The organism is Ruegeria sp. H3 (genome assembly GCF_056533095.1).
The window spans coordinates 167,121-224,791 of sequence record NZ_JBQFOD010000005.1; the positions used below are offsets into that span (position 1 = coordinate 167,121).

The 57,671-nt window shown below is 56.3% G+C and carries 49 protein-coding genes, 1 tRNA gene and 1 pseudogene (2 of these 51 cut by a window edge); 21 read left to right on the forward strand and 30 right to left on the reverse strand.

From position 1 onward, the window contains the following. Together ACR0JE_RS08480 and ACR0JE_RS08485 are read left to right on the forward strand one after the other, a co-directional pair. Positions 1–193, forward strand: the 3' end of a protein-coding gene (locus tag ACR0JE_RS08480) for a uracil-DNA glycosylase family protein (protein ID WP_480863871.1). 395 nt of this gene lie to the left of the window's left edge; only the last 193 of its 588 coding nucleotides appear in the window; the start codon falls outside the window, past its left edge; it ends in the stop codon at positions 191–193. Continuing rightward, entirely contained in the window at positions 186–974 is a 789-nt protein-coding gene (locus ACR0JE_RS08485; protein ID WP_480863872.1) for an SseB family protein, read from the forward strand. The genes ACR0JE_RS08480 and ACR0JE_RS08485 overlap by 8 nt, the downstream gene beginning before the upstream one ends. 54 nt (positions 975–1,028) lie before the next feature. Here the strand turns inward: ACR0JE_RS08485 and yghU are convergent, their stop codons facing one another. Further along, positions 1,029–1,907 carry a glutathione-dependent disulfide-bond oxidoreductase gene (yghU, locus tag ACR0JE_RS08490; RefSeq protein WP_480863873.1) on the reverse strand — a complete coding sequence of 293 codons (879 nt, stop codon included), beginning with the start codon at positions 1,905–1,907 and terminating at the stop codon, positions 1,029–1,031. Positions 1,908–2,156: 249 nt separating this feature from the next. On the opposite strand from yghU, the gene ACR0JE_RS08495 reads away from it, so the two are divergent. Next, positions 2,157–2,675, forward strand: coding sequence for a YHS domain-containing (seleno)protein (locus tag ACR0JE_RS08495; RefSeq protein ID WP_170536350.1), 519 nt, complete (start codon positions 2,157–2,159; stop codon positions 2,673–2,675). Between the two features lie 56 nt (positions 2,676–2,731). On the opposite strand, the gene ACR0JE_RS08500 is transcribed toward ACR0JE_RS08495, so the two are convergent. After that, positions 2,732–3,397, reverse strand: coding sequence for a J domain-containing protein (locus tag ACR0JE_RS08500; RefSeq protein ID WP_480863874.1), 666 nt, complete (start codon positions 3,395–3,397; stop codon positions 2,732–2,734). A 235-nt stretch (positions 3,398–3,632) separates the two neighbouring features. Next, a complete protein-coding gene (metF, locus tag ACR0JE_RS08505; RefSeq protein ID WP_480863875.1) occupies positions 3,633–4,499 on the reverse strand; it encodes a methylenetetrahydrofolate reductase [NAD(P)H] in 867 nt (288 codons plus the stop codon). A gap of 94 nt (positions 4,500–4,593) precedes the next feature. Here metF and ACR0JE_RS08510 point away from each other — a divergent pair, with 94 nt between their 5' ends. Together ACR0JE_RS08510 and ACR0JE_RS08515 are read left to right on the forward strand one after the other, a co-directional pair. Beyond that, positions 4,594–5,499: a LysR family transcriptional regulator gene (locus ACR0JE_RS08510; RefSeq protein WP_480863876.1), complete on the forward strand. Its 906-nt coding sequence runs from the start codon at positions 4,594–4,596 to the stop codon at positions 5,497–5,499. 98 nt (positions 5,500–5,597) lie between these two features. Further along, positions 5,598–6,383, forward strand: a complete 786-nt coding sequence (locus tag ACR0JE_RS08515; protein WP_480863877.1) for an inositol monophosphatase family protein — start codon at positions 5,598–5,600, stop codon at positions 6,381–6,383. Positions 6,384–6,389: 6 nt separating this feature from the next. Here ACR0JE_RS08515 and ACR0JE_RS08520 read toward each other — a convergent pair whose 3' ends face one another. Continuing rightward, entirely contained in the window at positions 6,390–7,133 is a 744-nt protein-coding gene (locus tag ACR0JE_RS08520) for a rhomboid family intramembrane serine protease (RefSeq protein WP_480863878.1), read from the reverse strand. A 106-nt stretch (positions 7,134–7,239) separates the two neighbouring features. Here ACR0JE_RS08520 and ACR0JE_RS08525 point away from each other — a divergent pair, with 106 nt between their 5' ends. Further along, on the forward strand, positions 7,240–7,806 hold the full coding sequence (locus tag ACR0JE_RS08525; protein WP_480863879.1) for a tetratricopeptide repeat protein: 567 nt from the start codon (positions 7,240–7,242) through the stop codon (positions 7,804–7,806). Position 7,807: 1 nt separating this feature from the next. Here ACR0JE_RS08525 and ACR0JE_RS08530 read toward each other — a convergent pair whose 3' ends face one another. Both ACR0JE_RS08530 and gph read right to left on the reverse strand, forming a co-directional pair. Next, positions 7,808–8,623 (reverse strand): IclR family transcriptional regulator, encoded by an 816-nt coding sequence (locus tag ACR0JE_RS08530; protein ID WP_480863880.1) that lies wholly within the window; start codon positions 8,621–8,623, stop codon positions 7,808–7,810. A gap of 299 nt (positions 8,624–8,922) precedes the next feature. After that, positions 8,923–9,585 (reverse strand): phosphoglycolate phosphatase, encoded by a 663-nt coding sequence (gene gph / locus ACR0JE_RS08535; RefSeq protein ID WP_480548910.1) that lies wholly within the window; start codon positions 9,583–9,585, stop codon positions 8,923–8,925. 221 nt (positions 9,586–9,806) lie between these two features. Between gph and hemP the strand changes: the two genes are divergently transcribed. Next, positions 9,807–9,974, forward strand: coding sequence for a hemin uptake protein HemP (gene hemP, locus ACR0JE_RS08540; protein ID WP_170536364.1), 168 nt, complete (start codon positions 9,807–9,809; stop codon positions 9,972–9,974). Next, the gene (locus ACR0JE_RS08545; protein WP_480863881.1) at positions 9,971–10,447 is read left to right on the forward strand and encodes a hypothetical protein; all 477 of its coding nucleotides are present in this window, start codon (positions 9,971–9,973) and stop codon (positions 10,445–10,447) included. The genes hemP and ACR0JE_RS08545 overlap by 4 nt, the downstream gene beginning before the upstream one ends. A gap of 4 nt (positions 10,448–10,451) precedes the next feature. Here ACR0JE_RS08545 and ACR0JE_RS08550 read toward each other — a convergent pair whose 3' ends face one another. From ACR0JE_RS08550 to ACR0JE_RS08565, 4 genes are all read right to left on the reverse strand, one after another. After that, positions 10,452–13,517 (reverse strand): aminotransferase class III-fold pyridoxal phosphate-dependent enzyme, encoded by a 3,066-nt coding sequence (locus ACR0JE_RS08550; protein WP_480863882.1) that lies wholly within the window; start codon positions 13,515–13,517, stop codon positions 10,452–10,454. A gap of 105 nt (positions 13,518–13,622) precedes the next feature. After that, positions 13,623–14,495, reverse strand: coding sequence for an NAD(P)-dependent oxidoreductase (locus ACR0JE_RS08555; protein ID WP_480863883.1), 873 nt, complete (start codon positions 14,493–14,495; stop codon positions 13,623–13,625). A 105-nt stretch (positions 14,496–14,600) separates the two neighbouring features. After that, positions 14,601–14,990 (reverse strand): Cu(I)-responsive transcriptional regulator, encoded by a 390-nt coding sequence (gene cueR / locus ACR0JE_RS08560; protein ID WP_480863884.1) that lies wholly within the window; start codon positions 14,988–14,990, stop codon positions 14,601–14,603. Then, positions 14,987–17,458 (reverse strand): heavy metal translocating P-type ATPase, encoded by a 2,472-nt coding sequence (locus tag ACR0JE_RS08565; RefSeq protein WP_480863885.1) that lies wholly within the window; start codon positions 17,456–17,458, stop codon positions 14,987–14,989. The genes cueR and ACR0JE_RS08565 overlap by 4 nt, the downstream gene beginning before the upstream one ends. Positions 17,459–17,672: 214 nt before the next feature. Here ACR0JE_RS08565 and ACR0JE_RS08570 point away from each other — a divergent pair, with 214 nt between their 5' ends. Both ACR0JE_RS08570 and ACR0JE_RS08575 read left to right on the forward strand, forming a co-directional pair. Next, entirely contained in the window at positions 17,673–18,830 is a 1,158-nt protein-coding gene (locus ACR0JE_RS08570; RefSeq protein ID WP_480863886.1) for an acyl-CoA dehydrogenase family protein, read from the forward strand. Between the two features lie 209 nt (positions 18,831–19,039). Further along, positions 19,040–20,311, forward strand: coding sequence for an NAD(P)/FAD-dependent oxidoreductase (locus ACR0JE_RS08575; protein ID WP_480863887.1), 1,272 nt, complete (start codon positions 19,040–19,042; stop codon positions 20,309–20,311). Positions 20,312–20,326: 15 nt separating this feature from the next. Here ACR0JE_RS08575 and ACR0JE_RS08580 read toward each other — a convergent pair whose 3' ends face one another. After that, on the reverse strand, positions 20,327–21,229 hold the full coding sequence (locus ACR0JE_RS08580) for a LysR family transcriptional regulator (protein ID WP_480545031.1): 903 nt from the start codon (positions 21,227–21,229) through the stop codon (positions 20,327–20,329). Between the two features lie 72 nt (positions 21,230–21,301). Here ACR0JE_RS08580 and ACR0JE_RS08585 point away from each other — a divergent pair, with 72 nt between their 5' ends. From ACR0JE_RS08585 to ACR0JE_RS08605, 5 genes are all read left to right on the forward strand, one after another. Beyond that, positions 21,302–24,514, forward strand: a complete 3,213-nt coding sequence (locus ACR0JE_RS08585; RefSeq protein WP_480863888.1) for a reductive dehalogenase — start codon at positions 21,302–21,304, stop codon at positions 24,512–24,514. 127 nt (positions 24,515–24,641) lie between these two features. After that, positions 24,642–25,508 carry an FAD binding domain-containing protein gene (locus tag ACR0JE_RS08590; RefSeq protein WP_480863914.1) on the forward strand — a complete coding sequence of 289 codons (867 nt, stop codon included), beginning with the start codon at positions 24,642–24,644 and terminating at the stop codon, positions 25,506–25,508. Beyond that, a complete protein-coding gene (locus ACR0JE_RS08595) occupies positions 25,505–25,984 on the forward strand; it encodes a (2Fe-2S)-binding protein (RefSeq protein WP_353010563.1) in 480 nt (159 codons plus the stop codon). Before ACR0JE_RS08590 ends, ACR0JE_RS08595 begins: the two co-directional genes overlap by 4 nt. Further along, positions 25,984–28,239 (forward strand): xanthine dehydrogenase family protein molybdopterin-binding subunit, encoded by a 2,256-nt coding sequence (locus ACR0JE_RS08600; RefSeq protein WP_480863889.1) that lies wholly within the window; start codon positions 25,984–25,986, stop codon positions 28,237–28,239. Before ACR0JE_RS08595 ends, ACR0JE_RS08600 begins: the two co-directional genes overlap by 1 nt. Next, positions 28,232–28,477: a MoaD/ThiS family protein gene (locus tag ACR0JE_RS08605; RefSeq protein ID WP_480551172.1), complete on the forward strand. Its 246-nt coding sequence runs from the start codon at positions 28,232–28,234 to the stop codon at positions 28,475–28,477. Before ACR0JE_RS08600 ends, ACR0JE_RS08605 begins: the two co-directional genes overlap by 8 nt. On the opposite strand, the gene ACR0JE_RS08610 is transcribed toward ACR0JE_RS08605, so the two are convergent. Beyond that, on the reverse strand, positions 28,474–29,181 hold the full coding sequence (locus ACR0JE_RS08610) for a lysophospholipid acyltransferase family protein (protein WP_480863890.1): 708 nt from the start codon (positions 29,179–29,181) through the stop codon (positions 28,474–28,476). The two genes, ACR0JE_RS08605 and ACR0JE_RS08610, sit on opposite strands and share 4 nt — an antisense overlap. 142 nt (positions 29,182–29,323) lie before the next feature. On the opposite strand from ACR0JE_RS08610, the gene ACR0JE_RS08615 reads away from it, so the two are divergent. Together ACR0JE_RS08615 and ACR0JE_RS08620 are read left to right on the forward strand one after the other, a co-directional pair. Continuing rightward, positions 29,324–29,399: transfer RNA gene (locus tag ACR0JE_RS08615), tRNA-Trp, on the forward strand. 44 nt (positions 29,400–29,443) lie between these two features. Beyond that, positions 29,444–30,139 carry an imm11 family protein gene (locus ACR0JE_RS08620; protein WP_480863891.1) on the forward strand — a complete coding sequence of 232 codons (696 nt, stop codon included), beginning with the start codon at positions 29,444–29,446 and terminating at the stop codon, positions 30,137–30,139. Between the two features lie 104 nt (positions 30,140–30,243). On the opposite strand, the gene ACR0JE_RS08625 is transcribed toward ACR0JE_RS08620, so the two are convergent. Beyond that, positions 30,244–31,170 (reverse strand): alpha/beta hydrolase, encoded by a 927-nt coding sequence (locus tag ACR0JE_RS08625; protein ID WP_480863892.1) that lies wholly within the window; start codon positions 31,168–31,170, stop codon positions 30,244–30,246. A gap of 171 nt (positions 31,171–31,341) precedes the next feature. Between ACR0JE_RS08625 and lptF the strand changes: the two genes are divergently transcribed. Next, entirely contained in the window at positions 31,342–32,481 is a 1,140-nt protein-coding gene (gene lptF / locus ACR0JE_RS08630; protein ID WP_480863893.1) for an LPS export ABC transporter permease LptF, read from the forward strand. 43 nt (positions 32,482–32,524) lie between these two features. Here lptF and speB read toward each other — a convergent pair whose 3' ends face one another. The 8 genes from speB to ACR0JE_RS08670 form a co-directional block, all read right to left on the reverse strand. Then, positions 32,525–33,367, reverse strand: coding sequence for an agmatinase (speB, locus tag ACR0JE_RS08635; RefSeq protein ID WP_480863894.1), 843 nt, complete (start codon positions 33,365–33,367; stop codon positions 32,525–32,527). Beyond that, positions 33,364–34,533, reverse strand: a complete 1,170-nt coding sequence (gene nspC, locus ACR0JE_RS08640) for a carboxynorspermidine decarboxylase (RefSeq protein WP_480863895.1) — start codon at positions 34,531–34,533, stop codon at positions 33,364–33,366. The genes speB and nspC overlap by 4 nt, the downstream gene beginning before the upstream one ends. Positions 34,534–34,616: 83 nt before the next feature. Further along, on the reverse strand, positions 34,617–35,828 hold the full coding sequence (locus tag ACR0JE_RS08645; RefSeq protein ID WP_480863896.1) for a saccharopine dehydrogenase family protein: 1,212 nt from the start codon (positions 35,826–35,828) through the stop codon (positions 34,617–34,619). Between the two features lie 14 nt (positions 35,829–35,842). Continuing rightward, positions 35,843–37,732: a biosynthetic arginine decarboxylase gene (gene speA / locus ACR0JE_RS08650; protein ID WP_480863897.1), complete on the reverse strand. Its 1,890-nt coding sequence runs from the start codon at positions 37,730–37,732 to the stop codon at positions 35,843–35,845. A 101-nt stretch (positions 37,733–37,833) separates the two neighbouring features. Further along, entirely contained in the window at positions 37,834–38,919 is a 1,086-nt protein-coding gene (locus ACR0JE_RS08655; RefSeq protein ID WP_480863898.1) for a DUF1513 domain-containing protein, read from the reverse strand. A 4-nt stretch (positions 38,920–38,923) separates the two neighbouring features. After that, the gene (locus ACR0JE_RS08660) at positions 38,924–39,934 is read right to left on the reverse strand and encodes an imelysin family protein (protein WP_480863899.1); all 1,011 of its coding nucleotides are present in this window, start codon (positions 39,932–39,934) and stop codon (positions 38,924–38,926) included. 3 nt (positions 39,935–39,937) lie between these two features. Further along, the gene (locus ACR0JE_RS08665) at positions 39,938–41,554 is read right to left on the reverse strand and encodes a di-heme oxidoreductase family protein (RefSeq protein WP_480545046.1); all 1,617 of its coding nucleotides are present in this window, start codon (positions 41,552–41,554) and stop codon (positions 39,938–39,940) included. Positions 41,555–41,754: 200 nt separating this feature from the next. Next, the gene (locus ACR0JE_RS08670) at positions 41,755–43,026 is read right to left on the reverse strand and encodes an imelysin family protein (RefSeq protein ID WP_480863900.1); all 1,272 of its coding nucleotides are present in this window, start codon (positions 43,024–43,026) and stop codon (positions 41,755–41,757) included. A gap of 253 nt (positions 43,027–43,279) precedes the next feature. On the opposite strand from ACR0JE_RS08670, the gene ACR0JE_RS08675 reads away from it, so the two are divergent. Both ACR0JE_RS08675 and ACR0JE_RS08680 read left to right on the forward strand, forming a co-directional pair. Then, positions 43,280–43,834: a ZrgA family zinc uptake protein gene (locus tag ACR0JE_RS08675; RefSeq protein WP_480545048.1), complete on the forward strand. Its 555-nt coding sequence runs from the start codon at positions 43,280–43,282 to the stop codon at positions 43,832–43,834. A gap of 195 nt (positions 43,835–44,029) precedes the next feature. Next, on the forward strand, positions 44,030–44,761 hold the full coding sequence (locus ACR0JE_RS08680; RefSeq protein WP_480863901.1) for a hypothetical protein: 732 nt from the start codon (positions 44,030–44,032) through the stop codon (positions 44,759–44,761). Positions 44,762–44,795: 34 nt separating this feature from the next. Here ACR0JE_RS08680 and ACR0JE_RS08685 read toward each other — a convergent pair. The 3 genes and pseudogenes from ACR0JE_RS08685 to ACR0JE_RS08695 all read right to left on the reverse strand — a co-directional run. Continuing rightward, a pseudogene (locus tag ACR0JE_RS08685) lies at positions 44,796–45,206 on the reverse strand (integrase core domain-containing protein); the annotation flags it as partial. A gap of 12 nt (positions 45,207–45,218) precedes the next feature. Beyond that, positions 45,219–45,566 (reverse strand): IS3 family transposase, encoded by a 348-nt coding sequence (locus ACR0JE_RS08690; protein WP_480863902.1) that lies wholly within the window; start codon positions 45,564–45,566, stop codon positions 45,219–45,221. Between the two features lie 97 nt (positions 45,567–45,663). After that, a complete protein-coding gene (locus tag ACR0JE_RS08695; RefSeq protein WP_480863903.1) occupies positions 45,664–45,936 on the reverse strand; it encodes a transposase in 273 nt (90 codons plus the stop codon). A 111-nt stretch (positions 45,937–46,047) separates the two neighbouring features. On the opposite strand from ACR0JE_RS08695, the gene ACR0JE_RS08700 reads away from it, so the two are divergent. After that, positions 46,048–46,332: a metal ABC transporter solute-binding protein, Zn/Mn family gene (locus tag ACR0JE_RS08700; RefSeq protein ID WP_480863904.1), complete on the forward strand. Its 285-nt coding sequence runs from the start codon at positions 46,048–46,050 to the stop codon at positions 46,330–46,332. Positions 46,333–46,456: 124 nt separating this feature from the next. Here the strand turns inward: ACR0JE_RS08700 and ACR0JE_RS08705 are convergent, their stop codons facing one another. The 6 genes in view from ACR0JE_RS08705 to ACR0JE_RS08730 are tightly spaced (at most 13 nt apart) and all read right to left on the reverse strand, a layout consistent with a single transcriptional unit that may run on beyond the window. Continuing rightward, positions 46,457–50,323, reverse strand: coding sequence for an amino acid adenylation domain-containing protein (locus ACR0JE_RS08705; protein WP_480863905.1), 3,867 nt, complete (start codon positions 50,321–50,323; stop codon positions 46,457–46,459). After that, positions 50,286–54,395, reverse strand: coding sequence for an amino acid adenylation domain-containing protein (locus tag ACR0JE_RS08710; protein WP_480863906.1), 4,110 nt, complete (start codon positions 54,393–54,395; stop codon positions 50,286–50,288). Before ACR0JE_RS08710 ends, ACR0JE_RS08705 begins: the two co-directional genes overlap by 38 nt. A gap of 13 nt (positions 54,396–54,408) precedes the next feature. Then, entirely contained in the window at positions 54,409–54,672 is a 264-nt protein-coding gene (locus ACR0JE_RS08715) for an acyl carrier protein (protein ID WP_480863907.1), read from the reverse strand. After that, positions 54,653–56,239 carry an amino acid adenylation domain-containing protein gene (locus tag ACR0JE_RS08720; RefSeq protein WP_480863908.1) on the reverse strand — a complete coding sequence of 529 codons (1,587 nt, stop codon included), beginning with the start codon at positions 56,237–56,239 and terminating at the stop codon, positions 54,653–54,655. Before ACR0JE_RS08720 ends, ACR0JE_RS08715 begins: the two co-directional genes overlap by 20 nt. Next, the gene (locus ACR0JE_RS08725) at positions 56,170–57,393 is read right to left on the reverse strand and encodes a HupE/UreJ family protein (protein WP_480863909.1); all 1,224 of its coding nucleotides are present in this window, start codon (positions 57,391–57,393) and stop codon (positions 56,170–56,172) included. The genes ACR0JE_RS08720 and ACR0JE_RS08725 overlap by 70 nt, the downstream gene beginning before the upstream one ends. Continuing rightward, positions 57,383–57,671, reverse strand: partial view of an acyl-CoA dehydrogenase family protein gene (locus tag ACR0JE_RS08730; RefSeq protein WP_480863910.1) — the end only. 890 nt of this gene lie beyond the right edge of the window; only the last 289 of its 1,179 coding nucleotides appear in the window; the start codon falls outside the window, past its right edge; it ends in the stop codon at positions 57,383–57,385. Before ACR0JE_RS08730 ends, ACR0JE_RS08725 begins: the two co-directional genes overlap by 11 nt.

Sequence of the window (57,671 nt, forward strand, 5' to 3'; positions counted from 1 at the left end):
GCATAAGTACCACCTTGGTGCGCGTGGTTCGGTCACAGATACGGTCAAAGACTGGAAGTCTCACGCACCACATGTCTTCCCCTTGCCTCATCCGTCCTGGCGCAATACGGCATGGTTAAAGAAAAACCCGTGGTTCGAAGCCGAGCTGCTGCCAGTTTTGCGGGCCAGAGTGCAAGAGGTACTGGATGACTGAAACAACGGCCTTGGATACGGCCCACGCCGCGATGCACGCCGCCCCGAACGATGACAAAGCTCGGTTGAAGTTCTTCGAGCGTTTAGCAGATAGTGAACTGTTCCTGATGCTGACCGAAGAGGTCCAGGGCGACAACATCTCGCCCGAGGTGTTCGACGTGGCGGACGGGCAGTTTGTGTTGGCGTTTGATCGCGAAGACAGGCTGGCGCAGTTCGCGGACCGCCCGGTGCCTTACGTTGCGTTGTCCGGTCGGGTGCTGTCATCGTTGCTTGCGGGGCAGGGGATCGGCCTGGGTCTGAACCTGGAGGTGGCCCCGTCTTCGATGTTGATCCCGGCCGAGGCGCTGGGCTGGTTGGCGACGACCTTGCAGCACGGCCCGGAAGAAGTGCAGGAAAGGATCGCTGAGTTTCTGCCACCGAAAGGGCTGCCCGACAACCTGCTGATCGCACTGGATACAAAACTCGCAACCGCCGGTGGGCTGGCCCAGTCGGCCTATCTAGTCGCGACTAGGTCAGAACACGGTGCATCAGGACATTTGCTGGGGTTTGTAGGCGCGGTTGAGGGGGCGGAGGCGGCTCTGGCCACGGCCGCATCCGAGGCATTGACCTTTTCAGGTGTCGAGGCGGGTGCGATGGATGTTGGGTTCTTCGCCATGGATGACGTCGCGGCTGGGCTGCTGGCGAAAACAGGCTTACGGTTCGACCTGCCACGGCCGGAAAAACCGGATACTATACGCCCCGCCCCGGGGAGTGACCCCGAAAAGCCGCCGATCCTGAAGTGACGACCTACGCCTTACGCGGCGCCTAAGCGATACCGTGTAAGGACGTGATCTGTTTTATTCGGACGCTGCTTCCAGCTTGTCCTGCGTGCGTGTTTCGAAATCGCTGGCCTCGTGGCGTTCGTGCAATTGTGTGTGCGGCTCGCCGAATGGGCGGTTGACCATTCGGCCCCTTTGAACCGCCGGACGCGCGTCAATCGCTTTGGCCCAACGCATGACGTTTTTGTAGGATTCGACATCCAGAAACTCTGCAGCGTCATAGAGGCGGCCCAGAACAAGTTGCCCATACCAGGGCCAGATGGCCATGTCTGCAATGGTGTAGTCTTCGCCCGCGATATAGGTTTTCTCGGCGAGTTCTCGGTCCAAAACGTCCAACTGGCGCTTGGTTTCCATTGCGAAACGATCGATCGGGTATTCCCATTTTTCAGGTGCATAAGCATAGAAATGGCCAAAACCGCCGCCTAGATACGGTGCACTGCCCATTTGCCAGAAGACCCAATTCATGACCTCGGTTCGCTCTGGGCCAGACTTGGGCAGGAAGGCGTCGAATTTCTCGGCCAGGTGAAACAGGATCGAGGCGCTTTCGAAAACGCGGAGCGGTTGGTCGCCGGAGCGATCCCAAAGCGCAGGGATTTTCGAGTTCGGGTTGGCCCCAACAAAGCCCGAGCTGAACTGATCACCCTCTCCGATATTGATCAACCAGGCATTATATTCGGCACCTTCGTGACCCAGCGCCAACAACTCTTCCAGCATCACGGTAACTTTGACGCCATTTGGCGTGGCCAGCGAATACAGCTGCAAAGGATGGCGGCCAACGGGAAGATCCTTGTCATGGGTCGCGCCCGCGATAGGCCGGTTGATGTTAGCAAATCGCCCGCCGCTTTCGCTGTCCCATGTCCAGACCTTGGGGGGAGTGTATGTGGATTGATCGCTCATCTAGTGCCTTTCTTACCAAATCCGGGCGCCCGCGCGCCCGATCCTCCTACAGCTAATGTTGCAATCTTCCGAGTCCAACCCCGTCTATCAGTGCTTCCTGTAATATTCCCCGGCGAACATCTCACGATTTCTCGTTCTGGGTCACAGCGGCGCGAGCAGGGCTACGACGGGAAACAAATTCGCTTATTGTTAGCGCAGTCCCGCCAACACGGCGCCCTTGGGCACATGATCTAGAAAAGGAATGACCATATGAAACGCTTTGCTTTGACTTTCGCTGCGGCCATGACACTGGCAGTTCCGGCCTTTGCCGGCCCGCAATATGTTGACGGCACCGGATTTGCCGTCTCGGGCTATGACGTGGTTGCCTATCGCAACCTGGATCAGGTTCCTGTTGGCCAAAGTCAGCCCTCGGGCGTTCGTGGAAACGCGGATATCACCGCTGAATATAACGGTGCGACTTGGGCGTTTTCGACCGAAGAGAACCGCGACAAGTTTCTAGAAAACCCAGCCTACTATGCGCCCCAGTACGATGGTCATTGCGCTTATGGTGTCTCAAAAGGTGGCAAGGTTCCGGCGAACCCGAACCTGTGGCGCATCGTTGATGACAAACTGTATCTGAACATCACGGATGTCGTGGTTGGCTTCTGGGAAGAAGATGTGCCGGGCAATATCAATCTGGCCGAAGGCAACTGGCCGGGCATTGAAACCGGTGATGCGTCGACCAGTGTTATCCCCAAATTCACCTCGGAAGGCCCGGTTAGCAACTAACCGACCACTCACGAAACAAGGCCCGGCTTACCCCCATAAGCCGGGCCTTATGCTGATCAGCTGGCGAGCCAATACTCGTTCCGGATCGCCTGATCAGCTTCGAACCGAATACGCACGCTTTTCGCGCCGGGGAATTTGCTTTCGCAGATCGTATCCGGAATGACGACCTCACCAGCGCCCTGGTCGTTTGACTGAAAGCTCAGAACCTCGGTTTCGCTGTTTCTCGACGAGCTTAGAACCGAGGTCGGCAGAGCAATACGATTTGCGCCTTCACACACCGGCGTTGGCACAAAATAAGTTAGATCGCGCCCATAGCATCCAACTGCGTCAGGAACGTGATCCGATTCCGCTAGCGTGGCCGCGTCAGGGTCAGTGGCACTATGCGATTCCGCACTTGGCAAGGCACGGCCCGGGTCCAGCATGGCTACACAATTGGCGATATCTTCGGGTTCCAGCTCGATAATGCGCCGCCGCAGACGTGGTCGCCGCGGTTGGCTGGGCCCGTTATTGGCCCCTTTGGCGGTCAAGCCTTCTTTGCGCAGATAATCATAGGCCGCTTTGGCCCGTGCGAAGTTTGCAGAATCCCCACCCGTGTGATCGGGATGGGCGTGAAAGGCGATACGTCGCCACGCATCCCGGATATCATCCGGAGCGGCATTTGGGTCCAACCCGAGGTCCGCCAATGCGTCGGTGCGTGCCTTAACTCTGTCAACAGTCTCCATACTCAATACACTCTTTACAAACACATGATCCGAGTTTCGGCATCGTCACATTTTTGTCAATTTTTACAGAGTATTGGGGTGGTCAGGGATGACAATGTGCGCATGGTTTGCGGATTGTTTTTGAATTCAATGCTCACCTTGGGCAGAACCACAATGCGGCAACAACTGAGCCTTGTAATATGGAAAGCCCAGACCGCGATGCAGTCCGGGCAGAAATCCAAAAGAAACGGTTTTGTTAGGCGACGTTCTGAAGCTCGGTTTTCGGGGTGATCCCCAATGCAAAGCAGACATCGCGGGTCAGTTCCGGGCGGTTCAGCGTGTAGAAATGCAGCTTGTCCACACCACCTTCGATCAGGTCAGAACACAGCTCTGTACAAATAGCTGTGGCCAACAGGTCCTCGCGGTCGTCGCGCACGGCTTTCTCAAATGCCTGATCGACCCAGTCCGGGATATGGGCTCCGCAACGCTGGGCAAAGCTGCGCGCGCCTTTCCAGTTTTCGATTGGCAGAATGCCCGGCACGATGGGCTTGTCGATCCCGGACTTCACGCAGGCATCGCGGAAGCGGAAAAAGGTTTCTGCTTCGAAAAAGAACTGGGTCAAAGCCTCATCCGCGCCCGCATCCAGCTTTGCTTTTAACCAGTCCACATCTGCCTGCATATCGCGGGCTTCAGGGTGTTTGTCGGGATAGGCACCAACGCGGATGCTGAACATCTCGGTCTCGGCCAGTGCTTCGATCAGTTCGACGGAATGGGCAAAGCCCTCGGAATGAGGGACGAACGTGTTCTGCCCTTTTGGTGGATCACCGCGCAAGGCCACAATGTTCTCGACGCCCGCGCGGGCGAACCTGTCTGCGATCTCCAGCGTTTCCTGACGCGACGCATCAACGCAAGTCAGATGCGCCGCAACCGGCAAGCCAGACGACTTGTGTAACGTCGCAACCGCATCCCGTGTTAGCTCTCGTGTGGTGCCACCGGCGCCATAAGTAACCGAGACAAAGCGGGGCTCTAAAGGGGCCAGAGTCTGCACCGTGTCCCATAGGCGGAATGACGCCTCAAGTGTTTTTGGCGGAAAGAACTCAAATGAAATTTCAGGTCTGGTCATCACGGCCTCGCAGGATCAATTGAGCCTCTTGTGCCATGTGAAGCGATGTGAGACAAACTCATATTCTTCAAGAACAACATGAGTTGCGCGACATATGCATATCGAGTTCCGGCACCTGCGGACCATCAAAGCCATCCATGAATGCGGTGGCCTGGCACGCGCGGCCGACCAGCTGAACATCACACAATCCGCACTGAGCCATCAGATCAAAGGGTTGGAGGATCAGGCCGGGGTCGAGCTGTTCCTGCGCCGGTCTAAGCCGATGAAACTGTCTGCTGCCGGTCTGCGCCTGTTGCGGTTGGCCGAACAGATCCTGCCGCAGGTCGAAGCCGCGCAGCAAGAATTCACGTCGCTGCGCGACGGGCGCACGGGCCGCATGCATATCGCAATCGAATGCCACGCCTGTTTCGAATGGCTGTTTCCGGTGCTGGAATCGTTTCGGAAATCCTGGGGCGATGTGGATGTCGACATTCGCCCCGGTCTGGCCTTTGATGCCTTGCCCGCGTTGCAGAAGGAAGAGGTTGATCTGGTCGTCTCTTCCGACCCCGAAGATCTGCCGGGTGTCGAATTTGTCGAACTCTTTGATTACAATGCTGTATTTGTCGCCGCCTCGTCGCATCCGCTGGCCGAGAAGGACTATATCGAGGCTGAGGATTTTCGGGGTCAGACACTGATTACTTATCCGGTTGAGCGCACACGCCTGGATGTTTTCAGCCAATTGTTGATCCCGGCGCGGGTTGAACCGGCGGCTATTCGGCAGGTTGAACTGACCGCTGTAATCCTGCTGCTGGTTGCCTCGAACCGGGGTATTTCCGTCTTGCCCGATTGGGTCGTGCGCGAAGTCAAATACAACTCGGACTACGTTACCCGACCATTGACGAAAGAGGGAATTACCCGCCGTCTATATGCCGCTGTCCGCTCGGAAGACCTGGAAAAACCCTTCGTGCAGCAATTGGTCAAACTGGCGCGCGACGAGGCGCGGAAGTTGCAGGCGCAGTAGCAGCATTTTCGGCGGGGCTGCTATGCGCATCATTCCTCTTGGCAAGGGCGCATTGCATCAGTATACGCGCGGTTTGACCGGACAGGAGCCTTTTCACAATGGTTGGCAGTGCAAATCTCAACATCATGATCAAAGCCGCGCGCAAGGCGGGGCGATCTCTGGTCAAAGATTTCCGTGAAGTCGAGAACCTGCAGGTGTCGATGAAGGGCGCGGGCGATTTTGTGTCCAAGGCCGATATCGCCGCCGAAGCCATCCTGAAAGAAGAACTGCTGGGCGCGCGTCCAACCTATGGCTGGCTGGCTGAAGAGGGCGGTTCGATTGACGGCGAGGACCCGACCCGCCGCTGGATCGTCGATCCGCTCGACGGCACCACCAACTTCCTGCACGGTTTGCCGCATTGGGCGGTGTCCATCGCACTGGAACACAAAGGTAAGATCGTTGCCGGTGTAATCTATGATGCGGCCAAGGACGAGATGTTCTTTGCTGAAAAGGGCGAGGGCGCCTGGATGAACGACATGCGGATTCGCGTCTCCGGTCGTCATCGCATGCTTGAGTCGATCTTCTCTACTGGCCTGCCCTTCGGTGGCCGCTCCGATCTGCCGGCGACCCTGCAAGACCTTGCGCGCCTGATGCCCGCTTGTGCCGGTGTGCGCCGTTGGGGCGCTGCTGCGCTCGATATGGCCTATGTGGCCGCCGGTCGCTACGAAGGCTTCTGGGAACGTCGCCTGAACGCATGGGATCTGGCTGCGGGTATCATCATCGTGAAAGAGGCCGGTGGCTTTGTGCAGCCCCTCAACCCCGAAGGCAGCGTTCTGGACGATGGCGAAGTGATCTGCGCCAACGAGCCGATCTTTGACAGCTTTGCCAAGGTGATCCGGGGCTAAACGCCTTTACCTGCGGGGCACGCGCGGGATGCGGGATTGCGACAGCTTGTACTTTGCCTCCGGATGAGGCGGATGGCCTTGGGTGCGATCCCAATATGCCGCGCCACCGCGTTTGAGCCATAGTGGAATGCACAGGATCAACCCGACGACAAACCCCCCGGTATGGGCCCAATAAGCAACACCGCCTTCGTCGGGGTTGCTGTTCAAGCTGCCCACAAACTGCATTCCCAGCCAGACACCCAGCATGACAAAGGCCGGGATCGAAAACACACGGAAATACACGATCAGGATCAGCAGGATGTCGACGCGGGCCTTTGGGAACAACAGAAGATAACCACCCATTACCCCGGCAATTGCGCCAGACGCGCCGATCGTTGGCACCACCGAGTCTGGCGCGGTGATGACATGGATCAACCCGGCGCCGACTCCGGCCACAAGGTAGAACAGGAGAAAGGGCAGATGACCCATCTCATCTTCCAGATTGTCGCCGAAAATCCATAAAAACAGCATGTTGCCTGCCAGGTGCATCCAACCGCCATGCAGGAACATGGAGGTCACGAAGGTTTCGAACGCATAGCCATCCGTGATCCGCGCGGGAATGATCGCGTAGTCGTAGTACAACCGGTTGATCAGCGGCGCGTCATTCATGATCCCCACATAGCTGACAAAGATCAGGATATTGGCGGCCATGAGTGCGTAGACGACATAGGGTGTACGCCCCGAGGGGTTATGATCGCGGATCGGAAACATGGCGCGACGCTGGGCTTTTCCAGGCGCGGCGTCAAGAACAGCTTATGCCGCACCGGGTCATTTCCCTGCAACTTGACAGAACGCGGAACAGGGTCATCCTTGCGGTATGACACATATGCTTCACGGTCTGATCATTAGCGTTGCTCTGACCACATCCGCAGCCGCGCAAACCTGCCCGGATGCTCCGGACCATACGCAGGGAGTGAGCGATCTGATTTCACAGCTTCAACAAGCCGAGTCTGAGGTTGTGGCGCGCACGTATTCCAACCAGATGTGGGAGCTTTGGACAGATGCGCCTGACGCAAAGTCACAAACCCTGCTAGATCGTGGCATGGCACGGCGCGAAGCATGGGATCTGGTCGGAGCTTTGGAGGAGCTTAATCAGCTGGTAGAGTATTGCCCGGAATTTGCCGAAGGCTATAACCAGCGGGCTTTTGTGAACTACCTCAAGCAGGATTTCGGATCGGCCTTGCAAGACCTTGATGTGGCCATTGAATTGTCGCCGAACCATGTTGCCGCAATCAGTGGGCGGGCGTTGTCTTTGATGGGTTTGAAACGGCTGGACGAGGCCAGGGCCACACTGAAACAAGCGCTGGAGCTTAATCCATGGTTGTCAGAACGCGCCTTGTTGCAGCCCGGTGGCTTGCTGGACCCTCCGGGACAGGACATCTGAACTATCGAGGGCGCCCGCCGACCGCCAAGGTGATATCGCGCGCGGCTTCGGCAACCAGCCTGCCAAGGTTCTCAACCGTATCACGGTTAAAGCGGGCGGTCGGGCCAGACACAGAAATTCCGGCGCATGGACTGTTCTGTTCGTTGAAGATCACCGCGCCGATGCAGGACATCCCTAAATAGCGTTCTTCTATGTCATAGGACCACCCACGCTCCCGTGTGGTTTCAAGATCAACCATCAGCGCCTTGGGATCACTTAGCGTACGGTCGGTAAATGCCTCGGGTTCACTCGCGGTTAATATCCTTGAAACGGCCTCAGGCTCCATCGCTGACAGGATGGCCTTACCGATGCCCGAGGCATACATCGGCGACCGTGCACCGGGCGGAAAGAACGCGCGGATCGGATTTTTGGTTTCGATCTGGCCTACAAATACAACGTCACTCGCATCGGGAACTGCCAGATTCGCCGTTTCTCCGGTATCGTTCATCAGCCTGTGCATGATGGGCTGTGACAACTCGATCACGCTGTTGCGCTTAAGGAACGAGGCACCGGCGCGATAGGCTTCGATCCCGATCATCCATTCCTGTCGCATATCGTCGAACCGGACAAAGCTGTGCTTGGCGAGCGTGGTCAGGATGCGGTGAGTGGTTGCGGTGGGTATTCCCGTTTCGCGGCTGAGATCGCTGAGCGTGCTGCGTTCAAGCCGTGCAAGGGTGCTGAGCGCTTCCAGAGCGCGATCGAGAGATTGCAGCGTCCCAGCGGAACTTTCCTTGAACAACGATTTGGGCCTGCCGCGCGGTCGTTTCTGAATGTCCAAATTCGGGTCCTCCTGCGTCTTGCGAGAACGGTACGTGGAATTCAGGATTTTTCATATGGCGAAAAATATTTTTAGTAGCTCCGTTGATGTGCGATCAAATGAAACTTAGGCCCTGACACGGCGCCCCAATCCAACATTTTTTAAGTTTTTTGTTTCCCTACGGGAAACCCCCAATATCGCGTCAGTTTGGGATGCTGTATCAGGGTGAAGTCTATCAGGTCCTTCGCGACCAAATAGTTTTTCCCCGATGAGGGGCTGGCCTATACCCCCTTCTGGCCGGCCCCTCACTTAGTTTGGGGTCAACTCATCTTAAGCAGTTGGGCGACCCGCGATGGCAACTCTTCTGCGTGATCATAGGCCGCTGTGTGTGGGATGTTGACAACGGGTGTTTTTCGATAGCCCTGCGTGAACAATAGAAATGGAACGTCAGCACGGACCGCTGTTTCCGCATCAACCTCGCTGTCGCCGACAAAAAGGCGCGGCCCTGCGCTGTCTAAGGCGTCGAAGCTGGCCAGCAGATGCCGAGGATCCGGTTTGCGCATAGCCATGCTGTCTCCACCCAGAACCACATCGAAGAATCGCGACAGACCCAGCGCATGGAGAATGTGGCGTGCAGGGGCTTCGGGTTTGTTCGTACACACTCCGAAGGTATAGCCCTTGGCTAGCAACTTTTCCAACGCACCAGGGATGCCCGGATAAGGAACTGTCATGCTGCTGGCGGCGTCGTCGTAATGGGCGCGCATGCGTTTGGTCAATTCGGTGTGTCGTTCCGCAGGAAGTCCCACATGCCGGATCATTCGTTCTACCAGTTTAGGCAACCCATTTCCTACGAAAGAGGCAATGATCTCTTTCGGTAGCGGCGGCAATTCGATGTCTTCCAGCGTTCGGTTGGCCGCTGCTGCGATATCACCAAGGCTGTCGACAAGCGTTCCATCAAGGTCGAAAATGATTGCCGCTGCCATAGGTCACATTCCTTCCTTGCCATTTGATTTACTGTCTAGCGCGCCAGAACTTAGGCGGTAAACCGTCAATCTTTGGGAACGATGTATTGGGCGCTTGACATACCTTACTAAATTAATCAGATTAAGGGTTAAGACAATGAGCCAACCCGGTTTCGGGTCAGCCAGAACTTGAGAAACGCGAACAGATCAGGCGTTTGCCTTGACCCTTCTGGAGTTGACCGATGAATGTGCAGAACCCGAATCCCAGCCAATCTTATTCAATGTCCATCTTGCCATCCTACAAAGCCGATGATCTGACCAAAGGCGGCAATCTTGCGCATATCGAGCTGGGGGATCAACTGTATACGCTGCGGATCACCCGCGCAGGTAAGCTGATCCTCACGAAATGAGCAGCGCATCAGCCCGTGGCGGTGCAGCCGTTGGCAGGCTGTCCGACCTGAGCCCAATAGAAGCAGGCGCAGTGATGTATTTGCGGTTGTGGGGTGATGGCCCTGCAGGCCGTGCAGACGCCGCAAGCGACTTTGATATCGCGCTGGGCGCGGATCACGGACAGGCCGCGATGCTGACGCTGGATCGGTTATGCTCGCTTTGCGCAACTCACGGTCGCCGCCAGTTGGTACGGCATGGCCTGGGATGCGCGTGCCTTGGTGCTGATGAGAACTGTTTCGCGCAGATGATCGGGGCGGCGGCTGATGGTGCACGCGAGGATGCCATGATGATGGCGTCTTTGATCGTGCGTCCGGATTTTGCCCCGGCCTTGGCGTCATTGTCCGAGGATTTGGGGTTTGCCCTGCGCCGGATGACGAAATCTGTACCGCCGCCAAGCACCGGTCATCAGACACCGTCAACTGTTTTGCACTAGTCCCCTAACAACACCCGCATCCGGCGTGATGGTGATCATGATCGCACGCCGGTGCAGGAGTATAATCTCCAACCTCTGACAAGACATCCCGCAGAGCCCATAGGATCATATCCACATCTTCGGCCTCGATTGTCAGAGGGGGGCGAATTTTCAGGATGTTGTCCTTGGGCCCCTCACTGCCGATCAGGATGCGGTGATGGCGCATTCGATTTTTGACATATTGGCAGATCTCTGTGCTTTCCGAGCCATCAGGGTTGATCAGCTCAACCCCCAGGAACAGCCCCATACCACGTACATCCCCGACGCATGTGAAATCAGATTCGATCTGTTTCAGCCCTTCGATCAACCGTGCGCCCATATCCCGTGCGTTGCCCTGAAGGCCTTCGTCATCGACGATATCCAACACCTCTTTGCCGATCCGGCAGGAAAGGGTTGAGCCGCCGAAGGTCGAAAAGAACTCGATCCCGTTATCGAAGCTTCGGGCGATTTCCTTGGTGGTGACCACAATGCCAAGGGGGTGGCCGTTGCCAATGGGTTTGCCTAACACGACGATATCGGGCAAAGCCCCCTGATGTTCGAAGCCGAAGTAGTATTCCCCCAAACGGCCAAGTCCCGTTTGTACTTCGTCAGCGATACAAACTCCCCCGGCTGCCCGGATTTTCTCGTAAACCGCAGGCAGATATCCTTTCGGAGGGACGATTTGCCCCCCAACCGATGGAAAGGTTTCAGCGATAAAGCCGGCTATCCCATGGCCTCTGTCACACAGTGCTGCAATGGCAGGGTCCACAAGCGCGGCGAATTTAGCGGCGCGGTGGGAGTCGTCGCGTTTGAAAGATCCGCGAAAGTCGTCAGCCACCTCAACCAGTTCGACCCAATCGGCCTGCCCAACACCGCCGGGTTTGTTGAACTTATAGGCTGAAATTGCAACGGCAGTGTTGGTGTTGCCGTGATACCCATGATCCGGTGTTACGATCCCTTTGGCGCCGGTATGGGCACGGGCCAGTCGCAGGGCAAGCTCATTGGCTTCGGTGCCGGAATTGACGAAGAAACAGACCTGCAAATGATCGGGCAATTTGGGCAATATCTTATCTGCAAACGCCGTTTGTGCCGGGTGCAGATAGCGCGTGTTTGAATTCATCCGCTTCAGCTGATCCGCAGCAACGGCCTGTATCCGGGGATGCGCATGCCCCACATGCGGGACGTTGTTATAAGCGTCCAGATAGGGGCGGCCCCTTTCATCGAACAAATGATGTTTCCAGCCCCGTACCAGCATGACAGGGTCATCGTAAGTCAGGCTGAGGTTGCCGCCGAAATGATCATGTCGACCCTTCAAAACAGTGGTTTTGTCGGTAGGCTGATAGAAAACCTTTTCGTCTGGCAGGTTCAGCAGCGCGGCAGGATTTGGGCAGAGCTTGTGCCATAGGAACATTTCGTCGGGATCACCAACGCCGGGCCAGTCGCTCTCCATCCCATCCGTGGTCAGTGCCAGCTGGAAATGGACATGCGGGGCCCATCCGCCATTCTGGCTGGCATCCCCAAGCTGGGCAAAAGCCGCCCCTTGCGCCACCGGGTCGCCGGGTTGCAGCCGCTCACAAACCTCAGGGTCCAGATGACCGTAGAGCGTATAAAACGGGTCACCCTCGGGCGTTTCATGACGCAGGATTACAACGCCACCATAGTCCAGATGTGCGTCCCGGTTCTCTGCGACCTCAACCCGCCCGCTCAGTGGTGCATGCAAGGCGGTACCGGCCGGGGCGAACACATCCACGGCCAGATGTATGGTCCGCCGGTCCGATGCTTTCCAAGGGCCTTTGCGAAACCCTAGTTCTGCATAGATCAGACGCGGTTCGTTGTAGTAGCCCAGCCAGAGCCCTTCCCCAAACTCCTCTCCCACGCGTGCGGCTTCTTCCAGCGGCATGTGGAACGGGTTCTGCGGCCAGACCGAGTTTTCAACAGATAGGGACCCCATAGGGGCATTGCTCAGGTCTTCCCCGAACATCGGTGCGAACCCACCGCGATTGTCGGCGAGGAAGGCGCGAACACGATCAGCTCCATCAGTCACGGGCAGGCCGCAGGCTGCGCGTAGGCGCGCAGACATCAGGCCGCCGTTGACAGATACGTTCTCCAGGAACCGCCATGCGGGCGCCTGCGAAATCGTGACATAGGGATCGTCTGGGTTATCCACAGCCACTAGGGTCGAGTTCACAACCGACACCGCCAAGCGCATGCGCAGCAGCGGCCAGACCAGATCGATCTCCTGCGCGCTCAGTCGGTTTGCCGCGTGATAGCCGCGCACCAAGGCGGTCAGCGCGCGTTCGGGTTTGGGATGATCCAGAACGACATAGGCGCCCGCGATCGCGAGATCGCAAATCCGAGGGGCAGCGCACATGTCGCCCAGATCAATCATGCCCGAAACCGTATGACGTTGCCTAAAATCGCCATCGACCAAAATATTGTAGTCATTTGCGTCATTGTGAATGGCCTGCTTTGGCAAGCGGATAAGCTGATCAGAAAGCGCCCTGAATCCCTGTGTTATCTCGGCGAGCAACCTACGCCGATCCGGGTCTGAAACAGCATCCAAATGCGCTTCAATCCAACCCGCTTGCATGAGGTCCCATTTGAAATTTGGCCGCTCCAAGGCGGCATGGGTGAAACCCTCCAGCGCACGATCTGTCGCGCCCAGAACGCGTCCCAGTTTAAGGATCAGCTCCTCACTTTTGGGCGCGGTCTTGGCGTAGCATTGACCGGGCAAGCGCTCCAGCAACCAAACAAGCCGGGGGGTGCCTGCTTCGTCCTGAACTTCGGGCAAAAGGTCCCCATTCAGATCGGCAAAAACCTTTGGAAAGGGCAGCCCTGGCGCAGCGGTGGCGATATGCGCCAATGCCTTGATTTGCAGATCCACAAGGCCGGTTTCACATCCTGCACGCATGACCTTGAGCACATAATCCTGCCCGTTTTTGGCCTCGACCAGAAAGTTCAGATCATACTCGCCATCCAAGCGCGTCAAACGCGCCTCAAGCCCCCATTGCGCGCGCAACGCTGTTTTCCAGAAAGCAGCTGTATCGCTCATACCTTATCCTTCTGACCGAAGGATCCATCCTTCATCTGGCCAAAAATATCTTCGGGGGGAGGCGCGCCAACAGGCGCGGCGGGGGGCAGACAGCCCCCTTCAACCTCAATCCAAGGCGCGCAAACGTTTGAAAAGAGAAGACGTATCCCATCGCCCACCGCCCAGCTTTTGCACATCCTTATAGAACTGATCAACCAAAGCAGTAACAGGCAACGACGCCCCGGTCTCATTGGCGGTATTCAGGCAGATTCCCAGATCTTTACGCATCCAATCCACGGCGAACCCGTGATCAAAATGATCGTCCAGCATGGTTTCATAACGGTTGGCCATCTGCCAGCTGCCCGCCGCGCCCTGGCTGATCACCTCGACCACCGAACGGCCGTCCAGCCCGGCCTTTTCGGCAAAATGCAACGCTTCGCTGAGGCCCTGAACCAGACCGGCGATGGCGATTTGATTGCACATCTTGGTCATCTGTCCAGCGCCACTGTCACCTATCCGACGGCAGATTTTCGAATAGACCTGCATGATGGGCTCGGCAGCCTCGTAGGCGGCCTGATCCCCGCCACACATAATGGACAGAACGCCATTCTCGGCACCGGCCTGACCGCCCGAAATTGGGGCATCTACAAAAGCGATACCTTTGCTTTGGCCTGCCGCATACAACTCGCTGGTCACTTTGGCGGAAACTGTGGTGTGATCGACAAAGGTCGTGCCTGAGGCCATACCGTGAAAGGCGCCATCATTGCCTGTGCAGACCATGCGCAGGTCATCATCATTGCCGACACAGGCCATGACAAACTCGGCCCCCTGCGTGGCAGCTTGCGGAGTGGTCGCCATTGACCCACCATGTTGGTCCACCCAGGTTTGGGCCTTTGTAGCGGTGCGATTGTAGACGGTTACGTCATGACCGGCAGCCTGCAAATGCCCCGCCATGGGGTATCCCATGACGCCCAGGCCTAGAAAAGCGACTTTTGCCATTTTGAAAAACCTCTCTGATATCGGGCCTGGAGGCCGGCGACGTTCCGCAGGCAAGACCGGTTGGGCAGAGACAAAGCAAAGCTGCGCCCAAAGGGCAACCCCGCGTCAGGACCTACCGCCAAGATCCTGTAAAATCGGACAATCAGGTCGATCATCCCCGGCACATGCATCGATCAGATGGCCAAGCGTATCCCGCATCGCTTTCAGATCCGCGATTTTTGCATCGATCTGCGCCAGATGATCTCGGGCTACGTGTTTCACATCTGCGCTCGCGCGGGTTTCGTCCTCATACAAGGCAAGCAGGGTCCGGCAATCCTCAATCGTGAAACCCAATGCGCGGGCGCGTCCGAGGAAATTCAGCTTATGCAAATCCTGCGCGCGAAAAACACGATAGCCATTGTCGTCGCGCAGCGGTTTGATCAGATCGATCTCTTCGTAATAACGGATGGTCTTCGCCGGCAGACCTGTGCGGGTGGCGACATCTCCAATATTCATGCGGTTGCCTCTTTCGATGTGTGGGTCCTGACATGGGGTAGATCAGCCCTGACCCGGCGCAGGCGCAAGGCGTTGGAAACGACAAATACGCTCGACAGAGCCATGGCCCCGGCGGCCAATGCCGGTGACAGTAGAGGCCCCCCAAAGGGGTAGAGGACACCCGCAGCGACAGGGATCAGCAGAATGTTATACCCGAAGGCCCAGCCCAGATTCTGGCGTATATTGCGCAATGTCTGGCGGCTGATTTCGACCGCGTTCGCAACTCCGCGCAGATCGCCAGACATCAGGACCACATCAGCGGTTTCGATTGCCACATCCGTACCGGTTCCAATCGCCAGGCCGATGTCCGCGGCTGCGAGGGCGGGGGCATCGTTGATACCATCGCCGACAAAAGCCACCGTGCCAAACTTATCGCGCAACTCTTCAATTGCGTCTCGTTTTCCGTCGGGCAGAACCTCCGCCGTGACGTGATCGATGCTCAAACGATCCGCCAGCGCTTGAGCCGTACGCGCGTTATCCCCAGTCACCATGGCCAAAACTGCGCCTGTTTCGCGCAACCGTGCCAGTGCCTCTGGTGTGCCGGGTTTGACCGGATCCGAGACATAGACTGCCGCCGCCAACTGTCCTTCGATTGCCACGAACAAGGGTGTCGCGCCTCCGGCAGCGCGGACGTCGGCTTCGGATTTCAGTTCACTGATCGAAACTCCCAACTGTTCCATGAGCGACTGCGAGCCAACTGAAACAGATTGACCTTCGACCCGCCCTTGCAGGCCAAGGCCGGTGAGCGACTGAACCTCTGAGGCCTCAGGCAAATTGGCGGGGCCGGCGCGGGTGATTGCTGTTGCAATAGGGTGTTCAGACCGCGCCTCCAAAGCAGCAGCAATCCGCAGAACATCAGCCGAGGCAAATCCATTGACGGGGGTCACGCTGTCCAATTCGGGACGTCCAAGGGTCAGCGTCCCGGTTTTGTCCAAAGCAATCACCTTTGCCTGCTGCAACTGCTGCAAGGCGTCGCCTTTGCGGAACAGCACGCCCAGTTCAGCCGCGCGGCCCGTTCCCACCATGATCGAGGTGGGCGTGGCCAGACCCATGGCGCAGGGGCAGGCGATGATTAGAACTGAAACCCCCGCGACTAGAGCGTGCGATAAGGAAGGTGCCGGGCCGAACAACAGCCATGTAGTCACCGTCAGTAGCGCAACGACCATAACTGCAGGAACAAACCGATAGGTGATTTGGTCGACCAAACCCTGAATTGGCAGTTTGGCTCCCTGCGCCTGTTCTACCATTCGAATGACCTGCGCCAATACGGTGTCAGCCCCCACATGTGTGGACTCAATCCTCAATGCTCCGGTTCCGTTGACGGTTCCTCCAACGACCCGATCACCGGCAGTTTTGCCTACAGGGGTGGGCTCGCCCGTGATCATGCTTTCGTCGACATAGGTGCTGCCTTCCAGTATCTGCCCGTCGACCGGAATGCGCTCTCCGGGACGGATATGCAGGATATCACCGGCGGCTATCTCAGCAATTGGGAGGTCTTGGGTCTCGCCCTCGACCTCGACCCGAGCGGTTTTGGGCTGCAACCCGACCAGCCTGCGAATTGCCGCGCCAGTTTTGCCTTTTGCCCGCGCCTCGAGCCAGCGACCCAGAAGGATCAAAACCACGATCACGGCGGCGGACTCGAAATAGATATTGGCTGATCCTTGAGGCAACAAATCAGGCGCAAAAACGGCTGTGACCGAATACAAATAGGCGGCACCCGTTCCTAACGCGACCAAGGCATTCATGTCTGGCGCGCCGCGCAGCAGCGCTGGAATACCCTTTTGATAGAATATGCGCCCCGGTCCGATCAGCAGGGCAGAGGTTAGTGCAAACTGAATTAGCTGGCTGGTCTGTACCCCGATGGTTCCGTGAACCCAATGATGAAAGGCGGGGACCAAGTGACCACCCATCTCAAGGATAAACACCGGTAGGGCTAGGACTGCCGCAAGAAGCGTCGCACCGCGCAGGTCGGTCGCCTCATTGGTGTTCGAACTGATATTCGCCTCTGACGGCGTGTTCGCCTGTGCGGGATAGCCTATATCGGTAACGATCCCTGCAAGAATGGCGGGCGTAGTGCTTCCCTCGGCATAGGTTACATGCGCTGTCTGGTTGGCCAGATTGACATCGGCGCGGACAACGCCCGACGCTTTGGCCAGCGACCGTTCGATTTTAGAAACACATGACGCGCAATTCATGCCGTCAATTTTAAGAACGCTGTCTGCGAGGACCGCAGGATACCCGGCCTGTTCCAATGCGTCACTCAATACAGACATAGCTGTGTTGCCGGTCAACTGCGCCGACTGTGTTGCGAAATTGACCGTCGCGGCTTCGACACCCTCGGTGCCAGACAACACCGCTTCGACCCGCGCAACGCAGGAGGCGCAGTTCATTCCAGATATTTTGATCTTTAACTGTTGAGCGTCCGCCATCCGACTCATTCTAATCCTACGCTAATGCCTAGATGGGGGTTCCAGTGACAGGAAGGTCAAGAGGCGCGTGGTATTTCTTTGTAAACACGACGCGTTCCCGCTTGGTTTCTGCAAGAACGCAACGTTGAAACCGCCAGAAACGCCGCGTCACATGGATTGGCGGGACGCACGCAGACCTGTAGCCTTTGGATAACCACTTATCGGAGAGCTTAAGATGTCGCTTTTTTCCTCATCCGCCGCATGGGTCACTGACGAACACCGCATGTTTGCCGATATGGCAGGCCGTTTCATGGACGATGAACTTGTTCCCAATATCGAAACCTGGGTCGACAATGGCGTGGTAGATCGCGCGTTCTGGCACAAAGCAGGGCAAGCGGGCCTGATGGCTGGTGCAATCCCCGAGGAATATGGTGGCGTTGGCGGTGGTATGGGGTTTGATGCCGTTACCATCTATGAACAAACCGCAAGGGGTGATGCGGGTTGGGGCTATGGCATCCAATCCATTGTGACGCATTACATCACGGCCTATGGCAGCGAAGACCAGAAACAGAAGTGGCTGCCTAAACTGGCTTCGGGTGAGATGGTTGGGGCTTTGGCTATGACAGAACCCAGCACCGGATCTGATGTTCAGGCCGTGCGGACGTTGGCAGAGAAGGACGGCAATTCCTACAAGCTCAATGGCTCAAAAATCTTTATCACCAATGGTCAGTCGGCGGATCTGGTGATCGTTGCGGCGAAGACGGATAAATCTCTGGGCGCCAAAGGTGTTTCTCTGATCGCGGTTGAGACCGAAGGGGCCGAAGGGTTCCGCCGCGGTCGGAACCTCAAGAAACTTGGCATGAAGGGCAACGATACCGCCGAGCTGTTCTTTGAAGACGTCAAGGTTCCAATGACCAATCTGCTGGGTGCGGAAGAAGGTCAGGGGTTCTATCAGCTTATGAAGCAGTTGCCGTGGGAGCGGCTGACGATTGGTTTGATGGCCTTGGGTGCGATCGACTTCGCCATCGCCGAAACGGTGAAATATGTGCAAGAGCGCAAAGCCTTTGGGCAGCGTGTTATGGATTTCCAGAACACGCGTTTCAAGCTGGCAGAGTGTAAGACCAAGGCCGAAGTGCTGCGCAGTTTTGTAAACGATTGTGTTGCCAAGCTGGAAGCTGGTGAATTAGACGCTGCCACCGCTTCGATGGTCAAATATTGGGGCTCTGAAGTACAGAACGAGATCATGCACGAATGCCTGCAGTTGTTTGGCGGCTATGGCTTCATGATGGAGTACCCGATTGCGCGTCTCTATGCCGATGCGCGTGTGCAAATGATCTATGGCGGCACCAATGAGGTCATGAAGGAGCTCATTGCACGGTCTTTGGATGTGTAGGGAAGGCTCCCGCCCATCTTCGCCGTTTCTGGCGAAACGACTGTGATGGTTGGGCCGGGCCGGCGCGGGCAGTGCCCGCGCTGGCCCGGCCCTTGCCGTCCGCAGGACGAAAGGTCGAAGACCGCGCAGATTTTCGATCAGGTTTGATCTTTGATTGGTAACAGTCGCATGGACGCGCTAAGGCTGCGCAGAATGATTGAAAGCGCGCCATGACTAATCCCGATGAACCTCTTTGGCGAACCACCTGCCGTGAAACTGTCACGGCGGCACCGCTGTTGTCTGGCATAAGTGTGGACCTTGCGATCGTAGGAGGTGGCTATACGGGCTGTTCGGCGGCCTTATATGCGGCGCAGCAGGGTGCGTCTGTTTGTCTGCTCGAAGCAAAGAGCATCGGGCATGGCGGCTCTGGGCGAAATGTGGGGCTGGTCAATGCAGGCCTTTGGCTACCGCCTGACGATATCCGCAATCATCTGGGACAGGAAACCGGTGACCGGCTGATCGATCTGTTGGCGCAGGCACCTGCGGATGTCTTCGATCTAATAGATCAAAATGGGATCGATTGTGAACCGGTACGGCAGGGCACGCTTCACTGTGCGCATTCCGGAGCAGGGCGCCGCGATCTGCAGAAACGACATGCGCAGTTGGTTGCCAGCGGTGCGCCAGTTGAGTTGATAACGGCGCAGGATGCATCACAAAGAACCGGCAGCAGTGCGTTCCACGGAGCGCTATATGATCCGCGAGCGGGAACCATCCAGCCGATGGCATATGTCATGGGCCTGTCGCGGTCGGCTGCAGAGTCAGGAGCGCACATCTATACGGAAACTCCGGTCCGAAGCCTGCGCCGCGAAGGCAAGGAATGGTTGCTTGAGACACCTCAGGGAAGTGTGCGGGCGCGGGCTGTCATTCAGGCCACCAATGCGTATCATCAGGGCTCTGAAGAAACTGCACCTGACTATGTCCCTGTCTATTACTTCCAGTATGCGACCGCCCCCCTGTCACACAATCTGCGCGCCAGCATTTTACCATCTGGTGAGGGATGCTGGGATACGGGTCTGATCATGACATCGCTCCGTCTGGATGGCGACGGGCGGATGATCATCGGTGGCATGGGTGATTTGAGTCATGCCGGGCGCGGAATACACTCGGCCTGGGTAAGACGAAAACTGGATCAGATATATCCGCAACTCTCAGATCAGCCCCTTGTCGAAGGGTGGCATGGTCGCATTGCCATGACGTCTGACCATATCCCGAAGATCACTCAAATTGGCCCCAATGCCTTGTCGGCGCATGGGTTTTCTGGTCGGGGCATCGGACCCGGTACAGTGTTTGGACGTCTGATGGCGCAAAGCCTTCTGAAGGGTGATCCTTCTTGCCTGCCTGTTCCAGTGGTACGCGAGCACCAAGAGCGATGGCCTCGCCTGCGACGGGTCTATTTTGAAACGGGTGCTGCACTGACGCATCTAGTTAAAGCGCGGTTTTAACTGGTTGATTGACAGTTAGCTTCGCAGCCGAGCCGCGATCTCTTCAATCCTTTTGCGCAGCCAACGATGGGCAGGGTCGTTGGCCATCCGTTGATGCCAAACCATGTAGATCGACACAGGTTCGCACTCAAAGGGTAGGGGCGCGCAGTCCAGCTCGGATAGTGGGCCTTGTTTCATCAAGGCCGTATCGGTCGATATCAGGGGGCTGCCCTTTACGAATGAGGGAATGGCGTTGAAATGGGGCAGGGTCACGACGGGTGGTCGGATTTGGTTCTGGTCGACCCCACGCATCACGGCGCGCGCGCTGCGGCCATCGGGGAATCGCACTTCGATATGGTCGCTTTCGCAGTAGCCTTCCCAACTGTCGGGCGCATCGCGCTGGGTTTTATCAAAAAATACCATCAAAGGGCTGTGCAGCAGGCGTTTCTGCAGAATATCCGGCCCGTCCGGGGGCAGCGGGGTCAGCATCAATTGGCACCTGTCACTGCGCAGCACGTCTGGGTCTGGCACGCCTGACGCGATGAAGTCGATCCTTAGCTGAACCCCCTCGGTGCGGGTTTCGCGCAGGAGGTCGGGAAAGATCAACTCGCGCGGCAGATCATTGGTTGCGATGGAAATCTCGATCTCTTCTGACTGAGGATCAAATGGGCGTTCATCGGTCAGCGCACGCATGCCGTCGAGGACGGTCTGTACCGGTTCTTTCAGTGACAAAGCGCGTTCTGTCGGCGTCAGCCCCTGTCCCGATCGCACAAAGAGCGGGTCACCAAGCACATGGCGTAGCTTGCCCAATGTGTGGCTGATCGCGGATTGGGTTACGCCCAATCGGTCGGCAGCTTTCGAGACGGAACTCTCCTCGAGGATCGTCAGAAACGCGCGGAGAACCTTACCATCAAGATCAGAAAAATCGATTTTCTTCATATGATATATGATTAGGCATGAATGGATTTGCTGTCCACCGGGCGCTAGACACTTCTCAGGCAAGGAGGCTCAATGGGCATTCGCTTTTTCTCGGATAAAAACCGACCGGTGCATTTGGGTCCATATCCGTTGGAACGTCTGGCGCGCCAAAGCGCCATGCCGGACCTGTCGGCGCTGCCCGAAATGCCGCTACTGAGCTTTCACCGGAATGAACAGCCCGAAAGCATCGTCAATGCGATGGGTGAGTTTCAGGCGATGCTGGACACGATCCGCGATGGTCTGGTGAACCCGACTATATCGGATATCCCAGCTGATCCCATGATCCGCGCGAACCATCTGAAAGCGTTTGGATATTTTAATGACGCGTCGATGTTGGGGTGCGGGCCTCTGCCGCGCGACGCTTTCTTGGAACAGCCCCGCCGTAACCCGGATATCCACCGGTTGGCGCAAGCTCTGCGCAGTCGTCAGACAAAGACGCTTGCCTCGGGCATTGATGTGATCATGGCGGATCTGAAGGAAAGCGTCGAAGCAACACCCGGTCCGATAGGTAGCCATCGTCACGCCATCGTCTTTCTGTACGAATACAACCGCGATCCTGAGCCGGATGAACCCGGTGCGGATTGGATCATGGATGCACAGGACCACCGTGCTTGCCTTCTGGCGACTGAAAACGCGACCGTTATTGCGAACTACATCCGATTGCTTGGCTTTGATGCACGGGCACATTCAGCCATGTCGTCTGAGGTTGATTTGCGCAAGCTGGCAGTAGCCGCAGGATTGGCGACGCTTGAAAACTCGGTACTGGTGGCCCCGTGGCTGGGGCGGCGTTTTGGTCTGGCTGCGGTTACGACCGAGATGGAGATTGCCCATGATCTACCCTTGGCCCCGATGGCAGAACAACCCTGGTTCCACACTCAAGGCCCCGCCTGGTGGCTGGGGGCTGGGTTCGCCAAAAACGCTCTGAACCGCGATCCTTATGCCAAACGGCGCTATGTGGACGGCGCTCATCCGTTTGAGACGCTGAAACGGGTCGAAACGCCGACCACCTATATCGACGAAGAAAATGTCGCCCGCGTCCCCAAACGCGCGGACATGTTCGCCCGCGCCCAGTTCGGGGATATGGGCAAACATCTGCAAGATGCCGCAAAGGGTGGATATTACGTGCGCAAATCCGCCCCGAGTTTTGCTCAACGTCGGGCTCTTGGTGCGTTTGTACTTTTGCAGGATGGCGAGAGTGCGGACGTGCCCAAACCCTCGGACGCCGCACGCAACGCCGCCAACATCAAGGCGACAAGTTACTTTCTGGGCGTCGATGCGGTTGGCCTCAGCCGATGCCCGGACTGGAGCTGGTATTCCCACGACGCGACAGGAGAAGAAATCGTACCGCCCCATGATCAGGCCGTCAGCATGATCATCGACCAGGGCTATGAAACGATGGAAGGCGCAAGCGGCGATGACTGGATCAGCGTCGCACAATCTATGCGGGCCTATCTGCGGTTTTCACTGCTTGGCGGGGTGATCGCGCAGCAGATCAGGAACATGGGCTACAAGGCCAAAGCGCATACGGTGATGGATGGCGAAGTGCTGCAACCGCCATTGCTGCTGCTGTCGGGATTGGGTGAGGTCAGCCGCATTGGAGAGGTCATTCTGAACCCCTATCTGGGCCCACGTCTGAAATCAGGTGTGGTGACGACCGATATGCCGGTTGATCACGACAAGCCCATCGATTTTGGCCTGCAGTCCTTTTGCGAGTCCTGCAACAAATGCGCGCGCGAATGCCCCTCGGGCGCGATCACGGCTGGACCCAAGCTGATGTTCAACGGCTATGAAATCTGGAAGTCCGACAGCCAGAAATGTGCGACCTACCGGATCACCACACCCGGCGGATCAATGTGCGGACGCTGTATGAAAACCTGCCCCTGGAACCTAGAAGGCATCTTCAAGGAACGCCCCTTTCGCTGGGCTGCGATGAACATTCCGCAAGCGGCCCCCGCATTGGCCAGACTGGATGACGCAGTTGGAAATGGCGGGCTGAATGACACCAAGAAATGGTGGTGGGACATCGAATTGCAGGGCGATGGGTCCTATCGACCCTCAACCCATCCACTCAACCGGCGTGATCTGCAACGGGACCTTGACCTAAAGTACGAGGATCAGACTTTGGCGGTGTACCCCGCCAATCTGGCCCCACACCCGTGGCCTTATCCCTTTGCAATGGACCGAGAGGCCGGGATCGCCGCGTATCAGGCGATGGTTTCGGCGGGCGAATACAAATCCCGCAAGGTTGCAGGGGATCTCTCTGTTGTACATCGCTATCAGATCGCTGGCCACGCACCTGTGATGCGGGTTGCCGTGACCAAGGTCGAAAAGATGACAGCGGATGTCACGAAATACGAGTTTGCATCGCTGGACGGTGCGCCCCTGCCGGGATGGACAGCGGGCGCACATCTGGACGTGCTGGTCGCGCCCGAATTCCTGAGGCAATACTCGATGTCGGGTAATCCATCGGATCGGGCAACCTATCAGATCGGCGTGCTGCGCGAGGATGAGGGGCGCGGCGGGTCCGCCCTGTTGCACCGGATCTTCAACGAAGGGCGCAAGGTTTTCATCTCAAATCCGATCAATCATTTCGAACTGGACGAGACCGCGACCAAGACCTTCCTGATGGGTGGCGGCATCGGGATCACGCCGATGATTGCCTTTGCTCACCGTCTGCATGCGCTGGGTCGTGCGTTCGAGTTGCACTACTCTGCCAGCGCACGCGACAGTGCCGGTTACATTGAAGACCTGGCCGCTGCCCCTTGGGCAGATCGCGTTCACTATCATTTCTCTGACGAAGGAACCCGTGCCGATCTGGATGCTATCCTTTCGGACTATCACGAGGGATGGCACGTCTATACCTGTGGTCCGGATCGCTACATGGACGGGGTGATGCAAGCGGCCGCTCGACAAGGTTTCCCTGATGACGCACGGCATCTGGAGTATTTCTCGGCTCCGGAAGTGCCTGAATATGAAAATCACCCCTTTCACCTCAAGCTTGCGCGTTCGGGTCAGGTTTTGTCTGTCCCCTCAGACAAGGATGCGGCTCAGGTCCTGAATGAAGCCGGCTTTCACGTGGATGTGAAGTGTTCGGACGGGATTTGCGGGGTTTGCAAATGCGGTGTTCTGGCGGGCGAAGTTGACCACCGTGATTTCGTTCTGTCAGCGAAACAACGCGAAAACGCGATGATCCTGTGCCAAAGCCGCGCGGCAGATCCGGACGGCGTGATCGAGATCGACCTTTGACTACGGTCTGAAAGCGACATGATTTGACATCAAAATAGGTCGTGCGGGCCATGGACGCCGGAGGATGGCTGAACTAACGTCCATCCGAACCCCAGTGAATCCTGACCCACAGGCGCGAGGTAAAATCATGGATTATCACAGCCCTGCCAGCTTTGCCGAAGCTTCGGCTCTGGCCGCAAAAGCGACGGGCATCACACGGTTTCTGGCGGGCGGCACCGATGTCCTGGTGCAGCTGCGCTCGGAACTGGTGACGCCCGATACGCTGATCGACATAAAGAAAATCAACGGTGTACACGACATCACCCGCAACGCTGATGGCAGTTGGACCCTTGGCGTTGCTACCACGGGTGCCGAGATGAGCGAGCATCCCGAGCTTGGACGTGATTGGCCCGGTGTGGTCGAGGCGATGGACTTGATCGGATCGACTCAGGTGCAGGGGCGCGCAACGCTGACAGGCAACCTGTGCAATGGCTCTCCGGCAGCGGATTCGGTGCCTGCGATGATTGCGGCGGGTGTGACCGTCACCGTAACCGGCCCCGACGGGGATCGGACGGTCGCGGTCGAAGATATCCCGACAGGCCCCGGCAAGACCGCCTTGGCCAAGGGCGAGGTGATCTCGGCCGTCAACATTCCTGCCCGCGGCGAAAACGGCGGCGACGCCTATCTGCGCTTTATCCCACGGACCGAGATGGACATTGCCGTCGTCGGCGTCGGCGTCAGCCTGCGGCTGGACGGCGATACCATCACCGAGGCGCGCGTGTCGTTGGGCGCTGTGGCCCCGACCGTCCTGCTGGTCGAAGACTGTGCCAAGGCCATCATCGGCTCAACGCTGGATGACGCCGCACTGGATGCGCTGGCCACTGCGGCCTCGGCAGCCTGCAACCCGATCGATGACAAACGCGGCACCATCGCCTTCCGCACCGAAGTGGCCGGAGTGCTGGCCAAACGCGCCGCAAAAATCGCCTATGCCCGCGCGAAGGGAGAAAACGTATGAGCAAGCTCCACGTATCCACCACCGTGAACGGGGACGCAGTCGATTATCTGTGCGATCCGCGCGAAACCCTGCTGGATTGTCTGCGCGACAAGCTGAACCTGACCGGCGCGAAAGAAGGCTGCGGCACCGGCGATTGTGGTGCGTGCTCCGTCACGGTCGATGGCCGTCTGGTGTGTTCTTGCCTGATGCTGGGTGTCGAAGCTGAAGGCAAACAGATCGAGACGGTCGAAGGCATCGCGGACGGGGATGTTCTGCACCCGTTGCAGAAAAAGATGATCGAATACGCCGCCCTGCAATGCGGCATCTGCACTCCGGGCATTCTGGTCGCGGCCAAATCGCTGCTGGAAAAGAACCCCAACCCGACCGAAGAGGAAACCCGGTACTGGCTGGCAGGAAACCTCTGCCGCTGCACGGGCTATGACAAAATCATTCGCGCTGTGATGGACACGGCGGCTGAGATGCGGGAGGCGTCATAATGGCTCTGGACGATCGCAAAACTGATTTCACTTTTGTTGGCACCCGCCCAGATCGCCCGGACGGTCTGGATAAGGTGACAGGCCGCGCCAAATTTGGTGCGGATATCACCGCGCCCGGCATGCTGCACGGCGCTATCCTGCGTTCGCCCCATGCCCATGCGCGGATCATCAAGATCGATGCATCCAAAGCCCAAGCGCATAAGGACGTCAAAGCCGTCATCACCCGCGCCGATTTCGCCGATGTCCCGTTCAAGCCCGGTCTGGAAGGCGAATTCTGGAACGTACTGGAAAACGTTATGGCGGGCGAAAAGGCGCTCTATGATGGTCACGCGGTGGCAGCTGTCGCGGCGACCTCTGCCCTCGCGGCGCGCGATGCGTTGAAACTGATCGAGGTCGAATACGAGGTCCTGCCCCATGTCACCGATGTGGACAAGGCGATGGCACCGGACGCGCCCGTCATTCGTGAAGGGGCGGCGGACTATTCAGTACCCGAGGGGATGCATCCCAACGTTGTACGCTACCACGAGAGCGGCCATGGAGATGTCGAAGCGGGTTTTGCCGAGGCTGATCTGGTCATCGAAGACAGCTTTGTCACCGAGGCCACCCATCAGGGCTATATCGAACCGCACGCCTGTCTGGGCATGCTGGGCAATGATGACAAAGGTGAGTTGTGGTGCACAACGCAAGGCCATTGGATCGCTCAGAAAACTTGTGCGGCTCTGCTGGGGATTGAGACCTCCCAACTGCGTGTCACCGCATCCGAAATCGGCGGCGGCTTTGGTGGTAAGACCACCGTCTTCATTGAACCTGTCTCGCTCGCACTGAGCCGCAAGGCAAACCGTCCGGTTAAGATCGTGATGACCCGATCCGAGGTGTTCCGCGCAACGGGACCAACGGCCTCAGCGTCTATGGATATCAAGATTGGGATGAAGAAGGACGGCACAATTTCGGCTGCGCGGGGCGTATTCCGCCTGCAAGGTGGGGCTTTCCCCGGCGCGCCCGGTGATATGACCGCCATGTGCGCCTTTGCCCCTTACAATCTGACCAACGTCAAACAGATCGGATATGACGTGATGGCCAACCGCCCGAAACAGGCGGCCTATCGCGCACCAGGCGCCCCGATGGGGGCTTTTGCCGTCGAATCAGTCATTGATGAACTGTGTAACAAGCTTGGTCTCGACCCCGTCGATGTGCGTCTAAAGAACGCCGCCCACGAGGGGACCAAGGCCAGCTACGGTCCGACCTACGAACGCATTGGTCTGGTCGAAACGCTTGAGGCCGCAAAGGCGCACCCGCACTATTCGGCCCCGCTGAAGCCGGGGCAGGGGCGCGGGATTTCCTGTGGCTTCTGGTTCAACCATGGCGGTGAAACTTCGGTGTCGCTCGCACTGTCCGAGGATGGCTCGGCCCAGTTGATGGTGGGAACGCCCGATATCGGTGGCTCACGCGCGTCGATGGCGCTGATGGCGGCTGAGGTTTTGGGTATTCCCTATGAAAACATTCGCGTGACCATCGCAGACACCGCGACGCTAGGCTACAACGACGTCAGCCACGGCTCGCGCGTGACCTACGCGTCGGGTCTGGCGACTATAAAAGCGGCCAAACACGCGGTTGAAAAGCTCTGCGAACGTGCTGCGGCCAAGTGGGGTATCCCGGTTGAGGCGGTGAAATGGGAGGACGGCTGCGCTGTGCCCTCAGGCCCCAACGCAGGCGATTTCGACCCGCTGGCCCTGTCCGACATCACGGCGGATATGGGGCGCACCGGCGGCCCGATCTCGGGCCATTTCGAGGCAACTCCGGAAGGTGCGGGTGTCTCCTTTGGTACTCACATCGTCGATGCCGAGGTCGACCCGGAAACCGGAAAAACATCGATCACTCGCTACACGGTCATTCAGGACGCCGGTAAGGCGATCCACCCGACCTATGTGGAAGGTCAATATCAGGGCGGCGCCGCGCAAGGCATCGGCTGGGCGCTGAACGAGGAATATATCTATGGCGAGGATGGCCGGTTGCAGAACTCGATCTTCCTCGACTATCGCATCCCGGTGGCCAGCGACCTGCCGATGATCGACACGGTGATTGTCGAAGTGCCCAACCCCGGCCACCCGTTTGGAGTGCGTGGTGTGGGTGAAACCGGCATCGTTCCGCCCCTAGCGGCCATCGCCAACGCGGTGTCAAACGCGGCTGGTGTTCGGATGAAGCAATTGCCAATGTCTCCGCCGCGCATTCTGGCGGCGCTTAAGGACAATGGTTGAGGTCCATCTTTGGTCCGGCCTCCGGTCACTGACCGGGGGCCGACAGGTGGTAGAGGTTGAGGCCAAGACCACCGGAGAGCTTCTGCAAGCTTTGGTCGATACATACCCTCAGTTGCAGGCCCCGATTGATGCAGGCGTTTCTATTGCTGTCGACGGGCGCGTCATTGCCACGGGGCTAACCGAACCCATCCCCGAAGGCAGCGAAATCTACCTGATGCAACGCTTAAGGGGCGGTTAGGCCTCGGGCGACCACGGTTCGCGCCCGACCATCCGGTCGGCCTCTGCCGTGATGTCGTTCATGTGTTGCTCAAGGCTGAGCCGCAGCGCCTCAATCTCTTCTTCGCTGGCCTTGCGCGGCACCGTTTCGGTCCACTCGCGGCACAGAAACACGCCCTCATTGCGCCAGGGGCGCGGCATCAGAAGGCGGTCCCAGGTGCCTGCCTCACGACCATGTTTGGCGGAAAAGGTAATGCCAAAAACCCGCTTGCCCGAGGTGCGCGCCCAGACCAAAGGCACGGTCGACAACACCCGTTCCGGACCCCGTGGGCCATCGGCTGCGATTCCAATGGAAATGCCCCGTTTGATCTTGCCGATCACTTCGCGCGACACCGCGATATTGTTCGCGTTCTTACTGGTCATGGCAATCGTGTCCATGCCAAACAGTTTCTGCACGCGTCCAACCATACTGCCCGCGCGTGCCGAGGATGTGATTGAACAGATTTCGCCTTTGTCGAGCGGGAAAAAATAGGGCGATTGGGCTAATCTCTGGTGCCAAAGCACGACGATGACCGGCTCACCCTGTTCGGCCAGTTGATCCAGCGCGTCATACCCGATGCGCTGCCAACGCGTGTTGCGGTTGACCATCCGGATGTAACTGGCGATCCGCCGCGCAGTCCAATTCAACAAAGCTTCGCTGTCGGCGATTTTCGTGCGGAGGCTCAAACTGGGTTCCCTTTGTTGCCCGACCCTTGTCTTACCGCACTGCGCGCGCCGCGCAACTTGTTTGTCTGATGACGAACTGAGAAGGATTGCAAAAAAGCCTCTTGAGTCCGCCGCGCGGCTAGCATATCTGGTGGCGCACCATAGGGGTATAGCTCAGTTGGTAGAGCGACGGTCTCCAAAACCGTAGGTCGCGGGTTCGAACCCTGCTGCCCCTGCCATTCCTCCGCTTCAGTTTCTTATATCTTTGATTGAGGTCGTGCCTTTGTCAGCGTCAGCCAACATTGATCCGGACCAATGTGTCTGGATCGCTACGACAACCAACAATATCAACAAAGTGCAGCCTGTTGTTCGGCGCGAGTTCATTGGCGTGCCTTTGCGAGAATTATCAGACGCTGAACTCATAAAGTACCAACCTCTTTTCGATGCTGTTTATAACGATTGGACGCGCGGAGATATTCTCACCCCGGAAATGGTAGGCGAGGTCTGGCACTATAATTCGAAAGCCGAATATTATACCGCACCGTTTGTCTCCGGTGGCGGATTACCGATGGTCTCCGACTCTGCCAAGCAAGTCATGGAAAGCTATGATTTGGGAACGACAGTCTTTCACCCGATCACGTTGATGAACTCCGAAGAGACCGCGCGCACCACATCTGAACCCTACTACCTGCTCAATGTCGGCAACAAGCGTGCCATGGGGAATTATGAAGCTTTGGGTCCGGAGGGAGATAATCGTGCTCCGCTTGGCAACATCGGCAATGGGATAGTCTATAGCCCCAGACCTGATCAAGAGGCAGAGCTTGTTGTCACCCCTGAAGCCTTGGGCGGGCCTGACATATGGCTCGACCCCAAAGTCCCAGAGATACTGTTCCTGTCTGATGCGCTGGTCCAGGGGCTCAAGGCGTCCGGCGTCGATGAAGGCTGGGGTCTGGTGCGCTGCGCGGTGGGCACTCTCTGAGAGCGTTGAGTCGGCTTCGATCCTCTGAGAATTAAGATGCCTTGAGTGAACGAATGCCATCCGTTCAGATTGGACATCACCGCGTTAACTGGACCCACACACAATCAGGCCAACAACAACTGGTCGCCGATATTGGTCTTGTGCCGGGTCGGCATCGTTTTGGCGTCCCTCCCGTCGATCGTTAGAGCCAGATCTTTGTAGAACCCCTTGCTATCGAACCACCAGCGATGGGATTTGGCCATCTTGCGCTGCCCTTTTGGGACGTCGCGCTTGTATTGTTCCTCGCAATAGATGTCCCAATGCCCTTTTGAGGTCAACTTGGGCATTCCAACGCGACCGACGCGTTCCCTGCCACCGTTAACAAGGCCGCCGGATAGCGCCAGAACCTTGTCCTTGCCGCTGTAGTAGTTGGTGAACCGTTTGCTGCGCTTTTTCAGCACCAGATCGCCCCAAGCGCCTTTTTCCATCCAATCCGCATCAATATCGCCTGAGGCGAAAGTCACCTGATCTGCCGACCAGATTTTATTGCCGGGTCCTGCGGAATCACCGAAGTCAGAGAAGGCGCGCAAGACAACCAAAGCCCCCATAGAATGCGCCAGAATGTGCACCTTGGGCTTGGGTGTCATGCCGAGAATTGGCAACATCCCATCCCCAACCAGATGCGGGGCCACAGCTTTGGCATCTGCGCGGTCGCTGTCATAGGTATGCAGTGACCCGTCGCTGGGCCAGTCAAAGGCGACAACCGCACCCTTGTATCCATTGGCCCGGACACCCTTCTCAATCTTGTCCAACCGATCCAGCATATCCTTCTGGCTGGTATTGAAGCCGTGAACATAGATCAAAACGGCAGAGTTTCCGCCTTGCTGCTGCACAAGGTTCAGCCATTTTGCCTTTTTGATAATGCCGCCTTTACGGATACGCCCGTCGGCGGTTTTCTGAGTGATATGGACGTAACGCGATTTCGCGGCAGGTTTCAGGGTGAATTTCTTTTTCTGTGCATTGTAAGTGCGGCGCGAGAAAAATAAGGCCATTTGTTAAACTCCGTTATTCATAATCTGCTGAGTGTCGCATGAACTTGAGAGTTCACAAAACGTAATCTCGCAAGGATTGGAGTGGGCGAAGCATTAGCAAGGACGACAGGTTTCCTCTGCCAATCGAATGGCCTATGGTCAGACCCGGTAGACACAGACACACGAGGACCCATGTCGCGCTTTGATGGATATTTCCTGCGACAGTTGCTGATTCTGTTCGGCTTTTTCACTTTGGTCCTTGTCGGGGTGTTCTGGATCACCCGATCCGTCAGCCTGTTTGATCGTGTCATCAGCGGCGGGCAATCGGCGATGGTGTTTCTGGAGTTCACTGCCCTGACACTGCCAACCCTGATCCGCACGGTGATGCCCATGGCAGTGTTCGCAGCTGCGGTGTACGTCACCAACCGATTGAGCCGAGAAAGCGAGTTGACAGTGATGCTGGCGACCGGGTCCAGCCCCTGGAGGTTGGCGCGCGCTGTGGTTCTGTTTGGCCTGATCACGGGTTTGATGATGGCGATCATCAGTGTTTTTCTGCGCCCGGCCTCGGTCGAGCAGCTTGAGATCAGACAGGCCGAGGTTGCCGGGGATGTGACAGCACAGCTGTTAAACGAAGGTGAATTCATGCACCCGGCCGAAAATGTAACGGTCTATATCGGGGGCATTGATCTGGATGGAACACTGCAAGAGGTGTTTGTGTCCGACCGGCGTGATCCAGAAAATGCAGTCAGCTATTCCAGCGCCACGGCCTATCTCGTGAACAACAGTACCGGTATTCATCTGGTGATGGTCGATGGCGTGGCTTTGCGTCTGAATGCCGAGGGGCGGTCGCTGTCCTCGACCTTGTTTCAAGACGCATCTTACGACATCTCGGAACTGGCCAATACAGGCGGCATGACCCGGCGCAGCCTCGAGGCGATTTCGACGGCAGAGTTGCTCTATTCCATGAAGACCATCGAGGAAACGGAATTCCACAGCCGTGGGCATCTGATCGAAGAATTGCATCAGCGCTTCTCGTGGGTTGCGATCTGTATCGCGGTGTCGCTGGCGGGGTATGCAACGCTCATGCTTGGCAGCTTCTCTCGTTTTGGGCTATGGCCACAGATTCTGGGGGCCTTCACAATTCTGGTCCTGCTGGAAGGTGTCAGAGGGTTTGTGTCGCCCGTTGTGATCGATGATCCACGGCTTTGGGGATTGCTCTATCTGCCAGCGGTGATCGGGATAGTCATTTCGGTCTTGTTTTTGCTTGTTGCAGGCCGACCGGTGTTGAAGAAACGTGTCAGACCAGAGGGGGCTTTGGCCTCTCCGACCTGAGGTCTTTTCCACGTGGGTCTAAGCTGGGCGGAGCGCCCGAAATCTAGCAGGATGCCATCAGGCGATATACGATCTGTGCGGCGGTGAAATCCCATGCAGCGTTGCCATCAGGTGCTAGTTCGACCACATCAAAGCCAACGCACTTACGGCCTTTGAGCGCGTGTTCAACAAGATGCAGTGCCTGGTAGTACCCCAAGCCGCCCGGTACGGGTGTGCCGGTAGCGGGCATTTGTGAAGGGTCCAGGCCGTCGACATCAAAGCTGACATAGACCAGTTCGGGGAAGCCCTCGGGCAGGTCGACAGCGTGGATATTGCCGGTGACCAGTTCCTCGGCGTCGACGTGGAAGACGTGGTTTTTAAGACGGCTTTTGACCTCCTCGGTGGAAAAGGCACGCACGCCGAACTGCGCCAGCCGCACGCCTTCTTCGGCCAGCAGATGCATGACCGAGGCGTGGGAGTGTTTCTCGCCCTGATACGCATTGCGCAAGTCGGCATGTGCGTCGATCTGGACGATCCCGACGGGTTGGTTCAGCGCCCGCGCCACACCCATCACCGCGCCGTAGCTGAGCGAGTGCTCTCCGCCCAGCGTCACCGGCACTTTGCCCGCGCGAATGGCGGCTTCGGTCCGTTGGGCGAGGCGTTCCATCACCTCGGGCAATGGGCCGTTACAATTCAGCGGGGTTTCGGTAAAGATACCTTCGACGCAGGGTTCGGCATGGCCGGTGATGCGTTCCAGCTCATTGCTTGCTTCGATGATCGCGTCAGGGCCTTTGGCCGTGCCTGAACCGTAGGAAACGGTGCGCTCCAGCGGCACCGGGATCACGCGGAAACGGGCATCTTCCGAACGCTCAGCGGCGGTCAGTTCACTGTCGAGGAAAATGCTCATGAGAGGCGGTCCTTAAAGTCGTCATAACCAAACTGTCTGATGATCTTCAGTTCGTCCGTTTCGCTGTTCCATAGGGCGATGGTTGGCAGAGGTACGCCGTTGAAGGTGTTGGTCTTGACCATCGAGTAATGTGCCTGATCGAGGAAGGCAATGCGTTGCCCGATCTCAAGCGGCTGATCCCACGTGTAGTCGCCGATTACATCGCCCGCCAGGCACGAGGGGCCGCCCAGACGGTAGGTATGACCTGCCTTAGCCTCGTCCATCAGTGCGGGGCGATAGGGGGCTTCGATCACGTCGGGCATGTGGCAGGTGGCCGAGATATCGGTGACCGCAAGGTTCATGCCATTGGTCGGCAAGTCGAGGATTTCGCCGATCAGAATGCCTGCGTCCAGTGCCACGGCTTCGCCGGGTTCGAGATAGATGTCGACATTGTATTTGGCACGGATTGCTTTGATGAATTCAATCAGCCCGTCGCGGTCGTAGTCGTCACGGGTGATATGATGCCCGCCGCCGAAGTTCAGCCATTTGAGTTGCCCGAGGAACGGTTTAAGCTTGGGTTCGACCGCTTTCCAAGTGCGTTGAAGGGGATCGAAACCCTGTTCGCAGAGCGTGTGCATGTGCAGACCGTCTACTCCGAACAGAGTGTCTTCGGTCAATTGGCTGACGGGTGTCCCGAGGCGTGAACAGGGCGCGCAGGGGTCGTATTTGGGAATCTCGCCTTCGGAATGTTCCGGGTTGATGCGCAGGCCGATCTGCACATTGGCCGCTTGGGCTTTGGCGAGGAACCGGTCTTTTTGAGCGGGCGAGTTGAAGATGATGTGGTCGGAGAGCGACAGGATTTCATCGATATCCGCATCCTTGTACCCGGCGCAGAAGGTTGCGACTTCGCCGCCGTATTCTTCGCGGCCTAGACGGGCCTCAAAGATGCCAGAGGCGCAGGTGCCGCCGAGGTGCTGGCGCACCAGCGGGGCCAGTGAGAACATCGAAAACGCCTTGAGCGCGCTGAGGACATGCGCGCCGGAGCGGGTGCCGATATCGGAGAGGACGGCTAGGTTCCGCTCGACCGCTTTTTCGTCGACCACAAAGCAGGGTGTGGGGACGCGGTTTAGGTCGAAATTGCGGAAGGCACCGGCGTCACCAGCTTGTGTGGGCATCATGTCGGACATGTCCCGCGTCTCCTTTGGGTGGGGAGGCCGGGGGCTCTGCCCCCGGACCCCCGGGATATTTTTGGCCAGATGAAGTTCTGGATCTAGAATTCTACGGGGCCGTCGAGTTCGTGAACTTGCCATGGCAGGCCGTGGGTGTTCAGCATGTCCATGAAGTCATCGGGGTCGAGCTGTTCCATGTTCCAGACTCCCGGCTCTGTCCAATTGCCTTTCAGAACCTGTGCTGCGCCGATCATGGCGGGGACACCCGTGGTGTAGCTGACGGCCTGGGAGCCGACCTCAGCATAGCATTCTTCGTGGTCGCAGATGTTGTAGATGTAGAAGGTCTTCTCGCCCGAGCCGTCCTTGGCCTGACCCGTGGCGATGTCACCAATGCAGGCTTTGCCCCTTGTTTCCGCGCCCAGATCGCCGGGATCGGGCAGCAGGGTTTTCAGGAACTGGATCGGGATGATTTCCTTGCCGTCATGCATCACCGGGTCGATGCGGGTCATGCCGACATTTTCCAGCACCTTGGCGTGGGCGATATAGGCGTCGCCGAAGGTCATCCAGAAGCGGGCCCGCTCGATCTCGGGGAAGTGGGTGCTGAGCGATTCCAACTCCTCGTGATACATCAGGTACATATTCTTGGGGCCGATGGCGGGAAAATCGAATTCGACCTTGTGGGTCATGGCGGGGGAGTGTTTCCATTCGCCATTTTCCCAGTGGCGCACTTCGGCCAGCACTTCGCGCAGGTTGATTTCCGGGTTGAAGTTGGTGGCGAATTCCTGATCGTTCGAGCCGCCATTGGCGTCCAGCACGTCGATCTGGCGGATGGTGTCGAGCTTGTGTTTCTTGAGCCATGTGGCAAAGACGGAGGTCACGCCCGGATCGAAGCCCGAGCCGAGGATGGCGGTCAGGCCAGCCTCTTTGAACCGTTCCTGATAGGCCCATTGCCAGTGGTATTCGAACTTGGCCTCATCCTCGGGCTCATAATTCGCGGTGTCGAGGTAGTGGATACCGGCCTCAAGGCACGCATCCATCAGCACCAGATCCTGATAGGGCAGGGCAAGGTTCACGAGGATTTCCGCCCCGGTTTCCTTGATCAGCTTGACCGTGTCCGCGACCTTGTAGGCGTCCAATTCGGCGGTTTTGATCTCCACGCCGACGCGGTCCTTGACGGCTGCGGCAATGGCGTCGCATTTCGATTTCGTGCGGCTGGCCAGAGTGATCTCGGTGAAGATGTTCGAATTCATCGCCATCTTATGTACGGCTGCGTGGGATACGCCGCCCGCGCCGACAACCAGTGTTTTGCCCATGGTCTGTCTCCTTCTTATTCGTAATAGGTGTAGCCGTTGATCGAGTCGCGATAGGCGCTCATCAGGGTTTTGCGGTCCTTGGCTTGCAGAGTACCGGTCGAGATCGCCTCGTCCACCATTTTGCGGAAGGCGGCGACGCAATCCTGTGGATCGAATTCCACGTAAGACAGGACCTGGCTGATCGTGTCGCCCTCTTGCTCATGCAGCAGGTCGAACCCGCCATCGGCGCGCAGGTCGATGGTAACGACGTTGGTGTCGCCAAAAAGATTGTGCAGGTCGCCCAGCGTTTCCTGATAGGCGCCGACGAAGAAGACGCCCATGAAGTACTCACCCTCATCCGGCAGCGAATGCACTGGCAGGCTGGGTGAGACCCCGTCGGCCAGAATGAACTGGTCGATCTTGCCGTCGCTGTCGCAGGTTATGTCAGACAGCACGGCGCGGCGGTCGGGCGTTTCATTCAGACCTTGCAGCGGTACGATCGGGTGCAGCTGATCGATGGCCCAGACATCGGGCAGGGATTGAAACAGCGAGAAGTTGCAGTGGTAGATATCCGCCACTTTCTCAAGCTGGTCATCCACATCCGTTTCCAGATCATCACTGGCGGCCAAAGCCTTGAGGCGGGCCATCAGCGACAGATAAATACGTTCGGCGCGAGCCATCTGGCGCAGGTCGACATAGCCCCGGCGGAACAGGGCGCGCAGTTCGTTGCGGTAGAATGTGGCGTCGTTCCAGCATTCCTGCAGGCGGTCTTTGCTCAGGTAGCCGTGTACGGCGGCAAGGTCCGAGACCAGATGGTTGTCATCGGGCTCCACATCCGGTGCGGTGGGCGCATCGTAGAGCGTGGTTTCCAGCACGTTGAACACCAACATGGATGAAGTCGCCACCACGGCTCGGCCGCTTTCGGTGACCAATGTCGGGTGGGTGATTTCGGCCTCGTCCATTGCATAGGCCACGGTTTCAACCACGTTGCTGCAATATTCCTCGACTGTGTAGTTGATCGAGTTCTCGGCAGCCTTCTTCTCGCCTGTATAGTCCACGCCCATACCGCCGCCGAGGTCCAGATGGGTCAGCGGCACGCCTTCGCGCGTGAGTTCGGTGTAGTAGCGACAGGCCTCACCCACGGCGCGGCGCACATCGTTCACGTCCTGCACTTGGCTGCCCAGATGCGAGTGCTGCAGTTTCAGGCAATGCAACAGGCCAGCCGCTTTCAGCTTGTCGACCGTCGCGACAAGCTGGTCCGTGTTCATGCCAAAGGCGGATCGGTCGCCCGAGCTTTCTTCCCATTTGCCGCTGATCTGGTTGGTCAACTTGACGCGCACGCCGATCAGAGGTTCGATACCGAGCTCTTTGTAGACCTCGATCACCGTATCCGCCTCTTTCGGGCTTTCCAGCACGATGACGGTGTTGAACCCGATCTTGCGGGACAGGATCGCCAGTTGGATGAACTCGGCATCCTTGACGCCGTTGCAGACGATCAGCGCCTCAGGGGCCAGACGATGCGCAAGAGCTACGACCAATTCGGGCTTTGATCCGGCCTCGAGGCCATAGTTGTATTTCTTACCGAACTCGACGATGCGGTCGACCACCTGCGCTTGCTGGTTCACCTTGATCGGAAACACGCCACGATAGGGGCTTTTGTAGCCCACCCGCGCGATCGCGTCGGCGAAGCTCTCGTTCAGCTGAGCGATCTCATGTTCCAGATAGGACGTGACGCGCAAAACCATCGGCGCCTTGATCCCACGGTCATCCAGATCGCTGAGGATACCGGGAAGGCTGATCGCCGCCGTGTACGGTGCCATCGGATTGCGCAGACCGACCTCGCCCTGCTCCGTCACCTCGATGAGGCCTTTGCCCCATTTCTCAACCCCGTAGATGGAATGCGGTGCGTCGGGCGTCTGTTTCAATCAGGTCGATCCTTAACATAAGCGTGCCAGTTTCGCGCCCGCCAATACGGCAGCAGTTTGATTCTTCCAAGTGTAAACTATGTGAAGGGGATTGCCGAATTTCACGCGAAGGTACGGATCGGGATCAGATGGTTGTCCCATTGGCAATCCGAACGTGAAAGAATCTTCTGGTCCGCTTGGTTTAATGCGCCAAATAGCCCGGTTCCAGTTGTGAAGATCAATCCATCGGGGCCCGCGCCAAGCCCGCAAACGTCTTGCAGTGCTGAGGCATCCACGAAATTGGCGGACTGCACATCGAACCGGTGCAGCGCATTGCCGCGCGGGCAGGTGATGGCGATGGTTGCGCCATCGGTCGAGAAGGCAACGCTGCCTGCATAACCGTTTAGATGGCGTTGGTTTACAGCTGGGGCGGACAGCAAGACCGGGTCTTGGCCCATTCGGTGCAGACCCAGAAGTGGCGGATGCTCGGTCCGGCTGCCTTGCCACTGCATAGCAAATCCGACCAGCCCATCGCCGCGTACGGCCAGATGCCGGATCGAATTCTTGTGCAATGCGCTGGGCAACTCCATCTGCTCTACCAGCCCGCCCGTTAGGGTCACATAGCTGAGGTTCGGGCGCATCACTGGCAGATTCAGCTTGGTGCGACCGGTCTCGGGGCGGGTTTCAATGCCGCCATTGGCAATCACGAGGGTCTGCCCATCTGGCATCAAGCGTATGTCGTGAGGGCCAATGCCACCTGATGAGAACTCGCCGAGTCGTTCGAAGGTTTTTGTATCCCAGACACTGATGCGGCCTTCTCCGGTTTCGAAGTTGTTTTCGGTTGCGAAGAACTTGGAACCATCTGCTGAGAACGTGCCATGCCCATAGAAATGATGGCCTTCAGGCGCCTGAAGCCGGATCCGTTCTGTACCACCGGCGCAATCGATCACGATAGCAAAGGTTCCGGGACGGCGCGCGAAGGCCACGGCCAGCGGTTCCGTCGGATGGGCGGCGGCGGCGTGACCGCGGGCAGGTAGGGGCACGTCGAACAGGATATCGCCTTCGGCGCTCAGACCCGCCAATCGGAATGACCCATCCGGGAACAGCCCTGCCGCCAGATAGTCTGGTGCACCTGCCGCGGCCCATCCACGGATCGGGGCGATGCTGGCGGCGGCGAGACCGGCGAGGAAATGCCTGCGACTGGTCAAGGACTTAGTCTCCGTCCAATGAGTTGAAGCCGGCGCTGATGCCCAGCGTCGGGCCAAGCTCAGTCGCTGCAATCTGGCGAATATCATTGATCGACTGTTGCAGCGCTTCGATCCGAAAGCGGCCTTGAGGGTCCGCAACACCGGCCAGCGCCGGGTGGTCGATAGACCGAGCACTTTCGATCGCGCGGTTAAAAGCTGTTTCCAGATCGGCGGCGATTTCCGGGTGTTCGGCAGACAGGCGCGCCGCAAGATCGCGCGTGGAGACAAGTGAAAGCTCAACATGGCGCAAGGATCGTTCGGAACGGCGCGCCTCGGCCCGTTTGGGGCGTGGTCGGTCATATGTACCCAGCGGACGGCCCAAGCGTGTCTCGGATGTGAACTGCAGCCCGCTCGACAATGCCTTGAACAATTCCTGCAAGGCCTCATCTTGCGTGCGATAGAGGCCATCTGCCCCTGGTTGCGTCAGTTCAGGCGCATAGGTTTGCCAGTCGGCCACCATAGCATCGGCATTTGCATCAATATCAGCGCTGATCGCCTGGATCAGAGTGCATCGATATGCAGCGCTGCCTTGCTGGGCAAACTCAAGGTCATATAGCATCCGTTCCAGTGCAAAGAACCCGCGCCCGGCGATCGAGGTTTCGGCATAGGCATCAGGTGAGGCGACGGCGCTATCTTCGAATGCAATGTGTTTTGATAGGGCCTTGGGCGTAAAGCCCTTGGTGTCCGGCCAGAAAGCCATCGCAAAGGCGCGATCATCGGTTTCGGTAGGCCCAAATCGTAGGTGGCTGGCCGATATCCACGCGTCGAATGCGGTGCCGTAAGCGGCCCGAAGGTCTTGCGATTCTGGGGCACAATCCTGCTGCGCGGTCGCATTCAGAGCTTCTGTTGCTTCGGCAAGCATAGTGAAGCGTGGCAGGATGTGGTTTTCGGTCACGTCGATCAGCGTGGGCGTGTGGTTCTGCGCCGCTGCGGACAACGGAAAAACCAAGGCTGCGATCAGGGCGAGTTTATGCATGTGTCACAGGCTCTCCAAAAAACGGATAAGGGCATCCCGGTCGGATTTGGGCATAGAAACGACCTGGTCTCGGGCCCCCTGCGCTTCGCCGCCATGCCAAAGGATGGCCTCTAGCAAATTGCGCGCGCGGCCATCGTGAAGGAATTCTGTATGGCCCGAGACACGCTTGGTCAGGCCAATACCCCACAACGGGGGCGTCCGCCACTCGCGGCCTGTTGCGCGCGCTTCGGGGCGATTGTCGGCCAGACCTTCGCCCATGTCATGCAGCAGGAGGTCGGTGTAAGGCCAGATCAGCTGAAAGCTGTGTTCTTCGCGGTCTTCCAGACGGTGGGTCACATGGGACGGCGAGTGGCACGAAACGCATCCCGAGCTATGAAACACTTCTTTTCCGCGCAATACCTCTGGGTCATCTACATCACGACGACCGGGTACGCCTAGGTTACGGCTGTAGAAAGCCACTAGATCCATCCCAACCTGATCAATCTCGAAACCTCTGTGGTCATCATCGCCATGGGGGGCTTGCACGCAATCGATCTGCGTATCGGTGCAATCCCCAAAAGGCGTAGGGAACAGAGGGCTGGCGATGCCAATATCGCCCGCAAAGGCCGCTGCAGATTGTTCCATGACGGTTGGCATCCCGGCCTTATGGCCAAACCGTCCCATCATCGGCGCGTCATATTCCGCAGACCAAACGATGTTCGGGCGGCCTGATATCCCATCCCCATCCGTGTCGTCCGGATCGGCCTTGGCCAGCAGGTCGGCGACCGGGATCGCCTCCAGCAATCCTAGGCCGATCATCTGCGGCGCCACGCGAGGGCTAAGCATGGCATCCGGGTGCAAAGGGCCATAGCCCAGATCGGCGGCTTGGTAGGTTGGGCTGCGCAGTGACGCAGTTTCGCCCTCTGAGAGGGTGATGGGAACCTCTTCATATGTGATATCCAGCCGGTATTCTGCCGGATGTCCCGCCATTGCGAAGTCCTGCATCTGACCGCCATAGGTAGGCTCAGGCAAGGTGGCGATGTAGTCCGCGATCTCGGCATAGCCGTCTTCCGCCGCGCCGGGGATGGAAACCCGCAGAAACATCGAAATCGCGGTGTCATCCGGCCCGTTCGGTGTATGCCCGCGCCCGTCCTTGATATGACAGCGCTGGCAAGAGCGTGCGTTGTAGAGCGGCCCCAAACCATCCGAGGCGAGCGTCGAGGATGGTGATGAAACCCAGATTTTCCTGAACAACCCGTTTCCGACTTTGAAGTCCAGCTCCTGTTCAAAGCTCAGATTGCGCGAAGGCTGGGAAAATGCGTCGGCATCATTGCGCACACGGACGGTCGCCGCCCCTCCGGGCAGGTCTTCAAAGCGTTGCGGAGCGAAAAAGTCCAGCGGTGGCGCAGTAACTTTGGAAATGCGATCCTGTTCTTCGGCGGTGCGAGGAATGACGTTCAGGTGCAGATCTTGCAGCTGGTTTGGCACTGCGGGGGTGGCGACAAGTGTGCAGAACGTCAGCACGATAACGGTGTACGCCTTTGCCCAATTCTGCGGTATTGAGCTATGCATAGATGGCTGTGCTGTGCCGCTCAGGCAGATCAGCTGGCGTTTCCAAAGCATCGATGTGACTTTCTTCATCAGCGATCAATTGTTTGATCAGCACCTTACAGATGGGTTCGATTGCGTTCGTCCGCCAATTGCATATCCGTCTATAAGGGTCTTGTGGTGATCTCATTTGGTCGCAGCGTAGGGTTCGAGATCAAGATCAACGACTGGGTATATATCAGCGCCAACTTGACCAGAGACGCATCTTTGCGTCTCTGGTCCCAGGGTTAAGCTTATTGGAAAACCGCGTCCGGGTTGTCCAGGCTGTCCGATCCTTCGAATTCAACATTCTCCAACTCAAGCGCGGTAACGATACGTTCGATCGTTTTGGTCTGGTCAATCAGGCCGTTCACACCCCCCATGATCAATGCTTCGCCACCGGCATTGCCGCGTTCCAACATCTGGTCATAGGCGAACCCGGCTTCGGCGGTGGATTTCATCACGCCCAGGGCAAGCATGGTATTCGCCAGTTTGGCTTTCATCTCGGTATCCAGCGCAGGGTCGGTTGCGATGACCAGATCGGACAATGACGCACCATTGACCGGGGTGCCATCAATCCGGGTGTAGCTGCCCAGATAGACGTTCTGGATGCCAACGCCGTTGTAGTAGTGGTCGTTATGTGTGTTGTCGGCAAAACAGGAATGCTCTTCTTCCGGGTCGTTCAGCATTACGCCAAGACGCATCCGCTCACCTGCGGTTTCGCCATAAGACAGCGACCCCATGCCTGTCAGGATCGCACTGATACCCGCGTCTTCGTTCTGGGTCAGTGCAGCACGGGCTTCACCATCTTCGGCCCATTGTGCAGTTATCCATTCCAGATCGCTAACCAACAAGTCTGTTGCGGCGCTCAGATACTGGGCACGACGGTCGCAGTTTCCGTTGGTACATTCGTCCGCTTGTGCAAAGTCAGTCCAAGGGCGGTTGCCAGCGCCGCCGCCGTGGCCGTTCAGGTCCTGACCCCACAGCAAGAATTCGACCGCATGGTAGCCGGTTGCTACATTGGCTTCGATCCCATCCGCTTCGTGCAGGATTTCTGCCAGCAGTTCAGGTGTGATTTCAGAGGCATCAATCACATTGCCAGACAGCTCAAAGCTGGGGTTGGCGATGACGTTCAGAGCGGCAAACTCATTCTCATCACTCGGGCCACCGTAGGACGCGTCAACATAGTCGATCAGACCTTCATCCAACGGCCAGGCGTTCACCTTGCCCTCCCAGTCATCGACGATGGCATTGCCGAAACGGTAAACCTCGCTTTGCTGATAAGGTACGCGCGCGGCAAGCCAGGCGGCACGGGCCGCATTCAGGGTGGCATCCGATGGCTCAGCGATCAGAGCGTTCACGGCCGCTTGCAGTGACTTGGCAGCGATCAGGCTATCGTCATACTTGGCTTCAGCAATATTCGCGTAGGTGTTCAGGACATCTGCTTTTACAGGCGCATCGGCGGCCGATGCGGTGGTTGCGGCGCAGAAGGCTAGGGCGCTGGCAGTGGCAATAGACTTGGACATGTGGTTTGATCTTTCCTGTCAATAAAGGGCGGTGCGGGCTGAGTGGCCACACTGTTTTTTACACCCAAAAAGTTGAGTGAATGAGTCGGAAATGTCAACCTGAGTTTTATTGTCGGATATACGCTCACGTATGGGCAAACTGCCGCACATCCCCATATCTGGCGATACTTGCCGTAGCGACCTGCGTTGCGCACCTTGCGATTCGGGCTAAACTCGGCGTTGTGATTCTATTTTTGGTGGTACGTGGTTGATGATGCGCCTGTTTCTTTTCTTGTCTTTGTTGTCGACGGGCGTGATGGCCCATGCAACACAGCAAGACTACCAGCACAAACATGGCACTGGGCAGTTGAGCATGGTGTTCTCAGGGGCGGAATTCTCACTGTCACTAACCGTGCCCAGCGCGGATATTGTCGGGTTTGAAAGCCAAGCAGAGACAGATGAGGATCGCGCTAAGGTTGCGGTCGCGATTTCGGATTTATCTAAGCCATTGGAGTTATTTGTCCTTGCCGAAGATGCGGGCTGTTTTACCGCATCGGCCAATGTGGCGCTGACATCAGAGGGGATCGTTGATCAAACGCAGGTTGTTGAATCCAGCAATGAGCCGGATGAAGATGCCGAACATTCTGAGTTTCGAGCTGATTATGTAATCCAATGTCAGGACATCGCAGCGCTGACGACCATCGAGTTTGCCTATTTCAGCCGCTTTGAACGTGCTCAAAGCCTTGAGATCAGCATTGCCCTGCCCGATAGCTCGCATGAGTTTGAGGTAACGCGCGCGACTCCATTGATCGATTTGACCGGTCTTTAGAAACATTAATGGATATATGCTGGCCATTGTTCGCAATTGGTTATCGCTTGGGGTCTTTATCAGTCGCTCACAAATAAGTTTTTGCCCGGTAGAGTTTGGCTTTTCAGACCGTCGCGCGGTGTAGACTAGGGTTCTGACATGAAGGTGGTTATTCATCAGGGTTTTCACAAAACGGGAACCAGAACCTTTCAATCGATGCTTTTCAGAAACCGGGAGCTTCTGAAAAAACGCGTTAACATCCTTCTGCCGCGCGATCTGAAAGAGGCCGGGTTTTCGGCGCGCAGATACGCCGTGCTGCCGCAGGACCGAGTGCTCCAGGGCTTTCGCACGAAGCTGCGCGCGGCGCTTGAACCCTTTGTAGATCAGGAAGACAAACCCCTGCTGATCAGTAGCGAAGAATTCGCAGGCATGATCCCGGGGCGGAAGAATGTCTGGTCATACACAAAAACACATGTCCTTGCTCAGGTTCTCTTGGAAGAAGTGCAGCTGTTCGCCGGCGGCAAAGCCCGCGTGACCTTTTTCTACACAACCAGAAACCCGTCTGACTGGATCAAAAGTGTTTATTGGCAAAACATTCAATCCAACAGAATTCTGGAGCACCTTTCAGACTATACCCAACAGCTCAAACCTGCGTCCGATCTGGATGCAGTTGTGAGCAGGGTTGAACAGACGGTTTCTGCGCAAGCGCATGTCTTATGGATCAATGTCTCAGACACTGACGACCGATTCCTGGCACTTACAAAGGTGCTGTCCGTAATAAATGTGCGGTCGGATGATCTGATTCCTGTCAAGAATGCGAATGTCCAACCCTCTGGGGCTGCTGCGTATTTCCTTGAGCTCAACCGGTCAGGTTTAGGCGATGAAGAGGTTCAGATCGAAAAACGGGCTTATCTGGATGGTTTGAAGACACGTAAGGTACGTAGATAGCGGCATAATCGCGCAACCGTGTATGGAAATCTGTCTAGCCCCCAGTTTCAGTACCAGTGATTTGGCGTTTCTCTAATAAGGTTACGGGCATTGGTGGGCGCATACCAAGGGCATGATGCGGCCGGATCTTGTTGTATTGTCTGAGCCAGGTATTGATAGCGACCTGGGCTTGCTTTGTGCTGTGGAACCATTCGGCGTCGAGGACTTCGCGACGGAGTGTTCCGTTGAAGCGTTCGTTGTAGCCGTTTTCCCAAGGGTTGCCTGGATAGATTTGCATCGGCTGGATACCGACCCGTCTGAGCCAGTCGTGAAGCGGCGCGGCAATGAACTCCGGACCGTTGTCTGAGCGAATAAACTCTGGCTTACCATGCTTCATCAGCAGCCGGTGTAGCACATCAAGTACATCGCCTGCGTTCATCCGCAGGCGCACGTTCGCGCAGAGCGCCCCACGGGAGTATTAATCGAGCACTGTGAGCATCTTATAGGGCCGTCCGTTGCTCAGCCTGTCATGCACGAAGTCGATCGCCCAGACGTGGTTGGGATGCGTTGGCCGCAACCGGATGACCGAACTATCTTTATGATAGTGCCGCCGTCGCTTCTTGTGGCGATGGGGTAGTTGTAGTCCTTCTTCGCCCCATAATCGTTCGATCTTCTTATGATTAACCTGCCAACCTTCTATCCGCAAAAGCGCTGTTACTTTCCGGTATCCATAGCGCCCATATTGTTTGGCCAGTCGGATCATCGCCAAGCGCAACGCGTCGTCATTCTGAGGTTTGGCCTGATATCGCAGGCTGGACCGTGCCACACCAATCACCGCACAAGTCCGGCGCTCGGACGTATCCAGCTTTTGGCGAGCGTGAATAGCCGCCTGACGAAGTTGCTCCCGCGTCAGGCCTTCGGTTTTAATGATCCAGGCTCTCCTTCAGGATCAGCTTGTCGAGCTGCAGATCGACGACGATCTTATTCAGCCGCTCATTCTCTTTCTGCAGCGCCCGCATCTCGGACAACTGCGGCCGACCCATTCCACCAAACTTTTTGCGCCAGTAGTAATAGGTCTTGTCTGAGACCCCCGCCTTCCGACACGCACTCACAACGTCCAAGCCATCACGCAAATGAACGTCAATCTCGCGCAACAACCTCAAAGCATCCGCATCCGAATACCGCTTCCGAGCCATCCATCATCCCTCCTGTGACACCAAAAATAGAGGTACAGTTTTACGGGGCTAAGACACGCTGATGACGTCGAAGTCCAGCTTACCGACCTGCGGGAAGGAGGGCTCAAGGCGTTGGATCAAAAAGCCCAAGCAGCGCTCGCGGGTGTTTCGGACACCGTGTTGATCGCGAGGCACCCAAGGTACCAGTATTTTGGTCGTGCCTACGATCTTTCGATCAAATCGCTTGAATGGGAAGCTGGCGAAGCCCCCAGCGATGCACGACTGGCAGAGCTTCAAGCGCTCAGAAAACAGACAAGTGCGAACATTATCATTTGGGAGGCTGCCCCTCCGGCCTCGGCGATCACGGCTGTTGATGAGATCGGATTAAAAAGTGTAGTGTTCCCAACGCTCGCTTAACGGCCTGCCGAAGGAACGTTCGCAGAGATATATGAAAACGCGCTTTCTTCGCTTTCTGACGCGATCACAAATTCTGGGAACTGATATAGAACCGGCGAGCTACGTCGCGACAGTTGAACCTTATCTAACTTGTTCTGGCTTGCGCCAGTGCGATGATACTGGCCAGAATTTTTCGCCGTGATTTTGCCTCACGAACCACTTGCCTATGCGGCATCGATAAATGAAAGAGCTTTTTGTTCCGAAGATGCGTGTCCAGAACGTCGCCCGGGGTCAGCGAAGGGTTTCCCTGTGTTAGAAAAACATGCGTGGGCACATCAATTTGTGGGACACGAAACTCGTTTATTGCAAGGTCATAAACAAGCGATACCGCGTCGATCTGCGCCTCGCTACTATGCCCCGGATCAGCCAACGCCTCTTTCATCAGGGGGATTTGATGCCTTGCTTTACGGCGATGTTTCAGCGCGCGGAACTTGTACCTCCACCTTTTGTACGTCTTAAAAAAAAGCGGTTGTAGATCGGGTTTTGACCCGATCATTTTGTACGGGGGATCAAGGACTACGAGCCCGGCAATCTGGTCAGGGCCAAGCTGCCTGACAATCTCCATCGTCAAAGCGCAACCCGCGGAAAAGGCGCAGAACACGACCGGGCGACTAGGTATTTGATCAATGAATGAGTCGATCGCTTCCTTGGCCAGTTCTGCCATCGGTTGATCAAAGGGAACGGACCGGCCAGGCAATCGATGGCTGGGTACAAGGATGACAGTGCGATCTGGGGTAACCTCTTTAACCACTTCGCGATAAAAAAGCGTCGGGCAGTGGATAAGAATGACCGGGGTTTCTTTGCCGCCTATGTTTGCCACTTGAACAGTCTTGGATTTTGGTCGTTTTTTTTGCGCTCGTTCTTTCAGTTTCTGTACGCGTTTTGAAAGCTGCGCGACCGTTGGAAAAGAGAACAAATCAGTCGGCTCGAACTCAATTCCACGTTCTTTAGCCTTGACATGGATCGAGAGAGTCATGAGGCTGTCGCCGCCCAAATCAAAGAAGTTCGCTTTGAGAGAGCCACATGGTTTGCCCAATACGTCAGAAAACAAATCGGCAATTCGTCTCTCAAGATCGTCCAGAGTTTGGTCCGATGCTTTCAATGGCGCCTTTTGACTGAGACGATTCAGCAAATCCTTGTTGTCGATCTTTCCATTGGGAAGGTGTGGAAAGGACTTGATGCCCCTGATGGCCTTTGGTTGAAACGGGGCGGGCAGGGTTGAGGCAAGATGTTCTCTGACCTTGCTACACAGTTCGCTGTCTGGATCACACTCCAACGCAAGTATAATTGCAGGGGTGCCTACCTGATCTTTTACCAGAGCGACAAGTCGTATTTGGCCACAAACGGCGCGCGCCGCTGCTTCAATTTCGGTTAAATCGATGCGGTGTCCACGAATTTTGATCTGCTTGTCTTTTCGACCAAGGAATATCAGGTTTCCGGATGCGTCGGATGTTCCAAGGTCGCCCGTGCGATAGGCCCTAGGGCCATCAGAACCGAATCGGAAGAAGCGTTTTTGGGTTTGTTTGGAGTTGTTCAAATAACCCCGGGCAACAGTAGCGCCAGCAACCACGATTTCCCCAATTGTACCGGGCGCAACTTCACAATCGTCATTGTCAACGACACCAACCCAGCTTGATGGAATAGCGCGACCAATCGGGACCGTTCCTGCCCCGGAATACTCGGTGGTATCAAAGGATGTGCACCAAACAGTGCCCTCCGTCGGGCCGTATTCGTTGACCAGTCGGCACTGCGGAAGTTGATCGTGACAAATTTCGATCAAACTGGGCATCAGAGGCTCACCTGCGGCGATCATCATTTGCAGGCTTTGTAGGTCACGACTGGGAATGACCGACAACAGATTCAAAGCAAGGCTGGGTAAACAGAGGGTGTGTGTAATCCGGTGCTGTGCAATCAATGCGCCCAGCTTCTTCGGTTCTTGCTCGACCCGCGTTGGTGCGATCACAAGATGCCCACCGGTTGCTAGCGTCCAGTAGATACCGGCCACTGAGCTGTCGAATGCGAGTGAGGACAAAAGCAGGTACGCCTCGGGCGGACCTCCATGCACATCATCCCGAGCGGCTGTCGAATGTGCCAGCCCGTCATGGGTGATCTCGACGCCTTTGGGCGTGTTTTGAGATCCAGATGTAAACATGATGTATGCGAGCTCGCCGGTTTCGACCTGGTCAGTGCCGATTGCCAAACTCTGCTCATCCATCAAGATCAATTGTGATGACGTTTTCGGCAAGCGAGAGCCGTCGTCTGTGGTGGTTACGGCGAACCTGGGTTGGACAGTGTCGAACACCTGCGCAATACGATGGGCCGGATAATTCAGGTCCAATGGCACATAGGCCGCTCCGGTCATCATTATTCCCAGGAACGCGACGATAGCATCTATTCCTCTGGCAGTTGCCACTGGGATGATGTCCGATTCTGACACCCCGCACGCGATTAGAGCACCAGCGAGCTGCCGAGATTTTAGCGATAATTCGCTATAGCTTAATGACCCGTTTGCGTCTGACAGGGCTAGCGCATCCGGTGCCTTTTGAGCCTGCGCCAGAAACCTCTTAACAACGTTTTGCGGATCGTTTGTCAGTGGATGTTTGATCTGGGGCGTACAAGGTTGGCGCAGTTCTGCGATCGTCGCTTCGGGGTTTGCGACCATTGAAGAAAGAATTTCTTTGTAGGACGAAATGTATCCGCTTATCGCATCCTCGGTCATCCTAGCGGGATCATAGTAGATCTGGGCCTTAAACTGGTCATGCGGAGTCACCAGCAGCGCCAAAGGATAGTCACTGTGTTGAACGGTCGTCAGGTCCGTGATCTGGATTTCACCAAAATCCATGCCCTCAAGAGAAACGCCCTCATTAACAAAAAGACAATCGAACAACCGAGTGCCCGCCGACAACGACGCACAGGATTGCACTTCTGCAAGTGAAGCAAATTCGTGCTTGCGAAGTTCTATTTGGTCTCGGGCGTAGTCTTGCAGGTAGCTTTCGATGCTCGACGATGGGTCTATTTGCACGCGTATGGGCAGAGTGTTTACGAAAGCGCCTATGGCATTAGAGATTGAAGGAATTTCAGCGGGTCGGCCCGCCATGGTGTTCCCAAAAACAACATCATCCCGTTGCAGGATGCGCCTGAGCATCAACGCCCACGCGGCCGACAGGATGGTATTTGTCGTTATGCGCTGCCGCACGGCCAAGTCTTCGACTTGCGCTAAAAGGTTCACTCCAAGCAATTGAGAATGCGAATGCTGGTCTGTTTCGCCACCCGTATCAGAAACCGCAGGCAATAGACTTGGTTCTTCCAGGTTCGCAAAATACGCCATCCAATAGTCTCGGTCCGTCAGCTGTTTCTGCTTTCGCAGCCAAACAAGAAAGGACTTGAAGTTTGGCGGTTTTGATCCCGTAGAGCTGACGTTTTGGTAGTGATTAAATACATCTTCAAACAAAGGTTGCGTTGACCAGCCATCGCTGATCAGGTGATGGATCGTCCATACCAAACGCCACGAACTTTCGGCCACTCTGATCAAAGTGGCCGCCATCAACGGTGGGGCCTTCAGGTCGAATACGCGGGTCTGTTCTGATTGAACCAAGACTGACAAACGTTCGTCGATGTCCGAGGCATCGCTCCAATCCAGCTCTGACCACGGCAGGGAAACAGTGTCTTCAATGACCTGAACGGGCTGTTTGACGTCTTGCCAGACAAATCCTGCGCGCAGCGCGTCACGTGTGTTTATGACGGTTTGCATTGCGTGTTTCAGACGCTCGGGTTCCAGCGGACCGTTTATCGCGCAAGTGATGACAGCAACATACTGGCCCTTCACACCGCTGCCACCAACGACCTGAAACAGCATCCCTTTTTGCGCCGCGGTCAGTGGCAGGATGTCGGATATTCCCTTTGGATATGCCATTTCAGCCCAACGCTCGTGTGATACTGGCGAGGTCGTCATCATCCAAATCGATCAGCGTAAGGTCTTCATCTTCCGCTGTGGCCTCGGTTGGCAAATCTTCTGCATAAGATGCCAAAGCCTTGAGCGTTCGAAACTCAAGCAATGCGGTGGCGGGCAACGCAACGCCTTTTTCATTGGCCTTCATGGCGATCTCGATAGCTGCCAGACTATCCACACCAAGGTCAAAGAAATCGTCGTTTGCGCCAATTCTGCTGATCTTTAACGCGCTGCACATGAGGTCTGAAAGACGAAGCTCCATCGGGGTATTTGGAGCAACGAAGTCGGGTGCGAAACCCCGTTTGGACACTGTGGTCGGTAGCTTTTTGTGATCGACTTTGCCGTTGGCCGTCAGGGGAATGTCGTCCACAATGACGACCTTATCCGGCATCATTTCACGCTGCAGGTTGGCCCTCAGCGCTTCCCAGACATCCTGCTCGGCAACATCCGCGCCAACGACATAAGCGATCAGGTTGGGCGCGCGCGCAATCGGTTCATCAAACCCGATCTGCGCGAGTATTTCAGAAACGCGGTTTTCATCGATATCGTCGTTCAGTTCATCAATCGCCTGCGCGCGTGTCTTGTGCCCCATACGCACATCCCAGGAATAGGGAAGCGCGTAGTTGTGGTACCCCTCACGAACCTTGTGCATCAGAATGCCTGCATCGTTTATCAGGCAGTTTGTAGACCTGCCCGTATCGCTGGGCCGAACCCATGCTGTGCGGGTCTCAAGGAAGGAATACACGTCCGATACCGGAACATCGATAAAGCGATAAATGTCCAGAACTTCGATTTGCTCCAGAAACTGACCGTCTTTCAGATCGTCTGTTTCAAGCAATCTCGAAAGTTCGTCATCTTCCGCGTGGTAGTTTGTTCGGGCCGCCCTCACCATCTGCTCAAGCTGCGAACAGGTTGGCTTGGCGTTTTTGAACAGATCAGGTGTCAGCCGGGTTTCGAAGAACTGCCCCCGTGACAGCCCGGTGACCACCAGTGGCACCCCTTCTGAAAGTGCTGTTCTGAAAGCCAGCGTGTACAAAGCTTTGAAGCAGCCCTGACATACATTGGAATGGTGTTTGAGGCTGTCGACAAAGATCTGGTTCATTTTGTCGGTACTCAGATACCGATGGTCCCACCCCAAATCCGCCGTCACGCGTTGAATATTGGCCTTTGCCTGATCCGAGATATAGCCATTATCAAGCGTCACTGCGAGGACGCGGGATGTGTAATCGGCAAGGCGATAGGCCGCATAAGTGCTGTCTTTGCCGCCACTCAGCAGCATAACAGCTTCATAGTTCCCAGTGCGTTTCTTGGATGTCCCCGCGATGAGCTGCGCAAGTTCCGGTTCGCTTCGAAAATATGCCTGAGCGCGATCTTTGTAAGCCTCGAATTCGGCGCATACTCCACAAAGGTCAACCTCGACAAAAGATGAACCCGGAACATTGCTGGCAAGTCCGCATTCGCGGCAATGCTGAGATTCAGAGAGGTCAGGACTTGCATTATCAAATGCAACATGGACCGAGCTCACATTTCGAATTTGACGGATGGCATGTTCGATTTCGGCAACTTCAAGTCGAACACCGCCTCGTTTGATCTGTTGATCCGCGCGGCCTAAATATTCAAACTTTCCGTCCTGATAAATCCGACCGATATCACCTGTCCGGTATACGCGGCCTTGTTCGCCCTTGGGTTCGAGGACGAATTTCTCGTCCGTCATGGCCTGCGAATTTGCATAGCCTTGGGCCAAGCGCCCGCTTATGACAATTTCTCCCACCATCCCATGTGGGCAGATGTTCAAAGCTTGGTCGCGGATACTGATCGCAATTCCTGCGGCTGGCTGGCCGATTTGCACAGACGCGTCAGTATCGGCTTTGCGGTCAAAATCATGCCGCATCGCTCCGACAACGGCCTCGGTTGGTCCGTATTCATTGATGATTTTCAACTGGGGCGACAAGACATCCTGCGCTTGTCGGCACAGCGCGGATGTCAGGTTCTCTCCGCCCAATACCAGTGTTTTGATCCTCTGAACGGATTTGCCTTGCCGACAGACAAGAGACAGATGGGACGGCGTCAGTTTGACAATGTCTACCTGATCCTCTGCAAACACATCCAGCACAGCCAAATCAGGATCGGATGTTTCAGGATATATCCTGATCGACCCGCCCGTTATCAACGGAACGAACAACGAAGTCAGTGTGAGATCGAAGGAGACCGAGGTAAAAAACGGGTAATGTGCAGCGCCCCCATCACCAAACGCCTCAGAAGCCCAGTGTACATAGCGTGAAAGGTTCCCGTGATCGACGGCCACACCTTTTGGGGTTCCCGTCGAGCCCGAAGTAAACAGCACATAGGCTGTGTCTGACGGGCCTACATCAACAAAGGGTGCAATTGGTTCTGTAGAAGCCTCTGCAACGCTGAGGCTTGCGCACGAAAACGCCCGCTGGTCAGTGGCTGCCAAAAATATGGCCGACGCATCACTTTCTGAGACGATCTGTTCCGCGCGAGCAAAGGGGATGTTTGCGGCGATCGGTACAAAGCTGCATCCTGCTTTGAGTATCCCCAAGACGGCCAAAACAAATTCGACCGACCTTGGCATATGAACAGCGATCCGAGACCCAGTTGGAATTCCCACACTATGAATTTGCGCGGCAATTTGACTACTGTGCTGATCCAGCTCTAAGTAACTCGAGGTCGTTGTTGCGGTGGAAATTGCGGTTGCATTTGCGGACGTCTCGACGTGATGCGAGAACGCGTCGAGAATCGTGCGGGCGATGTTCTGATCTTCGACTTGTCCATGAACGATCGAGAGGTGTTCTGGGCTCGACGCCATATCTACTGCATTGATCTTCATGTCCGGATTCCGCACAAGCGCTTCGTAAACGCGCGCGAGTTGTGCAGAAATACTGTCGCCTGGAACAACACTCAGTATCTCGTTGTGTACGTCCAAACACAGATTGACCTCACCGGTTCCAGCAAAATCTGTCACATGCATTCGCATGGCATGGGCTGCGTCGTGCGAACCGCTATGCATCCATTGGACCGCAGCAGGCTGGCCGGCGAAATCTCCAAATTTTGCTTGAATGTAGTTCAGCACAGCGCTGATATCATCGGTGTTCTGGGACGCCAAGGCGCCTGGTCGCGCATGCCGTAAGAAGGTTCCGAGTTCTGTTTTGACCTTGTTGTGGAGCGCGTTGAGAGAATCCTCTGGGTCAATCTCGATCCGAAACGGAAGAGTTTCGACAAACAGCCCCAAAGCCTTTCGATCAGCATCGGACAGGCGATTGTGCGACGGCAAGCCGATCGAAATTTGCTCGTCTCCGGTCACTCGGTGAAGAAAGGCAAAATACCCGGTCAGGTACAACGCCATCCGCGACAGCTCGGGCGTAAACAAACGGAAGCCGGGTTTTGCTATGAGATCCTCGAACGCGGAAAATGTCCCCTTGCTGATAGGAATAGGCAGGCGTGTCGAAAGTGACGCGCGTGTTGGGCTGCTACCATAAGGAGGTGATGACGCGTTAGGTGCTATGCTCTGGGTCGAAGGGGGACCCGATTTTGCTAAGGCGGCGCTTTTGAAATAGTCCGGCGCAGGATCGATTTGATTGGTAAGTTTCTGCAGATGTGCTGAGTAGCGTTGCGAAACCTGATTAAACAACACTGTGCCGGACTGAGCGTCGCATACGATGTGATGTTGGCAAACACACCAAACCCAATGGTCGTCAGCCAGCTTTACCAACTGGTTGCGTATGGCGTCTTGCCCAAGGTCGAAAGGGGCCTGAACCCACTTTTTCATCTGCGCATCTAGTTGTTCGTTAGGGTTTTCGGTCAAGCTGTGGTCCAGCAACTCAAGGACATCGTCAGCCATTTCACCAACGGATTGAACAGGTTCGCCGTTGTGTTCGATAAATACCAGTCTCAGAACCGGGTTATGTTCAATCGTCTCACGAAGCGCTTGTTGAAAGACATCAGGCCGTACCTCGAAAAACAAGTCGAATCGCCATGCCATGTTGTAGATCGGCAAGTCAGGGTTCAGCTTGCTTCCTCTCCAAAACCGTTTTTGGCTTTCCGATAATTTGAACATCGCACCGATCCGCCTATCCTGAGTTTTTTCTCTGGGTTTCAGCATATTGGGTGATGGTGTCGATATTGGTGAAGTTCTCGACCGTCACGTCCTGAAACGGCACTTGAATGCCATAAATTTCTTCAACAAAAGTAACCAACGACATCACAGCCAACGAGTCGATCATGCCGCTTAGCAGCAAATCCTGTTGGTCGGTTATTTCACGTCCGCCAAGCAAATTTGATTGAACAAACTCCCTTACCGCCCCATGTGACGTATCAGGCTGCATGTTTTGCATGTGCGCGCTCTGTTAGATGGATGCGATCTATTTTTCCGGTCGAAGTTCTGGGCATCATGCCCAACCACTCGATAGTTTGGGGGATCGCATACTGCGGTAAAACGGATTGTATGCTGGTTTGCACGTTCGGCAGATTTTGTGCCGTGCCGCCAGTGACAAAGGCATGAATGTTCTGATCAACGACAACCACGGCCGCTTCGCTCACAATTGATGTATTCATCAGGGCCAGTTCGACTTCATCCAGTTCGACCCGAAAACCGCGAATTTTAACCTGTCTGTCCTTCCGGCCGACAAGAAGGAACTGGCCATTCTGGTCGCGGCTTACGATGTCCCCGGTTCGGTAAAACCGCCTTACACGTCCTTGGCTATCTGTCAGGTCTACGAAGGCGGTCGCTGTCTGGTCTACGTTTTGCCAATACTTCTGCATGACCTGTTCGGACGAGATCAAAAGCTCGCCTTCATCAACCTCAATTGGGTCTTCACCGATCCTGGCGACCACGCCTTTTGCCGCAATTCCAATCGGCAACGCGCTGGACCCGTCGAGGTCTGATTGACCAAATTTGGCGGTTGTGCAGTGGTTTGTTTCCGTCGGTCCGTATGCGTTCAGAAAAGTCGCGTTCGGAGTGTGCTTTGCGAACTCTTGCAGTGTGGCAGGGGGCATCGTTTCGCCTGCAAACATGACCACCCGCAGGGCCGACAAGTCTCGGTCGCTCAATGCCCCGCGTTCCACCATTTGTGTCAAGGCGAATGGAACAGAGTACCAAACAGTTATACGGCTTTGCTCAGTAAGCTTCGCAAGGCTTGCTGGTAGCTTTGCATACATTTCTGGAATGACAACTGTGCAGCCACCGACGAGAGCGGTGCTGAAGATGTCAAAGATCGACATGTCAAAATGTAAAGGCGTGTGGTTGCTAACGCGATCAGTGGGCTTCAATTCGCAGAGTTCCGCCGCCATTTGCGCGTATGCCAATGCGCTTTTATGTGTGTGTACAATCCCTTTTGGGGCTCCTGTGGATCCCGATGTCATCAGGATATAGCTGGGATCGTCCGCTTCACGTCTGGAGCTTTGTTCAAGCAGCGCTTTCTTAGACGATACATCTGGCAGCTCATGCTCCAGGTTTAATATCTTGTTGGCAGAAAACCGAGTGACAAAACCTGAAACCCTAGCAGTATCAGTGATCACGAAGCCCGGGTTAACTGTCTGGGATTGGGTGAATATCCGCTCGGGCGGTGCCAAGGGGTCAATAGGTACATAAACGGCACCGACACGCAGCACGGCATTGATGGCAGCAATCGCGTTCAGCGACTTCGCCGCGCAAATAACAACACGGTTGCCGCGTTCGACGCCTGCTATCACCAAGTGATGAGCAATCCGGTCGGCTTTGGCGTTCAGGTTCGCATAGCTGAGTTTTTCGCCCAGAAACTCGACCGCATCGCCTTTTGGGGTGGTTTCGGCGAAGTGCCTGAGTGCATCATCAAGAAACTCCGGTTTGATCATCAGTAAAGAACCCCAGCACTTGCATCGCTCAAAAGGGGTATTGATCCGACAGTTCGACCAATAAACCACGCTAAAGTGAAGATGATTGCCAAGGTCGACCCGAGCTTAAGGCCGACTACTCGATAAACAGACATGTTGCGCATTGTGAAAAAGATGGGGAACAGCAAAAGAACAAGGATGAGTTGCCCGATCTCAATCCCGATATTGAACGATCCAAGACCAAGGGTGACGCGCGCGGGATCAAGGCCAAATTGATCTAGCGCATTAGCGAAACCAAGGCCGTGGAAAAGCCCAAAAAGAGCAACAAGTTTCCACGATCCAACGGAAAAACGCGCTGACAAATTCCACAAAGCAACAACAACGATCGATACCGCAATAGCTGCGTCAACTAGCGTTCTTGAAAGGTTGATCCCTGCAAGCGTTGCCAACCACAGTGCAAAGCTGTGTGCGATTGTAAAAGCGGCCACGATCTTAGCTGTCTCGCGAACGGCTTCGCTGGCGCTCTCTACGGGAACCCAGCGACTGTTTTCTAACCGAACGAGTGCGCCAAGCAGCAGTGGAACAAGAAAGAGGACATGACCCCATCCCAGCAACATTTGCCAAACACCGCGTTCAAAAAATGTGCGTGCGATATCCTTGTTGGATTCGTCGTTCAGATACAGCTTTTTAGCGCCATCACCGAACGAGAAGATGAGCGAGATGTAAGCTTCATTCTCATCCATATTATTGCGGGTGTTGCTGCCAATGAGCGCGAAACCGCGATGCTGTGGGTCGACGTCTTCGAACATTCCCCGATATGCGAGGTCAATCGTAACAGGTGTCATGTCGACGCCCAAAACGTCAAAATGAAACTGCGCGTAAGTTCGCCCCTTCGTTCGAAAGAATGAAATGTTCTTGAACTCGATTTCATAAGGTTTGCCATTTTTTGACAGCTTAAGGCGTTCTTGAAAGTAGTCAGTAAAATCTTCTTGTTGATCGATGAGTTGCGTCTTGGTCAGCAAGTCGTTCACGGTGCTCGATTTCTGCTGAATCCGTGTCAGGTCTTTCAGAGTGATCTCGACGCGGCCACTGAGCGTGTCTTCTGTCACGTCGAAATAGACGTAACTCTCATTGGCGCGGTGCGCATGAGCAAATGAAGCCCATACAATAAAAAGAAGAAGCGATATTGCTGCACGGCAGATTGGTAGGCGTGCGCGTATTGAAATAGTCGCGCTATGGATCATCGTTTGCACCGCCCGTTGTCGAAAGTTGAGGGCGTTGAGAGAGCTCCATTTTCGCGATGATTTGACGCTGGATGTCAGAGGTCCCTGAGTAGGTAATTCCACCAGCAGCGTCACTCAGGTCGATGCTTGTAGATGCGCCTTTTAAATACCCAACGCCTCCGAAAGTTCTCATCGCATCGAGGCTCGAGGCCAGAAATGCTTCAGAAATATGGAGGTTGGTCATTGCGGCAAACTGTGTAAGCGGTTCGCCTCGATCAAAAAGGTCTGCTGCGCGCTCC

Coding starts and splice junctions, on each gene's coding strand:
- ACR0JE_RS08485 (WP_480863872.1), top strand. CDS start 186: ATGACTGAAACAACGGCCTTGGATACGGCCCACGCCGCGATGCACGCC.
- yghU (WP_480863873.1), bottom strand. CDS start 1,907: ATGAGCGATCAATCCACATACACTCCCCCCAAGGTCTGGACATGGGAC.
- ACR0JE_RS08495 (WP_170536350.1), top strand. CDS start 2,157: ATGAAACGCTTTGCTTTGACTTTCGCTGCGGCCATGACACTGGCAGTT.
- ACR0JE_RS08500 (WP_480863874.1), bottom strand. CDS start 3,397: ATGGAGACTGTTGACAGAGTTAAGGCACGCACCGACGCATTGGCGGAC.
- metF (WP_480863875.1), bottom strand. CDS start 4,499: ATGACCAGACCTGAAATTTCATTTGAGTTCTTTCCGCCAAAAACACTT.
- ACR0JE_RS08510 (WP_480863876.1), top strand. CDS start 4,594: ATGCATATCGAGTTCCGGCACCTGCGGACCATCAAAGCCATCCATGAA.
- ACR0JE_RS08515 (WP_480863877.1), top strand. CDS start 5,598: ATGGTTGGCAGTGCAAATCTCAACATCATGATCAAAGCCGCGCGCAAG.
- ACR0JE_RS08520 (WP_480863878.1), bottom strand. CDS start 7,133: ATGTTTCCGATCCGCGATCATAACCCCTCGGGGCGTACACCCTATGTC.
- ACR0JE_RS08525 (WP_480863879.1), top strand. CDS start 7,240: ATGACACATATGCTTCACGGTCTGATCATTAGCGTTGCTCTGACCACA.
- gph (WP_480548910.1), bottom strand. CDS start 9,585: ATGGCAGCGGCAATCATTTTCGACCTTGATGGAACGCTTGTCGACAGC.
- hemP (WP_170536364.1), top strand. CDS start 9,807: ATGAATGTGCAGAACCCGAATCCCAGCCAATCTTATTCAATGTCCATC.
- ACR0JE_RS08545 (WP_480863881.1), top strand. CDS start 9,971: ATGAGCAGCGCATCAGCCCGTGGCGGTGCAGCCGTTGGCAGGCTGTCC.
- ACR0JE_RS08550 (WP_480863882.1), bottom strand. CDS start 13,517: ATGAGCGATACAGCTGCTTTCTGGAAAACAGCGTTGCGCGCGCAATGG.
- ACR0JE_RS08555 (WP_480863883.1), bottom strand. CDS start 14,495: ATGGCAAAAGTCGCTTTTCTAGGCCTGGGCGTCATGGGATACCCCATG.
- cueR (WP_480863884.1), bottom strand. CDS start 14,990: ATGAATATTGGAGATGTCGCCACCCGCACAGGTCTGCCGGCGAAGACC.
- ACR0JE_RS08565 (WP_480863885.1), bottom strand. CDS start 17,458: ATGGCGGACGCTCAACAGTTAAAGATCAAAATATCTGGAATGAACTGC.
- ACR0JE_RS08570 (WP_480863886.1), top strand. CDS start 17,673: ATGTCGCTTTTTTCCTCATCCGCCGCATGGGTCACTGACGAACACCGC.
- ACR0JE_RS08575 (WP_480863887.1), top strand. CDS start 19,040: ATGACTAATCCCGATGAACCTCTTTGGCGAACCACCTGCCGTGAAACT.
- ACR0JE_RS08580 (WP_480545031.1), bottom strand. CDS start 21,229: ATGAAGAAAATCGATTTTTCTGATCTTGATGGTAAGGTTCTCCGCGCG.
- ACR0JE_RS08585 (WP_480863888.1), top strand. CDS start 21,302: ATGGGCATTCGCTTTTTCTCGGATAAAAACCGACCGGTGCATTTGGGT.
- ACR0JE_RS08590 (WP_480863914.1), top strand. CDS start 24,642: ATGGATTATCACAGCCCTGCCAGCTTTGCCGAAGCTTCGGCTCTGGCC.
- ACR0JE_RS08595 (WP_353010563.1), top strand. CDS start 25,505: ATGAGCAAGCTCCACGTATCCACCACCGTGAACGGGGACGCAGTCGAT.
- ACR0JE_RS08600 (WP_480863889.1), top strand. CDS start 25,984: ATGGCTCTGGACGATCGCAAAACTGATTTCACTTTTGTTGGCACCCGC.
- ACR0JE_RS08605 (WP_480551172.1), top strand. CDS start 28,232: ATGGTTGAGGTCCATCTTTGGTCCGGCCTCCGGTCACTGACCGGGGGC.
- ACR0JE_RS08625 (WP_480863892.1), bottom strand. CDS start 31,170: ATGGCCTTATTTTTCTCGCGCCGCACTTACAATGCACAGAAAAAGAAA.
- lptF (WP_480863893.1), top strand. CDS start 31,342: ATGTCGCGCTTTGATGGATATTTCCTGCGACAGTTGCTGATTCTGTTC.
- speB (WP_480863894.1), bottom strand. CDS start 33,367: ATGAGCATTTTCCTCGACAGTGAACTGACCGCCGCTGAGCGTTCGGAA.
- nspC (WP_480863895.1), bottom strand. CDS start 34,533: ATGTCCGACATGATGCCCACACAAGCTGGTGACGCCGGTGCCTTCCGC.
- ACR0JE_RS08645 (WP_480863896.1), bottom strand. CDS start 35,828: ATGGGCAAAACACTGGTTGTCGGCGCGGGCGGCGTATCCCACGCAGCC.
- ACR0JE_RS08660 (WP_480863899.1), bottom strand. CDS start 39,934: ATGCATAAACTCGCCCTGATCGCAGCCTTGGTTTTTCCGTTGTCCGCA.
- ACR0JE_RS08665 (WP_480545046.1), bottom strand. CDS start 41,554: ATGAAGAAAGTCACATCGATGCTTTGGAAACGCCAGCTGATCTGCCTG.
- ACR0JE_RS08670 (WP_480863900.1), bottom strand. CDS start 43,026: ATGTCCAAGTCTATTGCCACTGCCAGCGCCCTAGCCTTCTGCGCCGCA.
- ACR0JE_RS08675 (WP_480545048.1), top strand. CDS start 43,280: ATGCGCCTGTTTCTTTTCTTGTCTTTGTTGTCGACGGGCGTGATGGCC.
- ACR0JE_RS08680 (WP_480863901.1), top strand. CDS start 44,030: ATGCTTTTCAGAAACCGGGAGCTTCTGAAAAAACGCGTTAACATCCTT.
- ACR0JE_RS08695 (WP_480863903.1), bottom strand. CDS start 45,936: ATGGCTCGGAAGCGGTATTCGGATGCGGATGCTTTGAGGTTGTTGCGC.
- ACR0JE_RS08705 (WP_480863905.1), bottom strand. CDS start 50,323: ATGACGACCTCGCCAGTATCACACGAGCGTTGGGCTGAAATGGCATAT.
- ACR0JE_RS08710 (WP_480863906.1), bottom strand. CDS start 54,395: ATGTTCAAATTATCGGAAAGCCAAAAACGGTTTTGGAGAGGAAGCAAG.
- ACR0JE_RS08715 (WP_480863907.1), bottom strand. CDS start 54,672: ATGCAAAACATGCAGCCTGATACGTCACATGGGGCGGTAAGGGAGTTT.
- ACR0JE_RS08725 (WP_480863909.1), bottom strand. CDS start 57,393: ATGATCCATAGCGCGACTATTTCAATACGCGCACGCCTACCAATCTGC.